The sequence below is a fragment of the Streptomyces sp. NPDC003016 genome, assembly GCF_053591455.1.
Map to the genome: position 1 here is coordinate 225,780 of NZ_JBSFTV010000003.1, position 55,151 is coordinate 280,930.

42 protein-coding genes, 2 tRNA genes and 2 pseudogenes (1 of these 46 only partly in view) are annotated in these 55,151 nt (G+C 70.6%); 20 read left to right on the forward strand and 26 right to left on the reverse strand.

The annotated features are described in order from the left end of the window. The 11 genes from ACWDZ4_RS03895 to ACWDZ4_RS03945 form a co-directional block, all read right to left on the reverse strand. Nucleotides 1–494, reverse strand: partial view of a TIGR03960 family B12-binding radical SAM protein gene (locus ACWDZ4_RS03895; RefSeq protein WP_450263457.1) — the 5' end (the start) only. It extends 1,432 nt beyond the left edge of the window; the window shows 494 of its 1,926 coding nt (coding positions 1–494); the start codon lies at nt 492–494; its stop codon lies off the left edge, out of view. 52 nt (nt 495–546) lie between these two features. Next, entirely contained in the window at nt 547–2,145 is a 1,599-nt protein-coding gene (locus ACWDZ4_RS03900; protein ID WP_451506849.1) for a CYTH and CHAD domain-containing protein, read from the reverse strand. 62 nt (nt 2,146–2,207) lie between these two features. Then, complete coding sequence (rodA, locus tag ACWDZ4_RS03905) at nt 2,208–3,407, reverse strand: rod shape-determining protein RodA (protein WP_451506850.1); 1,200 nt, start codon at nt 3,405–3,407, stop codon at nt 2,208–2,210. Beyond that, nucleotides 3,407–5,572, reverse strand: a complete 2,166-nt coding sequence (gene mrdA, locus ACWDZ4_RS03910; protein ID WP_451506851.1) for a penicillin-binding protein 2 — start codon at nt 5,570–5,572, stop codon at nt 3,407–3,409. Before mrdA ends, rodA begins: the two co-directional genes overlap by 1 nt. A gap of 58 nt (nt 5,573–5,630) precedes the next feature. Then, nucleotides 5,631–6,302, reverse strand: a complete 672-nt coding sequence (mreD, locus tag ACWDZ4_RS03915) for a rod shape-determining protein MreD (RefSeq protein WP_344497502.1) — start codon at nt 6,300–6,302, stop codon at nt 5,631–5,633. Nucleotides 6,303–6,314: 12 nt separating this feature from the next. Next, the gene (gene mreC, locus ACWDZ4_RS03920; protein WP_451506852.1) at nt 6,315–7,268 is read right to left on the reverse strand and encodes a rod shape-determining protein MreC; all 954 of its coding nucleotides are present in this window, start codon (nt 7,266–7,268) and stop codon (nt 6,315–6,317) included. A gap of 101 nt (nt 7,269–7,369) precedes the next feature. After that, a complete protein-coding gene (locus ACWDZ4_RS03925; RefSeq protein ID WP_451506853.1) occupies nt 7,370–8,389 on the reverse strand; it encodes a rod shape-determining protein in 1,020 nt (339 codons plus the stop codon). 288 nt (nt 8,390–8,677) lie between these two features. Continuing rightward, nucleotides 8,678–9,091, reverse strand: a complete 414-nt coding sequence (gene ndk, locus ACWDZ4_RS03930; protein ID WP_451506854.1) for a nucleoside-diphosphate kinase — start codon at nt 9,089–9,091, stop codon at nt 8,678–8,680. An 87-nt stretch (nt 9,092–9,178) separates the two neighbouring features. Further along, nucleotides 9,179–9,556 carry a DUF4233 domain-containing protein gene (locus tag ACWDZ4_RS03935; RefSeq protein ID WP_451506855.1) on the reverse strand — a complete coding sequence of 126 codons (378 nt, stop codon included), beginning with the start codon at nt 9,554–9,556 and terminating at the stop codon, nt 9,179–9,181. 5 nt (nt 9,557–9,561) lie between these two features. Continuing rightward, nucleotides 9,562–11,076, reverse strand: a complete 1,515-nt coding sequence (folC, locus tag ACWDZ4_RS03940) for a bifunctional tetrahydrofolate synthase/dihydrofolate synthase (protein ID WP_451506856.1) — start codon at nt 11,074–11,076, stop codon at nt 9,562–9,564. Nucleotides 11,077–11,213: 137 nt separating this feature from the next. Then, a complete protein-coding gene (locus tag ACWDZ4_RS03945) occupies nt 11,214–13,838 on the reverse strand; it encodes a valine--tRNA ligase (RefSeq protein ID WP_451506857.1) in 2,625 nt (874 codons plus the stop codon). Between the two features lie 136 nt (nt 13,839–13,974). Here ACWDZ4_RS03945 and ACWDZ4_RS03950 point away from each other — a divergent pair, with 136 nt between their 5' ends. Beyond that, a complete protein-coding gene (locus ACWDZ4_RS03950; RefSeq protein ID WP_451506858.1) occupies nt 13,975–14,955 on the forward strand; it encodes a hypothetical protein in 981 nt (326 codons plus the stop codon). Between the two features lie 74 nt (nt 14,956–15,029). On the opposite strand, the gene clpX is transcribed toward ACWDZ4_RS03950, so the two are convergent. From clpX to ACWDZ4_RS03975, 5 genes are all read right to left on the reverse strand, one after another. Next, nucleotides 15,030–16,322, reverse strand: coding sequence for an ATP-dependent Clp protease ATP-binding subunit ClpX (gene clpX, locus ACWDZ4_RS03955; RefSeq protein WP_344497508.1), 1,293 nt, complete (start codon nt 16,320–16,322; stop codon nt 15,030–15,032). A 148-nt stretch (nt 16,323–16,470) separates the two neighbouring features. Beyond that, nucleotides 16,471–17,142, reverse strand: coding sequence for an ATP-dependent Clp protease proteolytic subunit (locus ACWDZ4_RS03960; protein ID WP_079144453.1), 672 nt, complete (start codon nt 17,140–17,142; stop codon nt 16,471–16,473). Between the two features lie 42 nt (nt 17,143–17,184). Beyond that, entirely contained in the window at nt 17,185–17,790 is a 606-nt protein-coding gene (locus ACWDZ4_RS03965) for an ATP-dependent Clp protease proteolytic subunit (protein WP_451506894.1), read from the reverse strand. A gap of 258 nt (nt 17,791–18,048) precedes the next feature. After that, a complete protein-coding gene (gene tig / locus ACWDZ4_RS03970) occupies nt 18,049–19,458 on the reverse strand; it encodes a trigger factor (protein ID WP_451506859.1) in 1,410 nt (469 codons plus the stop codon). Nucleotides 19,459–19,634: 176 nt separating this feature from the next. Next, nucleotides 19,635–19,711, reverse strand: a tRNA-Pro gene (locus tag ACWDZ4_RS03975). A gap of 139 nt (nt 19,712–19,850) precedes the next feature. Here ACWDZ4_RS03975 and ACWDZ4_RS03980 point away from each other — a divergent pair. Beyond that, nucleotides 19,851–19,924, forward strand: a tRNA-Gly gene (locus tag ACWDZ4_RS03980). A gap of 135 nt (nt 19,925–20,059) precedes the next feature. On the opposite strand, the gene ACWDZ4_RS03985 is transcribed toward ACWDZ4_RS03980, so the two are convergent. After that, complete coding sequence (locus ACWDZ4_RS03985) at nt 20,060–20,254, reverse strand: hypothetical protein (protein WP_093800855.1); 195 nt, start codon at nt 20,252–20,254, stop codon at nt 20,060–20,062. 516 nt (nt 20,255–20,770) lie between these two features. On the opposite strand from ACWDZ4_RS03985, the gene ACWDZ4_RS03990 reads away from it, so the two are divergent. After that, nucleotides 20,771–21,982 carry an acyltransferase family protein gene (locus ACWDZ4_RS03990; protein ID WP_451506860.1) on the forward strand — a complete coding sequence of 404 codons (1,212 nt, stop codon included), beginning with the start codon at nt 20,771–20,773 and terminating at the stop codon, nt 21,980–21,982. Between the two features lie 170 nt (nt 21,983–22,152). On the opposite strand, the pseudogene ACWDZ4_RS03995 reads toward ACWDZ4_RS03990, so the two are convergent. Together ACWDZ4_RS03995 and ACWDZ4_RS04000 are read right to left on the reverse strand one after the other, a co-directional pair. After that, nucleotides 22,153–22,802 (reverse strand): annotated as a pseudogene (locus ACWDZ4_RS03995) (ATP-binding cassette domain-containing protein). A 222-nt stretch (nt 22,803–23,024) separates the two neighbouring features. Continuing rightward, entirely contained in the window at nt 23,025–24,170 is a 1,146-nt protein-coding gene (locus ACWDZ4_RS04000) for a PP2C family protein-serine/threonine phosphatase (RefSeq protein ID WP_451506861.1), read from the reverse strand. 106 nt (nt 24,171–24,276) lie between these two features. Between ACWDZ4_RS04000 and ACWDZ4_RS04005 the strand changes: the two genes are divergently transcribed. Next, a complete protein-coding gene (locus ACWDZ4_RS04005; RefSeq protein ID WP_451506862.1) occupies nt 24,277–25,518 on the forward strand; it encodes a GNAT family N-acetyltransferase in 1,242 nt (413 codons plus the stop codon). 229 nt (nt 25,519–25,747) lie between these two features. Here the strand turns inward: ACWDZ4_RS04005 and ACWDZ4_RS04010 are convergent. Together ACWDZ4_RS04010 and ACWDZ4_RS04015 are read right to left on the reverse strand one after the other, a co-directional pair. Continuing rightward, a pseudogene (locus ACWDZ4_RS04010) lies at nt 25,748–26,555 on the reverse strand (Fpg/Nei family DNA glycosylase). Between the two features lie 187 nt (nt 26,556–26,742). Continuing rightward, complete coding sequence (locus tag ACWDZ4_RS04015) at nt 26,743–27,231, reverse strand: ribose-5-phosphate isomerase (RefSeq protein ID WP_451506863.1); 489 nt, start codon at nt 27,229–27,231, stop codon at nt 26,743–26,745. A 160-nt stretch (nt 27,232–27,391) separates the two neighbouring features. On the opposite strand from ACWDZ4_RS04015, the gene ACWDZ4_RS04020 reads away from it, so the two are divergent. After that, on the forward strand, nt 27,392–28,822 hold the full coding sequence (locus ACWDZ4_RS04020; RefSeq protein ID WP_451506864.1) for an amino acid permease: 1,431 nt from the start codon (nt 27,392–27,394) through the stop codon (nt 28,820–28,822). Between the two features lie 66 nt (nt 28,823–28,888). On the opposite strand, the gene ACWDZ4_RS04025 is transcribed toward ACWDZ4_RS04020, so the two are convergent. Further along, nucleotides 28,889–29,491, reverse strand: coding sequence for a biotin transporter BioY (locus ACWDZ4_RS04025; RefSeq protein ID WP_451506865.1), 603 nt, complete (start codon nt 29,489–29,491; stop codon nt 28,889–28,891). A 283-nt stretch (nt 29,492–29,774) separates the two neighbouring features. Between ACWDZ4_RS04025 and ACWDZ4_RS04030 the strand changes: the two genes are divergently transcribed. The 12 genes from ACWDZ4_RS04030 to ACWDZ4_RS04085 all read left to right on the forward strand — a co-directional run bounded on the left by ACWDZ4_RS04030 (nt 29,775) and on the right by ACWDZ4_RS04085 (nt 43,878). Continuing rightward, nucleotides 29,775–31,148, forward strand: a complete 1,374-nt coding sequence (locus ACWDZ4_RS04030) for an amino acid permease (protein ID WP_451506866.1) — start codon at nt 29,775–29,777, stop codon at nt 31,146–31,148. Between the two features lie 118 nt (nt 31,149–31,266). After that, complete coding sequence (locus ACWDZ4_RS04035; RefSeq protein WP_451506867.1) at nt 31,267–32,721, forward strand: amino acid permease; 1,455 nt, start codon at nt 31,267–31,269, stop codon at nt 32,719–32,721. Nucleotides 32,722–33,017: 296 nt separating this feature from the next. Beyond that, nucleotides 33,018–34,442, forward strand: a complete 1,425-nt coding sequence (locus ACWDZ4_RS04040) for an ABC transporter substrate-binding protein (RefSeq protein ID WP_451506868.1) — start codon at nt 33,018–33,020, stop codon at nt 34,440–34,442. 7 nt (nt 34,443–34,449) lie between these two features. Beyond that, the gene (locus ACWDZ4_RS04045) at nt 34,450–35,409 is read left to right on the forward strand and encodes a carbohydrate ABC transporter permease (RefSeq protein WP_451506869.1); all 960 of its coding nucleotides are present in this window, start codon (nt 34,450–34,452) and stop codon (nt 35,407–35,409) included. Further along, nucleotides 35,406–36,236, forward strand: a complete 831-nt coding sequence (locus tag ACWDZ4_RS04050) for a carbohydrate ABC transporter permease (RefSeq protein WP_451506870.1) — start codon at nt 35,406–35,408, stop codon at nt 36,234–36,236. The genes ACWDZ4_RS04045 and ACWDZ4_RS04050 overlap by 4 nt, the downstream gene beginning before the upstream one ends. Further along, nucleotides 36,236–37,357 carry an ABC transporter ATP-binding protein gene (locus tag ACWDZ4_RS04055; RefSeq protein ID WP_451506871.1) on the forward strand — a complete coding sequence of 374 codons (1,122 nt, stop codon included), beginning with the start codon at nt 36,236–36,238 and terminating at the stop codon, nt 37,355–37,357. The genes ACWDZ4_RS04050 and ACWDZ4_RS04055 overlap by 1 nt, the downstream gene beginning before the upstream one ends. Further along, nucleotides 37,354–38,181: a DeoR/GlpR family DNA-binding transcription regulator gene (locus ACWDZ4_RS04060; protein WP_451506872.1), complete on the forward strand. Its 828-nt coding sequence runs from the start codon at nt 37,354–37,356 to the stop codon at nt 38,179–38,181. The genes ACWDZ4_RS04055 and ACWDZ4_RS04060 overlap by 4 nt, the downstream gene beginning before the upstream one ends. Further along, on the forward strand, nt 38,174–39,259 hold the full coding sequence (locus tag ACWDZ4_RS04065) for an ABC transporter ATP-binding protein (RefSeq protein ID WP_451506873.1): 1,086 nt from the start codon (nt 38,174–38,176) through the stop codon (nt 39,257–39,259). The genes ACWDZ4_RS04060 and ACWDZ4_RS04065 overlap by 8 nt, the downstream gene beginning before the upstream one ends. Further along, nucleotides 39,256–40,269, forward strand: coding sequence for a 2-hydroxyacid dehydrogenase (locus ACWDZ4_RS04070; RefSeq protein WP_451506874.1), 1,014 nt, complete (start codon nt 39,256–39,258; stop codon nt 40,267–40,269). Before ACWDZ4_RS04065 ends, ACWDZ4_RS04070 begins: the two co-directional genes overlap by 4 nt. A 13-nt stretch (nt 40,270–40,282) precedes the next feature. Continuing rightward, nucleotides 40,283–41,773, forward strand: a complete 1,491-nt coding sequence (locus ACWDZ4_RS04075; protein ID WP_451506875.1) for an FGGY family carbohydrate kinase — start codon at nt 40,283–40,285, stop codon at nt 41,771–41,773. Nucleotides 41,774–42,075: 302 nt separating this feature from the next. Next, a complete protein-coding gene (locus ACWDZ4_RS04080) occupies nt 42,076–43,140 on the forward strand; it encodes a glycerophosphodiester phosphodiesterase family protein (RefSeq protein WP_451506876.1) in 1,065 nt (354 codons plus the stop codon). A gap of 96 nt (nt 43,141–43,236) precedes the next feature. Beyond that, entirely contained in the window at nt 43,237–43,878 is a 642-nt protein-coding gene (locus ACWDZ4_RS04085) for a superoxide dismutase (RefSeq protein ID WP_451506877.1), read from the forward strand. A gap of 133 nt (nt 43,879–44,011) precedes the next feature. Here the strand turns inward: ACWDZ4_RS04085 and ACWDZ4_RS04090 are convergent, their stop codons facing one another. Together ACWDZ4_RS04090 and ACWDZ4_RS04095 are read right to left on the reverse strand one after the other, a co-directional pair. Next, on the reverse strand, nt 44,012–44,350 hold the full coding sequence (locus ACWDZ4_RS04090; RefSeq protein ID WP_451506878.1) for a hypothetical protein: 339 nt from the start codon (nt 44,348–44,350) through the stop codon (nt 44,012–44,014). Nucleotides 44,351–44,469: 119 nt separating this feature from the next. Then, entirely contained in the window at nt 44,470–45,108 is a 639-nt protein-coding gene (locus tag ACWDZ4_RS04095) for a mycothiol-dependent nitroreductase Rv2466c family protein (protein ID WP_451506879.1), read from the reverse strand. A gap of 134 nt (nt 45,109–45,242) precedes the next feature. On the opposite strand from ACWDZ4_RS04095, the gene pepN reads away from it, so the two are divergent. Then, nucleotides 45,243–47,828 (forward strand): aminopeptidase N, encoded by a 2,586-nt coding sequence (gene pepN, locus ACWDZ4_RS04100; RefSeq protein WP_451506880.1) that lies wholly within the window; start codon nt 45,243–45,245, stop codon nt 47,826–47,828. A gap of 166 nt (nt 47,829–47,994) precedes the next feature. Then, nucleotides 47,995–49,083, forward strand: a complete 1,089-nt coding sequence (locus ACWDZ4_RS04105; RefSeq protein ID WP_451506881.1) for a hypothetical protein — start codon at nt 47,995–47,997, stop codon at nt 49,081–49,083. Nucleotides 49,084–49,110: 27 nt separating this feature from the next. Here ACWDZ4_RS04105 and ACWDZ4_RS04110 read toward each other — a convergent pair whose 3' ends face one another. Beyond that, nucleotides 49,111–50,841: a TIGR03767 family metallophosphoesterase gene (locus ACWDZ4_RS04110; protein ID WP_451506882.1), complete on the reverse strand. Its 1,731-nt coding sequence runs from the start codon at nt 50,839–50,841 to the stop codon at nt 49,111–49,113. Between the two features lie 209 nt (nt 50,842–51,050). Beyond that, a complete protein-coding gene (locus ACWDZ4_RS04115; RefSeq protein WP_451506883.1) occupies nt 51,051–51,509 on the reverse strand; it encodes an NUDIX hydrolase in 459 nt (152 codons plus the stop codon). Between the two features lie 212 nt (nt 51,510–51,721). Between ACWDZ4_RS04115 and ACWDZ4_RS04120 the strand changes: the two genes are divergently transcribed. Beyond that, on the forward strand, nt 51,722–55,015 hold the full coding sequence (locus ACWDZ4_RS04120) for a S8 family serine peptidase (protein WP_451506884.1): 3,294 nt from the start codon (nt 51,722–51,724) through the stop codon (nt 55,013–55,015). The last annotated feature ends 136 nt before the right edge of the window (nt 55,016–55,151 follow it).

A 55,151-nucleotide genomic window follows, 5' to 3' on the forward strand; every position in this document is an offset into this window, starting at 1 on the left:
CAGTCGATGAAGTCCGCGATCGGCTCGGGGTTGAAGGCGGCGTGTCCGCCCGCGAGGACGATCGGGTCGTCGAGGGTGCGGTCCTTGGACTCCAGCGGAATGCCCGCCAGGTCCAGGGCGGTGAGCATGTTGGTGTAGCCGAGCTCGGTGGAGAAGCTCAGTCCGAAGACGTCGAACGCCTTGACGGGGCGGTGCGCGTCCACCGTGAACTGCGGCACACCGTGTTCGCGCATGAGCGCTTCGAGGTCCGGCCACACGCTGTAGGTGCGCTCGGCCAGGACCCCCTCGCGCTCGTTCAGTACCTCGTAGAGGATCATGACGCCCTGGTTGGGCAGGCCCACCTCGTACGCGTCCGGGTACATGAGCGCCCAGCGGACATCGCAGGAGTCCCACGGCTTGACGGTGGAGTTGAGTTCACCGCCGACGTACTGGATGGGCTTCTGCACATGCGGGAGCAGAGCTTCGAGCTGTGGGAAGACCGAATCGACAGACATCGAGAACTTTCCTGAGCTGGCTGGGGGACGACTGTCAAGCGTACCCCGGCCCTCAGTGGCCCAGAGCCGCCCGCAGTCTCGGCCTGGAAGCCTTCGCCCACGCCTGCGGCAGCTCCCGCTCCCGTGCCTGCGCGGCTGCCTCCTCCCGGCCGTACAGCAGGCCCCAGGTGAAGGCGGTCTCCCCCGCCGCGTGGGCCTGGACCGCCAGCTCGCGCAGGGTGCCGCGGGACACGACGCTGTCGTGGTGGTCGCCGAGGAGGGACTGGGCCGCCTTCACGCGCTTCGCGAAGCGCTTGGCGGGTTTGCCCAGGGCGGGCGCGGCGGCGTCGGCGGCGTAGCGGGTGCGCTTGGCCGCCTTGCGGGCGTTGTGCAGGGCCAGGTCGCGGTCCTCGCCGGGCGGGAGGGCCAGTGCGTGCTCCATGCGGGCGGCGAGGCGGGTGTAGTCCTTGCGGACCGCCTTGGAGAGGACCTTCGCGGCCGGCCGGGACGCGGCGGAGAGCAGGGGCGGATCGGCCAGCAGGACGTGCAGGGCGGTGAGGAGGCCCAGGTACCGCTCGCTGTCGAGTACGGCGATGACCTCGTGGCGGGAACCGTGGTGGCGGGGTACGGACCAGATGCGCAGGCGGGCGTCGACCGGGCCGAGGACGAGCGGCTGGGGAAGAGCGGCGATGCGGCTCTGGAGGCGGTGGCCGAGGACCTCCTGGTCGCGGTCCGCGCCGAGCTCCCGCGCCAGCCACTTGAGCTCTCCGGCGATCGGGTCGGTGACCGTCCGGTCCAGGACCTTGCGGTAGGTGCGGAAGGTACTGCGCAGGCGGCGGGTGGCGACGCGCATCTGGTGCACGGCGTCGGGCAGGTCGCGCCGGACCGCCGGGTCGTGGGCGACGAGCACGTCGTACTGCTGCCGGAGGTGCGTCAGGACGTGGTCGCCCGCGGTGGGGGCGGGGGAGGCGGACTGCTTGGCCTTCTCCGCCTTGTTCGGCTGCTTGGTCTTGTTCGGCTGCTTGGCCTTCTTCGGCTTCTTCGGCCTCTTCGGTTCTTTCCGCGGCTGTGACGGCTGCGTGTCCGCCAGCCCCCTGGCCAGTTTGGACGCCCACGCGGCGGGGCGCAGGCCGGCCGCGCGGAGCCTCTTCCCGACGGCGTCGAGGAAGGCCGGGTCGCCGTCGTCGGCGAGTTCGACCTCGATCTCCGTCCAGTGCGCCGTGGCGCCGTGCGCTCCGACCCGTTCGGCGGTGACCGAGTCGACGCTCACCTCGGCGAGCAGTTCGCCCCGCGCGCCGACGAGGTGGCGGACGTCGCGCGAGGAGCGGAGCCGTATGAGGGGGGTGAGCAGGTCGCCGCGGGTCCGGGAGCGGACCAGCGCCGCCAGTGAGTCCGGGACGGTCGCGGCCAGCGGGGCGCGGATCTCGTCGCGCACGCCCGGGGAGACCGGCAGTTTGAGGTGCCAGCCGGCGTCGTCGCCGCCGGTGCGGCGGCGCAGGGTGACGGAGTCGGCGGCGAGCCTCAGGTCGTCCGTGTCGTAGTAGACGGCGTCGAGTTCCATGACGCCTCTGTCCTCCACGGACGAGACCCCGGCCACCTCGGTCAGGTCGGGCAGCCGGGTCTCGCCGGTGGCTTCGTACTTCCGCTCGGTCTCGCGCTTGGTGTCCGCCATGAATCGAATGTAGACGCGAAAGGGCTTCCGGGCAGCCGCTGTGTCGCTATGCCGTTGTGTCGCTATGCCGTTATGGGCCGCTGCACTCTGATCGACTGGAGCAGTCCGATCGCCACCCAGACCGCGAACATCGACGATCCGCCGTACGAGACGAACGGCAGCGGCAGTCCCGCCACCGGCATGATGCCGAGCGTCATGCCGATGTTCTCGAAGGACTGGAAGGCGAACCAGGCGATGATGCCGCCGGCGACGATCGTGCCGTACAGCTCGGTCGTCTCGCGTGCGATGCGGCAGGCGCGCCAGAGCACCACGCCGAGGAGGAGGAGGATCAGGCCCGCGCCCAGGAAGCCGAGTTCTTCGCCCGCCACCGTGAAGACGAAGTCGGTCTGCTGCTCGGGTACGAACTGTCCCGTGGTCTGGCTGCCCTTGAAGAGGCCGGTGCCGGTGAGGCCGCCGGAGCCGATCGCGATGCGTGCCTGGTTGGTGTTGTAGCCGACGCCCGCCGGGTCGAGTTCGGGGTTGGCGAACGCGGCGAAGCGGTTGATCTGGTACTCGTCGAGCAGGCCGATCTGCCAGACGACGACGGCTCCGGCGGCGCCCGTCCCGATCAGGCCGAAGACCCAGCGGTTGGAGGCCCCTGAGGTGAGCAGCACGCCGAGGATGATCACCGCTATGACCATGACCGAGCCGAGGTCGGGCATCAGCATGATGACGACGATCGGTACGACGGCGAGGCACAGCGCCTTGACGACGGTGATGTGGTCGGGGTGCTCCTGGTCGCCCGCGTCGACGCGGGCGGCGAGCAGCATGGCCATGACCAGGATTATCGTGATCTTGGTGAACTCGGACGGCTGGAGGGAGAATCCGCCGCCGAGCACGATCCACGCGTGCGCGCCGTTGACGGTCGCGCCGAGCGGGGTGAGTACGGCGAGCACCAGCACGACGGACAGTCCGTAGAGGACGGGGACCGCGCCGCGCAGGGTGCGGTGCCCCAGCCAGATCGTGCCGATCATCAGGACGATGCCGATGCCGGTGTTGAGGACGTGGCGCCAGAGGAAGTACTCCGGGTCGCCCTGGTTGAGCTGGTCGCGGGTACGGGTCGCGGACCAGACGAGCAGCGCGCCGATGACGGACAGCGCGAGCGACGCCCAGAGCAGCGGCCAGTCGAGCCGGCGCAGCACGGAGTCGCGGGCGGTGAGCTTGGCGAGGGTGCCGCGCTCGGGGGCGTACCGCTGGACGGAGAAACCGTGCGGGGCGGCCATCAGTCCCTCCTGCCGATCGCGATCTGCTGGTCCGCCGCCGGGTCCTTGGGCTTCTCGGGCACGTACGGCCTGATGTCCGGGGCGTTGATGGTGCCGTCCGCACCGACCTTCGGAAGCTCCTTCTGCGGCTTGGGCAGCAGGGCCTTCTTCGGGTCGATGTCGCCGTCGTCGCTGACGCCGTAGAGGGCGTCGTAGATGTTGCGTACGGCGGGACCGGAGGCGCCGGAGCCCGTACCGCCCTGGGAGATCGTCATGACGATCGTGTAGTCGTCGGTGTAGGTCGCGAACCACGAGGTGGTCTGCTTGCCGTAGACCTGGGCGGTGCCCGTCTTGGCCCGCATCGGGATCTTGTCCTGCGGCCAGCCGCCGAATCGCCAGGCGGCGGTGCCGCCGGGCTCGACGACGGAGCGCAGGCCCTTGTCGAGGTCCCGAACGGTTTCGGCGTCGACCGGCAGCTTGCCGTGGGCCCTGGGCTTGATCTCCTCGATCTTCTTGCCGTCGGGGCTGATCACGGCCTTGCCGAGGGTGGGGTTGTAGAGGGTGCCGCCGTTGCTGATGGCGGCGTAGGCGGTGGCCAGCTGGATGGGGGTGATGAGGACGTCACCCTGGCCGATGGCGAAGTTGATGCTGTCGAAGGCCTTCAGCTGGTTGCCTTCGAGACAGCTCTCGTAGGCGATCTGCTCGACGTAGCTGCCGCCCTTCTTGCCCTGCTTGCACCAGGCGTCCTTGTTGGCTTTCCAGAAGGCCTGCTTCCACTGGCGGTCGGGGATGCGGCCCTTGACCTCGTTCGGCAGGTCGATGCCGGTCTCGGAGCCGAATCCGAAGTCATGGGCGGTCCGGTAGAACCAGTCGTGGGTGCCCTTCTTCGGCTTGATGCCGCCGTCGCGCTGCCACTCCTCGTGGCCGAGACGGTAGAAGACGGTGTTGCAGGAGTACTTGAGGGCGTCGCCGAGGGTGATGGGGCCGTGCCCCTTGGACTCGAAGTTCGCGAAGCTCCGGTTGCCCATGCTGTAGGAGCTGCTGCAGTTGTAGAGGTCGTTGAAGGGGTGGCCGGCCCGCACGGCCGCGCTCGCCGACACCACCTTGAAGACGGAGCCGGCGGGTGCCTGGCCCTGGATGGCCCGGTTGAGCAGCGGGTAGTTGGAGTTCTTGTCGGTGAGCCGGGCGTACTCCTTGCCGGAGATGCCGCCGATCCAGGCGTTGGGGTCGTAGTCGGGCTGGGAGGCCATCGCGACGACGCGGCCGGTCTTGGACTCCATGACGACGACGGCGCCCGCGTCGGCCTCGTACGGGCGGCCGGTGATCTTGTCGGTCTCCTTGCGGACGGTTTTCATCGCCTGGTGGAGCTCGTACTCGGCGACGGACTGGACCCGGGCGTCGATGGAGGTGACGACGTTGGAGCCGGGCACCGTCGGGTCGTTCTCCGCCTCGCCCATGACGCGGCCGAGGTTGTCGACCTCGTAGCGGGTGACGCCCGCCTTGCCGCGCAGTTCCTTGTCGTACGTACGCTCCAGTCCGGAGCGGCCGACCATGTCGGAGCGCAGGTACGGCGACGGGCCGTCCTTGGCCTTCTCGATCTCCTCGTCGGTGACGGGCGAGAGGTAGCCGAGCACCTGGGCGGTCCTGGCCTTGCCCGGGGCGGGGTAGCGGCGTACGGCGGCGGGCTCCGCCGTGATGCCGGGGAAGTCCTCGGCGCGCTCGCGGATCTGGAGGGCCTGCTTGGTGGTGGCCTCGTCGGTGACGGGGATCGGCTGGTAGGGCGAGCCGTTCCAGCAGGGCTGGGGGGTCTCGGAGTCGCAGAGCCTGACCTTGTCGGCGACTTCCTTGGGCGTCATGCCGAGTACGTCGGCGAGGCGGGCCAGTACGGCCTTGCCGTCGTCCTTCATCTTCATCAGGTCGGTGCGGTTGGCGGAGACGACGAGGCGGGTCTCGTTGTCGGCGAGCGGCACGCCGCGGGCGTCGAGGATCGAGCCGCGGACGGCGGGCTGGACGACCTGCTGGACGCCGTTGCCGGCGGCTTCGGCGGTGTACTCGTCGCCGTTGCGGATCTGGAGGTACCAGAGGCGGCCGCCGAGGGTGAGCAGGAGGGAGAAGACGAGGACCTGAATGACGACGAGCCGGATCCGGACCCTGGGGGTCCGCCCGGTCTCGGGAATGTTGCTCATGCGGCGGTCCCCTCCTCGAAGCCGAAGTCCTCGAAGCCGAAGTGCTCGGAGCGAGCGGTCACAGGCGCTTGACCCCCTTGATGCGTCCGGCCCTCGCCGCCCGCGAGCGAGCGGCCTTGACCCTCAGTCCCCCGCGCTGGTCGCCGATGCGCAGGCCGGTGCCGGAGGCGAGCCAGCCGGTGGACACGTCGGCGCCGTTGCTGCCGCTCTGGCTGTCGGCGAGCGGATCGTTCTCGGCGCGTCTGGCCAGCCACATGACGACCGGTACGACGAAGGGGGCGAGCAGCAGGTCGTAGAGCGCGGAGGTGAACAGCAGGTTCACGAGGCCCACGTGGCGGGCGGCGGTGTCGCCGACCAGGGCGCCCACTCCGGCGTACAGGAGGGTGGAGCCCACGGCGGCGACGACGACCGCGAGCATCGGGGCCGTCGCGGACCTGAGCTGGCCGTTCTCCGGCTTGGCGAGACCGGCGAGGTAGCCGATGACGCACAGGACGAGCGCGTAGCGGCCCGCGGCGTGGTCGGCGGGCGGGGCGAGGTCGGCGAGGAGGCCCGCGCCGAAACCGATGAGGGCGCCGCTGGTGCTGCCGTACACGAAGGCGAACCCCAGCACGGTGAGGAGCATCAGGTCCGGTACGGCGCCGGGGAGTTGGAGCCTGGCGAGAACGCTGACCTGGACGACCAGGGCGACGACCACCAGGGCGGTGGAGAGCAGCATCCGGTTGAAGCGCATGGGGTTCAGCTCCTACGGGGTGCCGTCGGCGGGAACGGTGCCGTCGGCGGGGGGCGCCGAGGGGGTGACCGTGACGGTCACCGTGGGGGTGGGCTTGGGTCCGGCGGGCTTGGGCGGCAGGACCATGTCGCGCGGGTCCTTGCGCGGGGCCTCGACGACGACGCCGACGATGTCGAGCTTGGTGAAGCCGACGTACGGGCGGACGTAGACGGTGCGGGTGAGGTCGCCGCCGGAGGGGTCGACACGGGTGACCCGTCCGACCGGGACGCCCGGTACGAACGGCTTGTCGGCCTGCGAGCCGAAGGTCACGAGACGGTCGCCCGCCTTCACCTTGGCCTTGCCGTTGAGCATCTGCACGCGCAGCGGGCGGTCGCCCTGGCCGTTGGCGAAGCCGAGTTCGTCGGTCTTCTCCAGGCGGGTGCCGACGGTGAAGTCGGGGTCGTTGGCGAGCAGGACGGTCGCGGCGTCCGGGCCGACGGTGGTGACGCGGCCGACGAGTCCGTCGCCGTTGAGCACGGTCATGTCGCGCTCGATGCCGTCATTGCTGCCGACGTCGATGGTGACGGTCCAGGAGAATCCCTGGGCCGCTCCTATCGCGATGACTTCGGCGCCCTTGATGCCGTACTGGCCGGCGCCGGCCGTCTTGAGCATCTTGTCGAGTGCGCGTGCGCGGTTGCGGTTGCGGTCGTCGCTGCCGAGTTTCTGCTTGAGCACGGCGTTCTCGCGCTCGAGGACGGCGAGGCGGTCGTGCCGCTCACCGGAATCCCGGACGGCCCCGATGGCGTTGCCGATCGGATCGACCGCTGTGGCGACCCCGTTCTCCACTGGCCCGAAGACGGTGGCGGCGGCCCGCCTGGCGCCGTCGACCGGCGACTCCTCGCCGCCGCGGATGTCCACCGTAATCAGGGCGAATGCGATGGCGATCAGCAGCACCAGGAGCAGCCGGCTCTCTCGTGTGTCCCTCACGTGCGGCGGCCGTGCCTTCCTCGTCGGAATTCTCGTGTCTGTATATCAACGATCCGCCGCACGAGACGGCAGGCCTCGTACGGCGGATTCGTTGAGACGGCTCATCGGCGGGGCTGGGCGTCCAGTACCTGCTGGAGCGCCTCGAACTCCTCGACGCACTTGCCCGCTCCGAGCGCGACGGAGTCGAGCGGGTCCTCGGCGATGTGGATCGGCATGCCGGTCTCGCGGCGCAGGCGCTCGTCGAGGCCGCGCAGCAGGGCGCCGCCGCCGGTGAGGACGATGCCGCGGTCCATGACGTCGCCGGAGAGCTCGGGCGGGCACTTGTCGAGCGTCGTCTTCACGGCGTCGACGATGGCGTTGACCGGCTCCTCGATGGCCTTGCGGACCTCGGCGGCGGAGATCACCACGGTCTTGGGCAGACCGGAGACGAGGTCGCGGCCGCGGATCTCGGTGTGCTCTTCCTTCTCGAGGTCGAACGCCGAGCCGATCGTGATCTTGATCTGTTCGGCGGTGCGCTCGCCGAGCAGGAGGGAGTACTCCTTCTTGATGTGCTGGATGATCGAGCTGTCCAGCTCGTCGCCCGCGACCCGGATCGACTGTGCCGTGACGATTCCTCCGAGCGAGATGACGGCGACCTCGGTGGTGCCGCCGCCGATGTCCACGACCATGTTGCCGGTGGCCTCGTGGACGGGCAGGCCCGAGCCGATGGCGGCGGCCATGGGCTCCTCGATGATGTGGACCTGGCGGGCACCGGCCTGGGTGGACGCCTCGATGACGGCGCGGCGCTCGACTCCGGTGATGCCGGAGGGCACGCAGACGACGACCCGGGGACGGGCCAGGTAGCGGCGCTTGTGGATCTTGAGGATGAAGTAGCGGAGCATCCGCTCGGTGATCTCGAAGTCGGCGATGACGCCGTCCTTCAGCGGCCGGACGGCAACGATGTTGCCCGGCGTCCGGCCGATCATCTTCTTGGCCTCGGAACCCACGGCGAGGATGCCGCCGGTGTTGGTGTTGATGGCGACGACGGAGGGCTCGTTGAGCACGATGCCTTTGCCCCTGACGTACACCAGCGTGTTGGCGGTCCCGAGGTCGACAGCCATGTCACGGCCGATGAACGACATTGAGTTCCCCTTGTTCCCCATGAGGATGCGTCGGGCCTTCCCAAGTGAAGCGGTTGGCTTTCAGGTCGGCGAAGTGGGTGCTGCAGGAGTGGAGGCTTCCATCGTAGTGCCGCCTGCGCGGACACCGCGCGAGGGTCCTTCGCCATTGTGAGCGGAACACGAACCCGCCCCAGTAATGGTGACGCCGTGTCGGGGGGATGCGTTCCCGCCTTCTCCACGCATATGCCGAAGGACGACCGAATTACTTCGGTCGCCCCAGGCCATGACCTCTATATGGCTGACGCCCTGTCAGGAAATGCCGGGGAAGAAAAGCTTCAGCTCCCGCTCTGCGGACTCCTCGGAGTCCGAGGCGTGGATGAGATTCTCCCGCACAATGGTCCCGAAATCTCCACGAATGGAGCCGGGCGCTGCGGCGATCGGGTCAGTGGGACCCGCCAACTGGCGTACACCCTCGATGACGCGCTCGCCCTCGACGACGAGCGCGACGACCGGACCGGAGGACATGAACTCCACCAGCGGCTCGTAGAACGGCCGGCCCTTGTGCTCGCCGTAGTGCTGCTCCAGCGTCCCGTGGTCGAGGCTGCGCATCTCCAGCGCCGTGATGGTCCAGTTCGCCTTGCGCTCGATGCGGCCGACGACCTCGCCGATCAGCCCGCGCCTGACCGCGTCGGGCTTGAGAAGGACGAGAGTGCGCTGCGTCATGTACGGCTCCTTGCGGGCATAGCGGATGCGATGTCCAGAGGCTACAAGGACACGCCGGAGGCACAGCACCCGGTACGGGCAGCGGGCCTACTGCGCCTGCGCCTGTGTCTCCGTCCGGGTCCCCGTCTCCGCTTCCGCCTGCGCCGCCCAGCGGGCCTTCGCTTCGTCGATCTTGCGGCCGTAGTGGATCGAGGCCCACCACAGGCCCGCGAAGACCGCGCCCAGGAAGAACATCACCGGGACCACGAAACCACTGACGATCAGCCCGGCCTGCAGCGCCCAGCCGAGCTGTAGCCCACCTGGCCTATTGATCATGCCGCAGAGCAGTACGGACAGCAGCATCGCGATGCCGCAGACCGTCCAGACCGCGGTCATCGACAGGTCGTCGGACTTCATCGCGACCAGACCGGCGAAGGCCACCACGAAGAATTCACTGATCAGAGTGGATGCACAGAGCGTACGCACAGGAGTCAGCCCCTCCCCAGGAGCAGCCGGGCCTCGCCGACCGTGATCACGGAACCGGTCACCAGGACGCCGCCGCCCGAGAACTCGCCCTCTTCCTCGGCGAGAGTGACGGCAGCCTCCAGCGCGTCGTCGAGGCGCGGTTCGACCTGGACGCGGTCGTCACCGAAGACCTCGACGGCGATCGCGGCGAGCTCGTCGACGTCCATCGCGCGGGGCGTGGAGTTACGGGTGACGACGACCTCCGCGAAGACCGGCTCGAAGGCTTCGAGCATGCCCTTCACGTCCTTGTCGCCGCTCGCGCCGACGACCCCGATCAGACGGCTGAAGCTGAACGCCTCACCGACGGCCGCCGCCGCCGCCCGCGCGCCCGCCGGGTTGTGCGCCGCGTCCAGGACGACGGTGGGGCTGCGGCGGACGACCTCCAGGCGGCCCGGCGAGGTGACCGAGGCGAAGGCCTTGCGGACGGTGTCCATGTCGAGCGTGCGCGCGTGCTCCGCGCCGATGCCGAAGAACGCCTCGACGGCCGCCAGGGCCACCGCCGCGTTGTGCGCCTGGTGCGCGCCGTGCAGCGGCAGGAAGATCTCTTCGTACGCGCCGCCGAGTCCGCGCAGGGTGACCAGCTGGCCGCCGACCGCGACCTCGCGGGAGACGACGCCGAACTCCATGCCCTCGCGGGCGACCGTCGCGTCGACCTCGACCGCCTTCTTCAGCATGACCTGGGCCGCGTCGACCGGCTGCTGCGCCAGGACGACCGTGGCGCCCTGCTTGATGATCCCGGCCTTCTCGACGGCGATCTCGCCGGGCGTGGCGCCGAGCCGGTCCGTGTGGTCCAGGTCGATCGGCGTGACGACGGCGACGGACGCGTCGATCACGTTCGTCGCGTCCCAGCTGCCGCCCATGCCGACCTCGACGACCGCCACGTCGACGGGCGCGTCGGCGAACGCGGCGTACGCCATGCCCGTCAGCGTCTCGAAGAACGACAGGCGGTGCTCCTGCACGGAGTCGGTCATCTCGACGTACGGCTGGATGTCCTTGTACGTCTCGATGAAGCGCTCGGGGGCGATCGGGGCGCCGTCCAGGCTGATGCGCTCGGTGATCGACTGCACGTGCGGGCTGGTGTAGCGCCCGGTGCGCAGCTCGAAGGCGCCGAACAGCGCCTCGATCATGCGGGCGGTGCTGGTCTTGCCGTTGGTGCCGGTGATGTGGACCGAGGGGTACGCGCGCTGGGGCTCGCCCAGGACGTCCATCAGCGCCGCCATGCGGACCAGCGACGGGTCGAGCTTGGTCTCCGGCCAGCGGCCCAGGAGCTCCTGCTCGATCACGCGCAGCGCCTTGTCCACCTCCGGGTCCTGCGGGCGGCGGACGGCTTCGTCACCCTGCTGCGGGACCCCTTGGGTGCGCAGGGTACGGCTGCCTGCCTCGATCACCGCCAGGTCGGGGTCGCGGCCTGTCTCGGCCTCGACGATCTCTTCGAAGGCGTCGGATGCGTCGCTGTCATCGTGCGGGGGGAGCTGGCTCACGGGTCCAGTCTACGGAGCACCACCGACAGCGCCCCGCCAGGACCGCCGGGACCTTCCGCGCACCGCGCACGACACGCCGAGGGGCCCCCGCGCGCGGCAGCGGGGGCCCCTCGGCGTCGTACCGTCGTACGCGCGTCCTACTTCTGCGGCAGCGCCGTGAGCTGGGCGGTGATCCGCTCGATGTCCGCCTCGGCCTTGGCGAGCCGCCCGCGGATCTTGTCGACCACGTTGTCCGGGGCCTTGGCCAGGAACGCCTCGTTGCCGAGCTTGCCCGTCGCCTGGGCCTTCTCCTTCTCGGCCGCCGCCAGGTCCTTCGCCAGGCGCTTGCGCTCCGCCTCGACGTCGATCGTGCCCGACAGGTCGAGCTCGACCCGGGCGCCCGCGACCGGCAGGGACGCGGTGGCGTGGAAGCCCTCGCCGGCCGGCGTCAGGCGCAGCACCTGGCGGATGGCCGCCTCGTGCGGCGCGAGCGCGGTCCCGTCCAGGGTCAGCTCGGCCGGGACCTTCTGGCCGGACTGGAGGCCCTGGTCGGAGCGGAAGCGGCGGACTTCGGTGACGACCTGCTGGACGAGCTCGATCTCCTTCTCCGCGTCGGCGTCGCGGAATCCGGAGTCCTTGGGCCAGTCCGCGATGACGAGCGACTCCTTGCCGGTGAGCGTGGTCCACAGCGTCTCGGTGACGAAGGGGACGACCGGGTGGAGCAGGCGCAGCATGACGTCGAGGACTTCGCCCAGGACGCGCGCGGAGACCTTGGCGGGCTCGCCGCCCGCGAAGAAGGTGGTCTTGGACAGCTCGACGTACCAGTCGAAGACCTCGTCCCACGCGAAGTGGAACAGCGCGTCCGAGAGCTTCGCGAACTGGTAGTCCTCGTAGTACGCGTCGACCTCGGCCACCGTGGCGTTCAGCCGGGACAGGATCCACCGGTCGGTCGCCGACATCTGCTCGGCGGACGGCAGTTCGCCCTCGACCGTCGCGCCGTTCATCAGCGCGAAGCGGGTGGCGTTCCAGATCTTGTTGGCGAAGTTGCGCGAGCCCTGGACCCAGTCCTCGCCGATCGGCACGTCGACGCCCGGGTTGGCGCCGCGCGCCAGGGTGAAGCGGACCGCGTCGGAGCCGTACTCGTCCATCCAGTCCAGCGGGTTGACCGCGTTGCCGAAGGACTTCGACATCTTCTTGCCGAACTGGTCGCGGACCATGCCGTGCAGGGCGATGGTGTGGAACGGCGGGACGCCGTCCATCGCGTACATGCCGAACATCATCATCCGGGCGACCCAGAAGAAGAGGATGTCGTAGCCGGTGACCAGGACCGAGTTCGGGTAGAACTTCTCGACGCTCGGGGTCTGTTCGGGCCAGCCGAGCGTGGAGAACGGCCACAGGCCGGAGGAGAACCAGGTGTCCAGGACATCCGTGTCCTGGTGCCAGCCCTCGCCGGTGGGCGCCTCGTCGTCCGGTCCGACGCAGACGACTTCACCGTTCGGCCCGTACCAGACGGGGATCCGGTGGCCCCACCACAGCTGACGCGAGATGCACCAGTCGTGGAGGTTGTCGACCCAGCCGAAGTAGCGGGGCTCCATCTCCTTCGGGTGGATCTTGACGCGCCCGTCGCGGACCGCGTCGCCGGCCTCCTTGGCCAGCGGGCCGACCTTGACCCACCACTGGAGGGACAGCCGGGGCTCGATGGTCGTCTTGCAGCGCGAGCAGTGCCCGACGGAGTGGACGTACGGACGCTTCTCGGCGACGATCCGGCCCTCGGCGCGCAGGGCGGCGACGATGGCGCTGCGCGCCTCCAGGCGGTCGAGGCCCTGGAAGGGACCGTGGGCGGTGATGACCGCGCGCTCGTCCATCACGGCCAGGTTGGGCAGGCCGTGGCGCTGGCCGATCTCGAAGTCGTTCGGGTCGTGGGCGGGCGTGACCTTGACGGCGCCCGTGCCGAACTCGGGGTCGACGTGCTCGTCGGCGACGACCGGGATGCGGCGGCCGGTGAGCGGCAGCTCGATCTCGGTGCCGACGAGGTGGGCGTACCGCTCGTCGTCGGGGTGGACGGCGACGGCGGTGTCACCGAGCATCGTCTCGGCGCGGGTCGTCGCGACGACGATCTCGGCGTCCCCGGAGCCGTACCGGATGGAGACGAGCTCGCCGTCGTCCTCCTGGTACTCGACCTCGATGTCGGAGATGGCCGTCAGACAGCGGGGGCACCAGTTGATGATGCGCTCGGCGCGGTAGATCAGCTCGTCGTCGTACAGCTTCTTGAAGATCGTCTGGACGGCCTTGGACAGGCCCTCGTCCATGGTGAACCGCTCGCGCGACCACGCGACACCGTCGCCGAGGCGCTTCATCTGCCCGGAGATCTGGCCGCCGGACTCGTCCTTCCACTGCCAGACGCGCTCGACGAACGCCTCGCGCCCCAGGTCGTGGCGGGACTTGCCCTCCTTGGCGAGCTCGCGCTCGACGACGTTCTGGGTGGCGATGCCGGCGTGGTCCATGCCGGGCTGCCACAGGGTCTCGTACCCCTGCATGCGCTTGCGGCGGGTGAGGGCGTCGATCAGCGTGTGCTCGAAGGCGTGGCCGAGGTGGAGCGATCCCGTCACGTTGGGCGGCGGGATGACGATGGTGTACGGCTCTTTGCCGCTCTTCTCGTCCGCTTCGAAGTAACCGCGTTCTACCCAGCGCTCGTACAGCTTCCCCTCTACCTCGGCCGGCGCGTACTGGGTCGGCAGTTCGGGGGCGGGAGCTGCTGGCTGCTGCTGAGAGTTCTCGGTCACGGGCCCAGTTTACGGGCGTCACAGCCCCGTACCGAAACCGGATTCTTGGTAACGGTGCGCCCCCCGCCGCCCCGGGGCGCCGGTGGTTCCGTCAGGATGTTCGCAACGCATAAGCATCTGGAGGGGAACCCAGTCCATGAGCTACAACCAGCCGGGCCCGTACGGCGGGCAGCAGCCCGGTCCTTACGGCCAGCAGCCGCCGCAAGGCCAGCCGAACCCGTACGGACAGCAGCCCCCGCAGGGCCAGCCCGGCTACGGCTACCCCCAGCAGGCCCCGCCGCCGCAGGGCTACGGCTACCCCCAGCAGGGCCAGCAGCAGCCGCCGTACGGACAGCAGCCCCCGTACGGACAGCCCCAGCACCCGGGCCCCTACGGCCAGCAGCCGCAGTACCCCGGCGGCATGGTCCCGCCTCCGCCGGGCGCACCGAAGAAGAAGACGGGCCTGATCGTGGGCGCGGTGGTCGTGGCGCTGGCGGTGATCGGCGGCGGAGCGTACTTCCTGACGTCGGGCGGCGGCTCCGCCATCGAGGACGACGGCCCGCACAAGCTGACGTCACCGGCGACGGTGCTCGGCGGCGAGTACAAGCGCATGGGCAAGGAGACCGCTGGGACCGAGGCGTCCGCGAAGGACGAGGAGGAACTCGCCGCCATGGGGATCAAGAACGGACACCCGGCCAGCGGTGTCTACTCGACCATGGACCTCACCAAAATCGACCCCACGAACCCGAATTACCTCGAGGACATGAAGACGGCCAAGTCCGTGAACCTCTTCGGTTCCTGGGGCGAGATCAGTGATCCCGAGAAGACGCTGGACCTCTACTTCGCCAAGCTGGAAGAAGAATCCGCGAAGAGCTCCGGCAAGGCGAACGCGACCAAGCTGGTCGGCGAGGCCGAGGAGGTCTCCCCGGACGGTCTCGACAACGCCGTCATGAAGTGCCAGAACATCGAGGGCGTGAACATCGCCACGGGACAGGCGCAGACGACCCCGATGTGCGTCTGGGCCGACTACAGCACGTTCGCCATGGTGACCCATGACAACAAGGAAAAGCCCCCGAGCATGGACGAGGTGGCCGGCATGGCCGCCAAGCTCCGCGCGGAAGTCCGCGTCAAGCAGTAGCGGCAGCGGAGCCCAAGAGGGAGGGGTGCCCGGCCAGTTGACCGGCCGGGCACCCCTTTCGCCGTCCGGAGCCGCTACGCGGACTTCTCGTGGCGGCCGTCGTGCTTGATGATGCGCGGCTCGCGCGGGACCAGCGTCGGGTTGACGTTGCTGTGGACCACGTCCGCCGTGATGACGACGCGTGCCACGTCCTTGCGGGACGGGACCTCGTACATCACCGACATCAGGACCTCCTCCATGATGGCGCGCAGGCCACGCGCGCCCGTCTGGCGGAGGATCGCCTGGTCCGCGATCGCCTCCAGCGCCTCGCGCTCGAACTCCAGCTCCACGCCGTCGAGTTCGAAGAGCCGCTCGTACTGCTTCACCAGTGCGTTGCGCGGCTCGATGAGGATCTGGAGCAGCGCCTCGCGGTCCAGGTTGTGGACCGAGGTCAGGACGGGGAGGCGGCCGATGAACTCGGGGATCATCCCGAACTTCACCAGGTCCTCCGGCATGACCTCCTGGAACTGGTCGCTCGCCTCGATCTCCCGCTTGGAGCGGATCGTCGCGCCGAAACCGATGCCCTTCGCGCCCGCCCGCGACTCGATGATCTTCTCCAGGCCGGCGAAGGCGCCGCCCACGATGAAGAGCACGTTCGTCGTGTCGATCTGGATGAACTCCTGGTGCGGGTGCTTGCGGCCGCCCTGCGGCGGGACCGAGGCCGTCGTGCCTTCGAGGATCTTCAGCAGGGCCTGCTGGACTCCCTCGCCCGACACGTCGCGCGTGATCGACGGGTTCTCGCTCTTGCGGGCGACCTTGTCGATCTCGTCGATGTAGATGATCCCGGTCTCGGCCTTCTTGACGTCGTAGTCGGCCGCCTGAATCAGCTTCAGGAGGATGTTCTCGACGTCCTCGCCGACGTACCCGGCCTCCGTCAGCGCCGTCGCGTCCGCGATGGCGAACGGGACGTTGAGCATGCGCGCCAGCGTCTGGGCCAGCAGCGTCTTGCCCGAGCCCGTGGGGCCCAGCAGGAGGATGTTGGACTTCGCCAGTTCGATCGCGTCGTCGCGGCCCGCGCCGCCGCCGTTCTCGCCGGCCTGGACGCGCTTGTAGTGGTTGTAGACCGCCACCGAGAGGGCCTTCTTGGCCGGCTCCTGGCCGACCACGTACCCCTCGAGGAACTCGTAGATCTCCCGCGGTTTGGGGAGTTCCTCCCACCGCACCTCGGAGGTCTCTGCGAGCTCCTCCTCGATGATCTCGTTGCAGAGGTCGATGCACTCGTCGCAGATGTACACACCGGGACCTGCGATGAGCTTCTTCACCTGCTTCTGGCTCTTGCCGCAGAACGAGCACTTGAGCAGGTCGCCGCCATCACCGATGCGTGCCACGAGGTGCTTCCCCTTCGCCTGGGAGACGCCACGTTCAGCGACTCCTGGTGCCTCATATTCGACGGTACCTTGCCTGGCCCCCCGTTCGGGCCCCCCTTGGCACGGTTCACATGGACGTGTACTGCGCCAAGGGACGGGCTACCGCGTGTCAGGCGCCCACGGGCGCGTTCTTGCGGGTGGACACGATCTGGTCGATCAGACCGTACGCAAGCGAGTCCTCGGCGGTCAGGATCTTGTCGCGCTCGATGTCGTCGCGGATCTTCTCGATCGGCGTGGTGGAGTGCTTCGCGAGCATCTCCTCGAGCTGCGAGCGCATCCGCAGGATCTCCTGGGCAGCGATCTCCAGGTCGGAGAGCTGCTCACGGCCGGTCTGCGAGGACGGCTGGTGGATCAGCACCCGCGCGTTGGGCAGTGCCATGCGCTTGCCCGGCGTACCGGCGGCGAGCAGCACGGCCGCGGCGGAGGCCGCCTGGCCCATGCAGACCGTCTGGATGTCCGGCTTCACGAACTGCATCGTGTCGTAGATGGCCGTGAGGGCCGTGAACGAGCCGCCGGGGCTGTTGATGTAGATGGAGATGTCGCGGTCCGGGTCCATCGACTCCAGGCACAGCAGCTGCGCCATGACGTCGTTGGCGGAGGCGTCGTCGATCTGCACGCCGAGGAAGATCACGCGCTCCTCGAAGAGCTTCGCGTACGGGTCGTACTCGCGCACGCCCTGCGAGGTGCGCTCGACGAAGCGCGGCACGATGTAGCGGTTGTCCACCTGCGGGCCGGTGTAGAGGCCGCTCGCGGAGAAGTCGTTCATGTGGGTTCTCACCATCCTGGTGGCGTTCGGTGGGCTGGGGAGGCTCGGCTGCGGGGGTCAGGCCCCGGTACCGCCGCCGCCCGGAACGCCCGAGGCGGAGCTGATGATCTCGTCGATGAGGCCGTACTCCTTGGCCTCCTCCGCGGTGTACCAGCGGTCGCGGTCACCGTCGCGGATGATCGTCTCGACGCTCTGGCCCGAGTGCCGGGCGGTGATCTCCGCCATGCGCTTCTTCGTGCGCAGCAGCTGCTCGGCCTGGATCTTGATGTCCGAGGCGGTGCCGCCGAGGCCGGCCGAGCCCTGGTGCATCAGGATGTCGGTATTGGGGAGCGCGAAGCGCTTGCCCGCGGCGCCGCCGGTCAGCAGGAACTGGCCCATCGAGGCCGCGAGGCCCATGCCGATGGTGACCACGTCGTTCGGGATGTACTGCATGGTGTCGTAGACCGCCATGCCGGCCGTCACCGAGCCGCCGGGGCTGTTGATGTAGAGGTAGATGTCCTTGTCCGGGTCGGCCGCAAGGAGGAGCAGCTGCGCTGTGATCTTGTTGGCGATGTCATCGTCGACCTGCTGGCCGAGGAAGATGATCCGCTCGCCGAGCAGCCGGTTGTAGACCTGGTCGCCGAGGCCTCCACCGATGGACGGCTCACCCGCGGCGTACGGCATCAGATTCGTCACGTATACACCTGCTCGTCTCTGACGGCTTCAACCGTCTCAGCGTCTTCGTACCGGAGGGCGGGGACTCCCCACTCTCCTCTTCATGGACCCTAACGCGCAGGTGGGACAACGCCATCCCGCTTCCCGAACTGTTCGCTGGGAGCGCAAGGTACGGGCCCGTACCCGCGTACGAGGACGGGCCCGGACGCATGACGCGTACGGGCCCGTCCCCGTGGATCAGGCAGCTCGGGCAGACCGGGCCGAAGCTCAGGCCCCGGCGGTCTTCTCGGCCTCGGCGGAAGCCTCGGCGGTCTCGGCGGCGTCGGCGGTCTCGGCGGCGTCGGCGGTCTCGGCCGCCTCGTCCTCGTCGTCCTCCAGGTCGACGGGCTCACCGTTGGTGTCGGTGACCTTGGCGGCCTCGACGACAACGGCGAGCGCCTTGCCGCGGGCGACCTCGCCGACGAGCATCGGCACCTGGCCACCCTCGACGACGGCCTGGGCGAACTGGTCGGGGCTCATGCCGGAGGACTGCGCGCGCCGCATGAGGTGCTCGGTGAGCTCCTCCTGGTTGACGTTCAGCTTCTCCTTGTTGACGAGCTCGTCGAGGACGAACTGCGTCTTGATGCCCTTGACCGCCTGCTCGGCGAGCTCGGCGTCGAACTCCTCGGCCGTCTTGCCCTGGATCTCGAGGTACTTCGCGAGGTCCAGGCCCATCTGGCCGAGCTGGTGGTTCTCCAGGTTGTGCTTGCGGGTCTTGACCTCGTCCTCGAGCAGCTTCTCGGGGATCGGGACCTCGACCAGCTCCAGCAGCTTCTCCAGGACGCGCTCCTGGGCCTGCGTGGCCTGCTCGTACTGCTTCATGTTCTCGAGGCGCTTGCGGCTGTCGGCCTTGAGCTCGTCGAGGGTGTCGAACTCGCTGGCCATCTGCGCGAAGTCGTCGTCCAGCTCGGGCAGCTCGCGGGCGGCGACCGCGGTGACCTTGACGGTGACCTCGGCCTCCTTGCCCTCGGCGCTGCCGCCCTTGAGCGAGGAGGTGAAGGTGGCCTCGCCACCGGCCTCCAGGCCGGTCACGGCCTCGTCGATGCCGTCGAGGAGCTCGCCGGAGCCGATGGTGTACGAGACACCCTCGGCGACGCCGTCCTCGAGGACCTCGCCGTCGACCTTGGCCTCCAGGTCGATCGTCACGACGTCGCCGTCGGCGGCGGGGCGCTCGACCGGGTTGGTGGAGGCGAAGCGCGCGCGCAGGTCCTCCACGGCCTTGTCGACGTCCTCGTCCTTGACCTCGACCGCGTCGACCTCGACCTCGATGCCGGAGTAGTCCGGGATCTCGATGGCCGGGCGGATGTCGACCTCGGCGGTGAAGGACAGCAGCTCGCCGTCCTTCAGCTCGGTGATGTCGACGTCGGGCTGGCCGAGAACGTTCAGCTCACCCTCGTTGACAGCCTCGGTGTAGAACTTCGGAAGGGCGTCGTTGACGGCCTCCTCCAGCACAGCACCACGGCCGAACCGCTGGTCGATGACTCGGTTCGGGATCTTGCCCTTGCGGAAGCCCTTCACCGTGACCTGCTGGTTGATCTTCTTGTACGCCGCGTCGAGGCTGTCCTTGAGCTCCTCGAAGGGCACCTCGATGCTGAGCCGAACCCGGGTCGGGTTCAGGGTCTCCACGGCGCTCTTCACGGTTCGGTCTCCTTGGGGGCTGACTTCTGAGGTTCTGCTGGGCCGCGCGGGAGGCGGCTTCGCCGATCGGGTCCGGTACATCAGACACACGGACCCGCACTCTGCATAGTAACGGCAAGCAGGAAGACTCCCACAACGCGATCTTGATCGGGATCGCACAGGATCATGCCTGGTGATGGTCGGGGTGGCCGGATTCGAACCGACGACCTTCCGCTCCCAAAGCGGACGCGCTACCAAGCTGCGCCACACCCCGTCGGTGCGACACGTAGGGTACATGCCCACGGGCAGCGCGGCCCCCGCTTTGCGTGAGGCCCACCGGGTGTGCACCGCGGGCCCGGAACCCGCTACGATGCTCTTCGTGCCGCGGTCGCATGACCTGCGGTGCGCACTGTGCGGGCGTAGCTCAATGGTAGAGCCCTAGTCTTCCAAACTAGCTACGCGGGTTCGATTCCCGTCGCCCGCTCCACGACCTGCGGCCCGGCTCGGTGATGACGTCACCGAGCCGGGCCGCAGGCGTTTCCGGAGCCTCTGCGCCCAGAGCCCCGCCGTCCGGCCGGGCCGTCCGGCCGGGCCGTCCGGCGGCGCCGGCTGCCCGCGCCACTCAGAAGCTGATCTGGTTGATGGTTTCCGCTATCGAGTTCATGAAGCGGTTGATCGACGGCGCCATGCCGGTGGACGCGAGGAAGAAGCCGAAGAGGACGGCCACCACCGCCGGTCCCGCCTTGATCGAGCCCCCGCGGATCAACACCACCAGGACGATCGCCAACAGAAGCACCACAGACAGTGAAATGGCCACAACTGATCACACCCTCGGTCGGTCCGCCTTGCCGGCCCGGGAGCGCACGGCCCGGCGCACTCCCGCAGAGACCATCGTGCCACCAACTCACCAGTGGTGGCTGCCGGGTGACGGAACGTCGGTGGCCGGTTGGCGCCGCGAGGAGGTCCGGCGTACACGCCGGGGCGCGGGCGCTGCATATGCGCGCCGCTCACTGTGATGCCCCCTCAGCGAGTTGATAACCCTGATCGTTTCGCTATCCACACATCACATTCGCTGGAAATTCGAATTGTGCGGAAGAACGCATGGCGCCAGTCGACAAAGAGGTAATCAAAGGGACATGTCACCCGAGTCACCCACTGGCGGTATGCACCATTTAGTCGGGATGAGTTACCCCATACGGGGGCGAAAATGTGAGCCACGCCATAAGAGCTCATCGCCATGTCGACTTCTCTGCTCACAGGCCACTCACATGAATAACAGGGGCCCGGGAACGAGGTTTTACGGAATCCTTCCGGCGACGCTAGGGTGCCTCAGATGTTTCACGCTCCTCACGGATATCAGAGGGCCCCGCTCCCCCCGGCCCGGGAGCAGGAGCCCGAAACACCACACGCACGGACCCTCGCGCCCGCCGCCCCCGTCCCGGTTCCCAGCGCCGCCTCCACCCCTGTTCCCGTCCCCGCCTCCGCCCCCGCCCCGAAGCAGCGCGACGCGTTCTTCGACAACGCCAAGTACCTGGCGATCGTGCTCGTGGCGGTGGCGCACATGTGGGAGCCGGTGATGGACGGCAGCCGCGCCACCCGCGCGCTCTACATGGTCGTCTACAGCTTCCACATGCCGGCCTTCATCGTCATCTCCGGCTACTTCTCGCGCGGCTTCGACCTGAGACCCAAGAAGGTCCAGCGCCTGATCACGGGCGTCGCCGTGCCGTACCTGATCTTCGAGACCCTTTACAGCCTCTTCAAGCAGTGGGCCGACGACGACCCCGGCCACCCCATCAGCCTGCTCGACCCCTGGTACCTGACCTGGTTCCTGGTCGCGCTGTTCGTCTGGCGGCTGACCACCCCGATCTGGCGCTCGCTCCGCCACCCCCTGCCGGTCGCGCTCGCCATCGCCGTCCTCGCCTCCGTGACCCCCGGCATCGGAGACGACCTCAACCTCCAGCGCGTCCTGCAGTTCCTGCCGTTCTTCGTGCTCGGTCTGCTGCTGAAGCCCGAACACTTCAAGAGGGTGCGGCGCCGCGAGGTCAGGCTGCTGGCCGTTCCCGTCGTCCTGTCCGTCCTGGCCTTCGCGTACTGGGCCGCCCCCCGCCTCGAACTCGGGTGGTTCTACCACAGCAGCGCCGCTCAGGACAGGGGTGCTCCGTGGTGGACCGGGGTCGTCATGACCTTCGCGCTCTTCGGCTGCTCGCTGCTGATGACGGCCTGCTTCCTGTCCTGGGTCCCGGGCCGCACGATGTGGTTCACCGTCCTGGGCGCCGGCACCCTGGGCGGCTACCTGCTGCACGGCTTCCTGGTGAAGGGCGCCAGCTACGCGGGGCTGTTCGACTCGTACCCCTGGCTCTCCGGCCCGCTCGGCGAGGTCTTCCTGACCGTCGCGATCGCCGTCGCGGTCACCCTGATGTGCACTCCGCCCGTGCGGCGGCTGTTCCGCTGGGCCATGGAGCCCGAGATGAACTGGGCTTTCCGCCGCGACCCGGCCGAGGACGCCCGGCAGCGGGAGCGCCGCCCCGCGGCCAAGCTCTCCTAGAAGGACTTCCGGGCGGGCCCCGGTCCGGGGCCCGGTTTCAGGGGGCCGGCGTGCTTTCCCCTGTGCGAGCGTGAAACGGACCCCGGTCCTCCCGCGGCATGCGACGGGAGGACCGGGGTCCGCTCTGTGTGCGGGGTCCGCCTCCTCGGCCGGGCCCCGGTCCTTCCGGGTCAGGCGGCGGTTTCGACGAAGGCCGGGGCGGCCAGGGCCGTCATGCGGGTGGCGATCCGTGCGGCGGAGGTGTGTGTCGGGATGTCCGCGATCTCGCCGTCGGCGAGGAAGAGGACGCGGTCCGTGTACGCCGCGGCCACCGGGCCGTGGGTGACCATCACGACCGTCGCACCGGGGCCGTCCACCGCGCCGCGCAGAAGTCCGAGGACTTCGGCCGCGCGCCGGCGGCCGGGGCGTTCGCCGGCCGCATCGGCAGCGGGGTGTTCTGCTCGACGGTGAGCGCGGGCAGCAGGTTGAACGACTGGAAGACGAAGCCGAGCCGGGAGCGGCGCAGGGTGGTGAGTTCGTTCTCGTTCATGCCGGTGGTCCCGGTGCCGCCGAGGCGTACCGATCCGGTGCTCGGGCGGCCGGGGCCCGTGGCGCACTGGAGGAAGGCCGACCTGCCGGAGCCGGAAGGTCCCGTGACGGCGGTGGAGCTGCCGCGCGGGAGGGCGAGGCCGAGGGTGCGCAGGGCGTGCACGGCGAAGGCGCCGCGGCCGTGCCGACGGCCCACGCCGCGCAGTTCGACGGCCGCGTCCGCACGGGGCCCGGCCGGACCGTCCCTGCCGGCCCCGCCGCCGTCGGTGCTCTTGTTCCTGCGCAGTCCCATGGTGGCCGCCTTCTCCGCTCGCGCCTACCCGTGTCCGTCCGTCTCCAGGTCGAAGTTGCGGAGGGCGGCCGGGGTGGGCCAGGGCGGCTGCACGTGGAGGAAAGGCGGGGAAAACCCGCCTCCGGTACTGCGGCGTCACATGCTCGGCAAACCGGCCACTGCCGCAGCCTCGACCGTTCCTCGACCACCGGCAGGTACCGATCGCGGTCGCGGTGACGCGGGTTACGTGCCGTGGCAGATCAGGAGGAGGGCGCGGTCGTCGTTGACGTCCTTGGCCACCGCTTCGATCAGGTGCCACGCGGCGCCCTGGAAGCCCGGCGCCACGTAGCGGTCGGCCTCGCCGGTCAGGCGGTCGATGCCTTCGGCGATGTCCCGGCCGGACGCTTCCACCAGGCCGTCCGTGAACAGCATCAGTACGTCGCCGGGTGCCAGTGAGCCCTTGCACGCGTCGAACTGGGCCCCGTCGTACACACCGAGCAGCGGGCCCTCGCCGGACTTCTCCTCCCAGCGGCCGCTGCCCGCGTGGAGCTGGAGTGCGGGGAGGTGGCCCGCCGACAGGAGTTCGTAGTCGCCGGAGTCCAGGTCCAGGACCAGGTGGATGGAGGTCGCGAAACCCTCGTCCCAGTCCTGGCGCAGGAGGTAGCCGTTGGCGGCGGGGAGGAAGCCGTGCGGCGGGAGCGAGCCGAGGAGGCCGCCGAAGGCGCCGGACAGGAGCAGGGCGCGCGAGGCCGCGTCCATGCCTTTGCCGGATACGTCGGTGAGGACGACCTCCAGGGTGCGGCCGCCGTTCGTGCGGGCCGCGACCACGAAGTCGCCCGAGAAGGACTGGCCGCCGGCGGGGCGCAGCGCCATCTCGCTGTGCCAGTTCTTCGGGAGGCGGGGCAGCGCGCTCTGGACGCGGATGCGTTCGCGGAGGTCGAAGAGCATCGTGCCGCCACGCCGCCAGGGGACGCCGACCCTGGCCCTGAACTGGGCGATGATCAGGCCGAAGAAGCCGCAGGCCGCGACGGTGAGGACGGTGCCGGGGGTGACGCGGGCCGCGCCTTGTGTGTAGGGGCCCAGGACGATCGACTCGACGATCAGCGCGGTGGCGGCGGCGGCGTACAGACCGAGCAGGCTGGCCGGGCGCAGCAGCAGGCCGCCGGCCACGATCGGGAGCACCAGGAGGGACGGGGCGCACCAGACCGGCGACGCGATCGTGCCGGCGGCGATCGCCGGGATCGCCAGGAGGAGACCGGCCAGGGCGATCCAGTCCGAGCCGTCGCCCCGGAAGTAGTCGACGCCGGATTTGCGCAGCGCGATACGGGCCCGGTGCGCAGACTTGCGCGTCCGGGCCGAGAACGATTCGGTTCCCACTCCACCTGCCATTGCGCTGGACCCTATCCACCCCGGGCGGTGCTCCGCAGGGGGACCCCTACGACATTGTGTTCGAAATCGGGTCGCTCTCGTGCCAGGAGCCTGGTAGGGATGGCATATGACCACCGAATTACGTGTGTTGCAGACATCCGAGTGGGACGACTGGTTCGCGGCCTTCGAACTCGCTTTCGGGGGTGTGGCACAGAGCGCGGAGGCCCGGGAGCTCGACCGCGCGGTGACCGAACCCGCCCGCTGCCTAGGTGTCTGGGACGGGGGCGAGTGCGTCGGTACGGCGGGCGCGTACTCCTTCCGTCTGTCCGTGCCGGGCGGCGCCCTGGTGCCGGCCGCCGGCGTGAGCGTGGTGAGCGTGGCGACGACGCACCGGCGGCGCGGGATCCTGACCACGATGATGCGGCGCCAGCTCGACGACGTACGGGCATGGGGCGAACCGGTCGCGCTGCTGACCGCTTCGGAGCCCGCGATCTACGGCCGCTTCGGGTACGGCGCCGCGACGCAGCAGCTGTCGGCGGAGATCGACACGTCACGGGTGCGGCTGGCCGTGCCGGCGGGGACGGACGACGTACGGCTGCGGTCCGTGAAGCCGGCGGATGCGCGGGAGGTGTGCGAGGCCGTGTACGCGCGGAACGTGGCCGGCCGGCCCGGGATGCTCGCGCGCCGGCCGCACTGGGAGCGGCTGCCGCTGCTCGACGCGGAGAGCGAGCGCGGGGGCACGTCGCCGCTGCGGTGCGTGCTGGCCGAGCGGGGCGGGGAGGCGGGGAACGCCGTCGGGTACGCCCGGTTCCAGGTCAAGCCGGAGTGGGACGCGACGGGCGCCAACGGCGTGGTCCTGCTGCGGGACCTGGAGGCGCTCGACCCGGCGGCGTACGCGGCGCTGTGGCGCTTCCTGTTCGACATCGACCTGACGTCGAGGATCCGGACGCGGAACCGGCCCGTGGACGATGCCTGGCAGCACCTCGTCTCGGACATCCGGCGGTGCGACGTACGGCTGCGGGATTCGCTGTACGTACGGCTGGTGGAGGTGGGGGCGGCGCTGGAGGCACGTGCGTACCAGACGCCGGTGGATGTGGTGCTGGAGGTGGCGGACCCTTTCTGCCCCTGGAACGAGGGGCGTTGGCGGCTGACCGGCGATGCCAAGGGGGGCGCGTCGTGCAAGCGGACGGACGAGGCGGCGGATCTGGCGCTGTCCGTACGGGAGTTGGGCGAGGCGTACCTCGGTGGCGTCGGCCTGGCCGCGCTGGCGGCGGCGGGGCGGGTGCGGGAGCTGCGGCCGGGGGCGCTGGCGGAGGCGTCGGTGGCGTTCGGGGCGGGAATCGCCCCCTGGCTTCCGCACGGGTTCTGACCGCCGCGGGGCCGGGGCACGACCGGCGCCGCCCGGCGGGACACGGTGGCGGGAGGGGACGCGTCGGGGCGCTCCCGCAGGGCGTCGAACGCAACCGCCCCGAAGCCCACGCCGTACCCGGACGTTCGGCGCCCGAGAGACGCCCCGGCGCGGCACCGACCCCGAAACCCCCGCACCGCACCGTCCGGAAGCAACGCCGGAACGCCGGAACGCACCGGCGTGAGTGCGCTCAGCCTTGGCAGGCCGGGCACCAGAAGAGGTTGCGGGCGGCGAGACCGGCGGTGCGGATCCCGCCGCCGCAGATGTGGCAGGGCAGGTTCGCCCTGCGGTAGACGTAGACCTCGCCGCCGTGGTCGTCGACGCGGGGCGGGCGGCCCATCGCTTCGGGCATGTGCTCGGGGCGGACGGTGTCGATGCGGTTGTTGCGCACGCCCTCGCGCATGAGGACGACCAGGTCCGCCCAGATCGCGTCCCATGCGCGGCGGGTCAGGTCCTTGCCCGCGCGGTACGGGTCGATGCCCTGCCGGAAGAGGACTTCGGCGCGGTAGACGTTGCCCACGCCGGCGACGACCTTCTGGTCCATCAGGAGCGCGGCGATGGTGGTGCGGCTGCGGGAGATGCGCTGCCATGCCTGGTCGGGGGCGGCGTCGGAGCGCAGGGGGTCCGGGCCCAGGCGGTCGTGTATCGCCTGCTTCTCGCCGTCGGTGATCAGGGCGCAGGTGGTGGGACCGCGCAGGTCGGCGTAGTGGCCGGCGTTGACCAGGCGCAGGCGGACCGTGTCGGTGGGCGGCGGCGCGGGCGCCGCGCCGAAGCCGAGCCTGCCGAAGAGGCCGAGGTGGATGTGGATCCAGCCGGTGTCCTCGAAGCCGAGGAAGAGGTGCTTGCCGTGCGCGTCCGCGGCGTCGAGGCGGGCGCCGTCGAGGAGCGCCGCGCTGTCCGCGAACTTGCCCTGGGGGCTGGTTGACGCGGACCGGGCCGCCCACGAAGCGGGCGCGGTGGTCGTCCGCGAGGCGGTGGATGGTGTGCCCCTCGGGCATGGGTCTGCGTCTCCTGCGGGTGCGTTCCGCGTACCGGTGTCGTTGCTTCGGGGCGGTGCGGCGCGGGGGCTTCGGGGTCGGTGCCGCGCCGGGGCGTCTCCTCCCGCCACCTCGGCCTGCTGGGCCGGCGGCGCGGGAGGAGCCGTCGGTACGGTCCCTCCCGGCGCCGTGGGCTCTGCGGCGGGGGTTACGGCTGCTGCGGGTGGTGGGGCGGGACCGGGGGGAGGTCGCCGGTCTGCTCGTACGCCGCCAGCATGTCGATGCGGCGCTGGTGGCGCTCTTCGCCCGAGTAGGGGGTCGAGAGGAAGATCTCCACGAACTTCGTGGCCTCCGCCTGCGTGTGCATGCGGCCGCCGATCGAGATCACGTTGGCGTCGTTGTGCTCACGGCCGAGCGCCGCCGTCTGCTCGCTCCAGGCCAGCGCGGCCCGTACGCCCTTGACCTTGTTCGCGGCGATCTGCTCGCCGTTGCCGGAGCCACCGATCACGATGCCCAGGCTCTCCGGGTCCGCGGCGGTCTTCTCCGCGGCACGCAGGCAGAACGGCGGGTAGTCGTCCAGGGCGTCGTAGATGTGGGGGCCGCAGTCCACGGGCTCGTGCCCGTGGGCCTTCAGCCACTCGACGAGATGGTTCTTGAGTTCGTATCCGGCATGGTCGGAACCGAGGTACACGCGCATGGGACGAGTGTGGCACGGGAGCGGGCGGGCAGCTGTCGCCGGGGTGCGGGAGGGAACCGTGCTGCGGATTTCGTACAACGATACGGAATCGGGTCTTCCGTCCCGGGTGACTTCCGGTTTGAATGCGGGGGCTCGTAACCCGAGAAGCTAAGGATTGTGCATGAGCGCGCAGCCGACCCTTGCGAAGGCAGACGGAAACCCTGAAGAACCAGGGAATCCGCAGGTCTCCGACGGTCTCCAGGCCGGTCTCAAAAACCGCCATTTGTCCATGATCGCCATCGGCGGTGTCATCGGCGCCGGCCTCTTCGTGGGGTCGAGCGGCGGCATCGCTGCCGCCGGTCCGGCGATTCTGCTGTCGTACACGCTCGTCGGCGCGATGGTCGTCTTCGTCATGCGGATGCTCGGCGAGATGGCCGCCGCGAACCCGACGTCCGGTTCGTTCTCCGCGTACGCGGACCGCGCGCTCGGGCGCTGGGCGGGCTTCTCCATCGGGTGGCTGTACTGGTTCTTCTGGGTCGTGGTGCTGGCGGTCGAGGCGACCGCGGGCGCGAAGATCCTCGAAGGGTGGATACCGGCCGTACCGCAGTGGGGCTGGGCACTGATCGTGATGGTCGTGCTGACCGCCACGAACCTGGTGTCGGTTTCGTCGTACGGCGAGTTCGAGTTCTGGTTCGCCGGGATCAAGGTCGTCGCGATCGGCGGCTTCGTGGTGATCGGTCTGCTGGCCGTGTTCGGTGTGCTGCCGGGGTCCGACAACCCGGGCACCGGATTCGCGCATCTGACCGACAGTGGCGGGTTCTTCCCGCACGGGCCCGGCGCGATCCTGACCGGTGTGCTGATGGTCGTCTTCTCGTTCATGGGCAGCGAGATCGTCACGCTGGCGGCCGGTGAGTCGTCGGATCCGCAGCGGGCCGTCACCAAGGCCACGAACAGTGTGATCTGGCGCATCGGCGTCTTCTACCTCGGCTCCATCTTCGTGGTGCTCACGCTGCTGCCGTGGAACGACAAGTCGATCCTGAAGGACGGGTCGTACGTCGCCGCTCTGAACTCGATCGGGATTCCGCACGCGGGTCAGATCATGAACGTCATCGTGCTGACGGCCGTGCTGTCGTGCCTGAACTCCGGGCTCTACACCGCCTCGCGCATGGCGTTCTCGCTCGGGCAGCGCGGTGACGCTCCGAAGTCCTTCGCCCGTACGAGCGGGAAGGGCGTGCCGCGGACTGCCATTTTGTCGTCGGTCGCTTTCGGTTTCGTCGCGGTCTTCTTCAATTACAAGTGGCCCGACACGGTGTTCGCGTTCCTGCTGAACTCCTCGGGCGCGGTGGCGCTGTTCGTGTGGCTGGTCATCTGCTTCACGCAGCTGCGGATGCGCGGCATCATCCTGCGCGAGGCGCCGGAGAAGCTGATCGTGAAGATGTGGCTCTTCCCGTACCTGACGTGGGCGACCGCCGCGATGATCACGTTCGTGATCGTCTACATGGCGTTCGACGACGCGGCGCGGGAGCAGGTGCTGCTGTCGCTGCTGGTGGCGGTCGTCGTCGTCGGCATCGCGTTCGCCCGCGAGAAGGTGAAACGCGGGCAGAAGGCGTAGGCACAGTGACGAAGGGCCCGCGCCTCCGGGGAGGTGCGGGCCCTTCGTCGTGCGTACGGGGCGGACTCAGCCGCGGTCGCCCATCAGCTTCCACGCCGTCGGCAGCGCGCCCATCGCCAGCGCCGCCTTCAGCGCGTCGCCGAGGAGGAAGGGGACCAGGCCCGCCGCTACGGCCGCGCTCAGCGACATGCCGGCCGAGAAGGCGAGGTACGGGACGCCGACGGCGTAGATGACCGCCGAGCCCAGCACCATCGTGCCCGCGGTGCGCAGCACGGAGCGGTCGCCGCCCCGGCGGGCCAGCGCGCCGACCACGGTGGCGGCCAGCAGCATGCCGAGTACGTAGCCGAAGGACACGCCGCCCGCGCCCGAGGTGCCGCCCGCGAACCACGGCACCCCCGCCATGCCGACCAGGGCGTACAGCGCGAGGGAGAGGAAGCCGCGGCGGGCGCCGACGGCGGTGCCGACGAGCAGCGCCGCGAAGGTCTGGCCGGTGACGGGGACCGGGGAGCCGGGGACCGGGACGGCGATCTGGGCCGCGATACCGGTGAGCGCGGCGCCGCCGAGCACCAGGGCCGCGTCGCGGGCGAGGGCCCGGCCGGCGGTGGTGGCGGACGGCAGCAGGTCGGCGAGGACCGCTCCGGGACGGGCGGGGGCGGCAGCAGTGCTCATCGGGACTCCGCAGGTGAGAGAGGGTGCGGGCAGGAAAGGACACCGCGACCGTAGCCCAGGGGTCAACGAGCGATCACCATCAGTGGCCGACAAAGCGGGGGTTGATCGCTTGGTGGGGTTCGGACAAAGGGGGGTGGGGATGCCGTGTGGGCGTGATGCTCGTCACTGGGGTCCGGGGGGCGGGGGCTCTTTTGCGGAGGAGGGGCGGGCTCGGGGAGACTGTGGGTTCTTGCCAAACGGGCCGTCGAACGGTCCGCCGGACATTCCTAGAGCTGCGAGCACCATGCACGACGATCAGGCCGAGCCCCTCGCCCACGGGCTCAAGCAGCGCCACCTGACCATGCTCGGCCTCGGCGGGGTGATCGGCGCCGGGCTGTTCGTGGGCTCGGGCGCCGGGATCGCGGTCGCCGGCCCCGGCATCGTCGTCTCGTATCTGATCGCGGGCGCGCTCGCGATGCTGGTGATGCGGATGCTCGGCGAGATGTCCGCCGCGATGCCCGCTTCCGGGTCGTTCTCGGTGCACGCGGAGCGGGCGCTGGGGCGCTGGGCCGGGTTCAGCGTGGGGTGGCTGTACTGGTTCCTGCTGGTCGTGGTGTTGGCGGTGGAGGCGACGGCCGCGGCGCAGATCGCGAACGGCTGGGTGCCGGGCATCGCGCAGTGGGCGTGGGTGCTGATCTTCATGGTGGTGTTCACCTGCGCCAACCTCGCCGCCGTGAAGAACTTCGGGGAGTTCGAGTTCTGGTTCGCCGCGCTCAAGGTCGGCGCGATCGTTCTGTTTCTCGGGCTCGGGGTGCTGGCCGTTTTCGGGGTGCTGCCGGAGACCGGGCCCGTGGGGTTCGGCAATCTCACGGGGCAGGGCGGCTTCCTGCCGAACGGGTGGGAGGGCGTCGTGTCGGGTGTGCTGACGGTCGTCTTCGCCTTCGGGGGGCTCGAGGTCGTGACGATCGCCGCCGCCGAGACCGAGGACCCGGCCCGCAATGTCGCCCGTGCGGTGCGTGCCGCGGTGTGGCGGATTCTCTTCTTCTACGTGGGGTCGATGCTGGTCATCGTGACCGTGCTGCCCTGGAGCGCGCAGCAGGCGGGGCTCAGCCCGTACGTCACCGTGCTCGACGCGATCGGCGTTCCGGCCGCCGGGCAGGTGATGAACGTCGTGGTGTTCGTGGCGCTGCTGTCCGCGCTCAACGCCAATCTGTACGGGTCCTCGCGGATGGTGTTCTCGCTCGCGGAGCGCGGTGAGGCGCCCAAGGGGCTGCTCAAGGTGTCGGGAGGCGAGGGCGGCGGGGTGCCGCGCCGGGCCGTGCTGGCTTCGGTCGCCTTCGGGTTCGTCTCCGTACTCCTCAATCTCCTGTGGCCCGAAACGGTCTTCCTGTACATGCTGAACGCCGTCGGCGCGGTGCTGCTGTTCGTGTGGGGGCTCGTCGCCGCCTCGCAGCTGCGCCTGCGCCGCCGTATCGAGCGGGAGTCCCCCGAGCTGCTGACGCTGAGGATGTGGGGCTTCCCCTGGCTCACCTGGGTCACGCTGGCCGGGCTCGGCGGCGTACTGGTGCTGATGCTCACCGACGACGCGGCGCGGCCGCAGCTGCTGTGGTCGGCCGGTGCGACCGGTGCGGTGCTGCTGGTGGCGATGGTGAGGGAAATGCGCGCAAAACGTGCGTGACCGTTCACGTTGTGTGAGCGTCGTGTCCGTATAGCGGTCAAGTGTTCCCTGTGAGCGGTGCGCGTACTCAGACTGTGGCGTCTGTTTCCCCGTCTCAGCTACTGAACAGGGCCCGCCCATGTCCCGGACTCCCGCGCCGACGCCCGTCGAGGATGTCGGCGCCGTCGACAACAAGGTCGACTCGCCGCTCACGCACGGACTCAAGCAACGCCATCTGTCGATGATCGCCCTCGGTGGCGTCATCGGCGCGGGGCTCTTCGTCGGGTCGGGCGCGGGCATCGCCGCCGCCGGTCCTTCGATCATCGTCGCGTACGCGATATCCGGGCTGCTGGTGATGCTCGTGATGCGCATGCTCGGCGAGATGTCGGCCGCCAACCCGGCCTCGGGTTCCTTCTCCGTGCACGCGGAGCGGGCGATCGGCCCGTGGGCCGGCTTCACGGCCGGCTGGGCCTTCTGGTTCCTGCTCTGTGTGGCCGTCGGCCTCGAGGGCATCGGCGCCGCGAAGATCATGGTGGGCTGGTTCCCGGACACGCCCGAGTGGGCCTGGGTCGCCCTCTTCATGCTGGTGTTCTGCTGCACGAACCTGGCGGCCGTGAAGAACTTCGGCGAGTTCGAGTTCTGGTTCGCCGCGCTCAAGGTCGGCGCGATCGTCGTGTTCCTGGGCATCGGCGTCCTCGCGATCCTCGGCCTCCTGCCGGGCTCCGACACCTCCTCCCCCGGCGCCGGGAACCTCACGGGCATCGGCGGGTTCATGCCGAACGGCTCCGAGGGCCTGATCGTCGGTCTGCTGGCCTCGGTGTTCGCGTACGGCGGTCTGGAGACGGTCACCATCGCCGCGGCCGAGTCCGAGCACCCCGTCCAGGGCGTCGCGAAGGCCGTGCGTACGGCGATGTGGCGCATCGCGGTCTTCTACATCGGCTCGATGGCGGTCATCGTCACGCTGGTGCCGTGGAACGACGAGGCGGTGGTGGCGAAGGGTCCGTACGTCGCGACCCTGGACCACCTGGGCATCCCCGCCGCCGGTCAGATCATGAACGTCGTCGTGCTGATCGCCCTGCTCTCGGCGATGAACGCCAACATCTACGGCGCCTCCCGCATGGCCTGCTCACTGGTCTCCCGCCGCCAGGGCCCGAAGCTCCTCGGCGCGGTCTTCGGCGGTGTGCCGCGCATCGCCGTGCTGGTGTCCTCCGTGTTCGGCTTCGTGTGCGTGCTGCTCAGCTACTGGCGGCCCCACGACATCTTCCAGTGGCTGCTCAACATGATCGGCGCGCTGATCCTGGTCGTCTGGATCTTCATCGCCGTCTCGCAGCTGCTGCTGCGCCGCAGGACGGAGCGCGAGGCGCCGGAGAAGCTGGTCGTGAAGATGTGGCTCTACCCGGCGCTGACCTGGGTCGCGCTCGCGGGCATGGCCGCCGTCTTCGTGCTCATGGCGCGTGAGGAGGACACCCGGCTCCAGCTGTACTGGAGCGGCAGCCTGACGCTCTTCCTCGCCGTCGTCGGTTACGCGCTCCAGCGGGTCCGCAAGCAGGCGGCCGGTGCGGACGCGGGAGTCGTCACGAGCAAGGAAGACTGAGCGGAGCGATACGTACGTCTGTGCGCCTCGGCGCACCGGACCCCCTGGCCGCCACGGCCGGGGGGTCCTTCACGTCCTCACCGCGGACGAGGCGGTGGGCAAGGCCGTGCCCGAGGCCGGTGCCCAGCCGTGCCGTGCCGCCGTCGGACCGCACACGACCCTCCCGCGGGCATCGGCGCCGCCTGTGAAGTTCGCACGGTGCACCGTGTTTTTCCGTTGCGCGGGGGATTGACGCCCAACTACCGCTGTTCCAAGCTCTGTTAACCAATCGACTGTACGGGTGGGCGGAGGTCGTGATGGACATGCGCGTACCCGGCCGACGGCGGTTCCTCGCCCTCACGGCGGCCGCATCCGCCACCCCCCTGCTGAGCGCCTGCGGAGCGGGCTTCGGCGGCAACGAGGAGCACGGGGGCGGCGGGTCGGCGGCCGACGACGTCACCGGCTCCTTCGACTGGAAGAAGGCGAAGGGCAGGACGGTCAAGGCGCTGCTGAACAAGCACCCGTACGCCGACGCGCTGGTCGCCGATCTGAAGTCCTTCACCGAGAAGACCGGCATCGAGGTCGAGTACGACGTCTTCCCGGAGGACAACTACTTCGACAAGCTGACGGTGGATCTGTCCAGCGGGCGCGCGTCGTACGACATCTTCATGCTGGGCGCGTACATGGTCTGGCAGTACGGGCCGCCGGGCTGGCTGGAGGACCTCGGGCCCTGGATGAGCAACTCCTCGGCGACCGGTGGGGAGTGGGACCAGGGGGACTTCTTCCCCAATCTCCTCCAGGCCGGCCAGTGGTCGCTGAAGGCGGGTGCGCCGCTCGGACAGGGCGGGCAGTACGCGCTGCCGTGGGGCTGGGAGACGAACGTCGTCGCGTACAACACCGAGGTCTTCAAGAAGCTGGGGCTCAGACCCGCCGAGACCTTCGACGAGCTGCGCGAGACGTCCGGCGCCATCAAGCGCAGGGCGCCGGGGGCCGGATTCGACGGGATGTACGGCGTCGCGGTGCGCGGGTCGCGGAGCTGGGCGACGATCCACCCCGGCTTCATGACGATGTACTCGCGGTACGGGCTGAAGGACTTCACGGTGGACGGCGGGAAGATCACGCCCGCCATGAACAGCACCGAGGCCGTCGCCTTCACCCGGGACTGGGCCGAGATGGTCAAGAAGGGCGGGCCGCCGTCCTGGACTTCGTACACCTGGTACCAGTGCTCCAGCGACCTCGGCGCGAAGAAGGCCGGGATGCTCTTCGACGCCGATACGGCGGCTTATTTCCAGGCGGTGAAGGGGGCTTCCCCGGCCTCCGGGAAGATCGCCTTCCATCCGGGGCCGAAGGGGCCGGACGGGTCGCTCGCCACGAACATGTGGATCTGGTCGCTCGGCATGAACGCCCGGAGCCGGAACAAGCACGCGGCGTGGCTGTTCCTGCAGTGGGCGACCGGAAAGGAGCATCTGCGCAAGGCGGCGGTCGAACACCATCACATCGATCCGGTACGCAAGTCCGTCAGCCGGGACGGCGCGTACAAGGACAAGATGAAGGGGCTGGAAGGCTTCATCGAGACCTTCGAGACGGTCGTCGGCCAGACGAAGATCCAGTTCACGCCGCAGGAGCAGTTCTTCGACGCGACGACGAGCTGGGCGGCCTCGCTCCAGGAGATCTACGGCGGCAAGAACGCCCGGTCCGTACTCGACGGCCTGGCGAGTGACCTGGCTTCCAGGGCCGGGTGACGGGTCGATGTCCTCGTCCCTCACCGAGACCGGCCACGGGGCGGCCTCGCGCGGGGGGAGCGGGCCGCCGGTGCGGGTGGTTCCGCGCCGGCGGCGCGGGTTGCGGCCGTACCTGCTGATCGCGCCCGCCCTGCTGCTCACCGGCGGGATCCTCTATCCCTTCGGGCTCGGGCTGTACTACACGGTCTTCGACTTCGCGGCGAGCAAGCCGCGGCCGGACATGGTCGGGCTGGAGAACTACCGGCGGATCTTCACCGAGTCGTCGTTCTGGGACTCGGCGTGGGTGACGGTGCTGTACGCGGTGGGGGCGGCGGCCGCCGAGACGGTGCTCGGGGTGGGGGTGGCGCTGCTGCTGCACCGGTCGACGCGGATCGGGCGGGTACTGGAGAAGATCCTCATCCTGCCGCTGATGATCGCGCCCGTCGTCGCCGCGATCATGTGGAAGCTGATGCTCCAGCCGAGCGTCGGGGTCGTCAACCACCTGCTGAAACCTTTCGGGATGGGGGGTGTCCAGTGGACCGACACCCCTACGGGCGCCCTGCTGTCGTCGATCGCGGTGGACGTGTGGGTCTACACGCCGTTCGTGGCGATCCTGGCGCTGGCGGGGCTGCGGTCGCTGCCCGTGTCGCCGTTCGAGGCGGCGGCGGTGGACGGGGCCGGGTGGTGGTTCACGTTCCGGAGGCTGACGCTGCCGATGCTGTGGCCGTACGTCCTGGTCGCGGTGATCTTCCGGTTCATGGACTCGCTGAAGGTCTTCGACATCATCTACGCCCTGACGGAGGGCGGGCCCGGCGACTCGACCGTGGTGCTCCAGATCCGGGCGTACCTGGAGGCGATCCGCTTCCAGCGCTACTCGTTCGGGATCAGCTACATGATCGTGCTGTGGGCGGTGGTGTACCTGGTGACCATGGTGCTGGTGCGTTATCTGGGGAAGATCCAGAACCGGGCCGCGGGGGTGCCGGAGTGAAGCGCAGGCTGATCGCGGTCGCCGCCGACGGGGCGCTGATTCTCTACTTCGTCTTCGCGCTCTTCCCGATCGCCTGGATGATCATTCTGTCGCTGAAGCCGGCGAACGAGCTGTTCAGTACGTACTTCTCGTTCACGCCCACCCTCGACTCGTACCGGACGGTGCTCGGGGCGGGGAGCGGCGAGGGCGTGCCGTTCCTGCGGTTCTTCGTCAACAGCCTGGTGGTGTCGCTGGGGGCGGTGGGGCTGTCGCTGGTGATCGGGCTGCCCGCCGCCTACGCGGCGGCCCGGTGGCGGTTCCGGGGCTCGGAGAACCTGATGTTCACGCTGCTGTCCTTCCGGTTCGCGCCCGAACTGACCGTGATCATCCCGCTGTTCGTGCTCTACCAGCAGCTCGGGCTCTTCGACACGTACGTCGGCATGATCTGGGTGCTCCAGCTCGTCACGCTGCCGCTGATCGTCTGGATCATGCGCTCGTACTTCTCCGACCTCTCCCCCGAGCTGGAGCAGGCCGCGCTGCTCGACGGCTACACGCGGAAGCAGGCGTTCCTCAGGGTCGCGCTGCCGCTGGTCAGGCCGGGCATCGCCGCCGTCTCGCTGCTCGCCTTCATCTTCGCCTGGAACAACTTCGTCTTCCCGCTGATCCTGACGTCGTCCGAGGCCCAGACGGTGACGGTCGGCGCGCTCTCCTTCCTCGGCGGCGACCGGCCCAAGTACAACCTGACGGCCGCGGCGGCGCTGGTGTCGGTGGTCCCGCCGCTGCTCCTCGCGCTCACCATCCAGCGGTATCTGGTGCGCGGGCTGTCGTTCGGGGCGGTGAAGTCCTGATGAGCTCTGCGATCTCGCTGCGCGGGATTCACCTGGCGTACGGCAGGAACGTCGCTCTCGACGGTCTGGATCTCGACGTGCGGGAGGGGGAGTTCTTCTGTCTGCTCGGACCTTCCGGCGCCGGCAAGACCACGACGCTCAAGACCGTCGCCGGGCTGGCGGAGCCCCGGTCGGGGACGGTCTCGCTCGACGGCGCCGACATGACGGGCGTCGAGCCGTACGACCGGGGCGTCGCGATGTGCTTCGAGTCGTACGCCCTCTACCCGCACCGCAGCGCGTACGACAACCTCGCCTCCCCGCTCCGCTCCCCCCGCTACCGGCTCCCGGCCGCCGAGGCGCACGAGCGGATCGGCGCGATCGCCGGCCTGCTCGGCATCGGCGCGCTGCTGGACCGCCCGGTCGGCCGGCTGTCCAACGGGCAGCGCCAGCGCGTCGCGCTCGGCCGGGTCCTGGTGCGCCCGGCCCGCGCGTTCCTCCTCGACGAGCCGCTGTCCCACCTCGACGCCAAGCTCCGCCAGGCGATGCGCGCCGAGCTGAAGGCGATCGGCGCGGTCCGGCGCACCACCACCCTGTACGTCACGCACGACTCGGTGGAGGCGCTGGCGCTCGGTGACCGCATCGGGGTGATCAGGGAGGGCCGGATCGTCCAGACGGGCACCCGCGAGGAGATCTGGCACCAGCCGTACGACACCTTCGTCGCCCGTTCCTTCGGCAGGCCCCGCATCAATCTGCTGCCGGGGACCGTCACCGGCCACGGCACCTTCCTGTCGGCGGACCGCTGCTTCGAGATCCCGCCGGCCCCGCCCGCGGTACGGTCCGCCGCACCCGGCGCCCCCGTGCAGATCGGGGTCAGGCCGCGCGACCTGGCGCTGGGGTCCTCCGCCCCCGGGTCCGGTGCCGTCGAGCTCACCGGCACCGTCTACATCACCGAGGTCCTGGGCCGCGCCACCGAGGTCACCGTACGGCTCGGCGGGCAGCACCTGTCGCTGGTCGCGCCGCGCGCGGACGCCGCCGGGCTGCGGCCCGACGCTCCGGTGCGGCTGACCGTACGGCCGGAGAGCCTGCTGCTGTTCGAGGCGGACGGTGCGGGCGGCGAGCCGGGACGGAGGATCACCGGATGAGCGGCGGTCCGCAGCCCCGCGGCCCCGCGCCCCGCCGGGCCGCCATCGCCGAGCAGGTGCTCGCGGCGGGCTCGGCGACCGCCGCCGAGCTGGCCGGGCGCTTCGGCGTCAGCCTGATGACCATCCACCGCGACCTCGACGAGCTCGAACGGCAGGGCCTGGTGAGGAAGTTCCGGGGCGGGGTCACCGCCCAGCCGTCCGGCGTCTTCGAGTCGAACGTCGCGTACCGGCTCAAGTCGATGCGCGCGCAGAAGGCCGCCGTCGCCGAGCACGCGCTGAAGCTCATCGAGCCCGGCATGGCGGTGATGCTCGACGATTCGACCTCCACCCTGGAGATAGCGCGCCGGCTCGGATCCGGGTCCGGCTCCGGGCCCATCACTCCGCTGACCGTGGTCACCAACTTCCTCGAAGCGCTGACGCTGCTGTCGGGCGAGCGCGGCATCCACCTGATGGCACTCGGCGGGGACTACGAACCGCTGCACTCGTCGTTCCTGGGCGTCTCCTGCGTGGAAGCCGTCCAGCTCCTGCGGGTCGACATCTGCTTCACGTCGACGTCCGCCGTCTCCGGCGGCTTCGCCTACCACCAGGAGCAGCACATCGTCTCCGTCAAGCGGGCCATGCTCGGCTCCGCCGTGAAGAACGTGCTGCTGCTCGACCACTCCAAGCTCGGCCGCGTCGCGCTCCACCGGCTCGCGCCGCTCTCCCGCTTCGACCTGGTGCTGGTCGACGACGGGGCGTCGGCCCGGCTGCTGCGCGATCTGGACGAGCACAAGGTCCCGTACGAGGTGTGCCCGACGGCGGCGGGAGGGCCGGGCGATGACTGAACTGGCGCTGCGCGCGCTGCGCAAGACCTACACGTCCCGGGGCCGGCCCCCGGTGGAGGCCGTGCGCGGCATCGACCTGGAGCTGCGCTCGGGCGAACTGCTGGGCCTGCTCGGGCCCTCCGGCTGCGGCAAGTCCACCACGCTGCGGATGATCGCGGGTCTGGAGGCGGTGACCGGCGGGGACATCCTCGTCGGCGGCGGCTCGGTGGTGAAGGTCCCCGCCCGGCGGCGCAACATCGGGGTCGCCTTCGAGAACTACGCGCTCTATCCGCCGCTCACCGTCGCCGAGAACCTCGGGTTCGGGCTCGCGGCGCGCCGCAGACCCCGCGAGGAAGTGGCCGCGCGGGTACGGGGCATGGCCGGGCGGACCGGCCTGACGGAGCTGCTCGACGCGCGGCCGGGCGGGCTCTCCAGCGGCCAGAAGCAGCGGGTGGCGCTGGCGCGGGCGCTGATCCGCGAGCCGGACGTGCTCCTGCTCGACGAGCCCCTCTCGCACCTGGACGCGGCGCAGCGCGACACGACCCGCCGCGAACTCAAGCGCATTCAGAGGGACTTGGGACACACCACCATCCTGGTCACGCACGACCAGGAGGAGGCGCTGTCACTCGCCGACCGGATCGCCGTGATGAGGGACGGCGTCATCCAGCAGCTCGGCACGCCGTACGAGATCTACGACAGCCCGGCGAACCTCTTCGTGGCCGGCTTCGTCGGGGAGCCCGCGATCAACCTGCTGCCGGGGGTGGCCGACGGCGACGGGCGCGTGCGCCTCTCGGAGGGGGTGCGGCCGGCCGTTCCGGTACGTCTGGCGGCGGGCCGGGAAGTGGTGCTGGGCGTCCGGCCGGAGGACCTGCGGCTCACGGGCGAGGACACGGCGGAGGCCGTACGGGCGAGGGTCCGCGCCCACGAACCGCTTCTGGAGGCGGGCATCGCCACGCTCGCGCTCGACGGGGTGGCCGAGCCCCTCGTCGTGCAGACCGGTCCCGAGGTGCGCCTCGACCGGGACGAGACCGTACGGGTGAGCGCGGACCCGCGGCTCACCCATGTCTTCGACGCCGAGACGGGAGAGGCCCTGCGATGAAGATCCTGGCAGCCGGTGACCACTTCGTCCTCAACTCGCTGATCGGTGACGCCCTGGAGGCCGCCGTCACCGCGTCCCCCTTCGAACTGAGCGGACTCACCCTCCCGTGGCCGCTCGAACCCTTCGCCGGGGTCGCCGAGGTCGACGAGGCCGGCGACTGCGAGGACGCGCTGATCGAGGCGTTGCGGGACGTCGAGGTGTGCGTGACCCAGATGGCGCCGTTCACGGAGCGGGTGCTGGAGGCGTCCCCCGCCCTGCGGCTGGTCGTCGTCTGCCGCGGCGGCCCGGTCAACGTCAACGTGGAGGCGGCGCGGGCGCGCGGGGTGCGGGTGTGCTTCGCGCCGGGCCGCGACGCGGCCGCCACCGCCGAGTTCACGGTCGCGATGATGCTGGCCGCGATGCGCCGGATCCCCGAGGCGCACGACTCGCTGGCGCGGCGCGGGGTCTGGGACGGCTCGTACTCCATGTACGAGCGGTGCGGGTCCGAGCTGGAGGACGCGCGGGTCGGGCTGGTCGGCTACGGCGCGGTCGGCAGCCGGGTCGCGCGGGTGCTGAGCGCGTTCGGTGCGGAGGTGGAGGTGTACGACCCGTACGTGCGCGGTGACGTGCACGGCGTGCGGGTGGCCTCGCTCGACACGCTGCTGTCCCGTTCGCGCGTCGTCACCCTGCACGCGCGCCTGACCGACGAGACGCGCGGCCTGATCGGCGCCCGCGAACTGGGCCTGCTGCCGGGCTCGTCCGTGCTGGTCAACGTGGCGCGGGGGCCGCTCGTCGACACGGAGGCGCTGTGCGACGCGCTGGAGGGCGGGCGGCTGGCGGCGGCCGCCCTCGACACGTACGAGCAGGAGCCGCTGCCTGCCGGTGCGCGGCTGCGGGGTGTGCCCGGGGTCGTGATGACGCCGCATCTGGGCGGGGTGAGCCGCCAGGTGGCCGAGAAGGCGGCGCGGATCGCGGCGGCCGAGGTGGCCAGGTACGCCGCAGGGGCACCGCTCGCGCACTGTCTGACCTGAGGAGGCCGTCGGGATGCCGGAGGTTCCAAAGGCGCCGGGGACGCTGTACGTCGGTGTCGACGTGGGCACGTCCATGGTGAAGGCGGCGGCCTTCGACGCGTCCGGGCGGGAGGTCGCGGTCGAGTCCCGCCCGGTCGCGCTCGACATCCGCGGCGGGCGCGTCGAGCAGGACATGGACGAGGTGTACGCGGCGGTCGTGGACGTACTGGCGACGCTGACGGCGTCGGCGTCGGGGCCGGACGGGTCGGCCGCGGTGGAACTGGCCGGGCTCACGGGGCAGGGCGACGGGGTGTGGCTGGTCGACGCGCGGGGCCGGCCGGTGCGGCCGGCGATCTCCTGGATGGACGGCCGGGCGCACGCGCTCCTCGACGGGTGGGTGGCGTCGGGCGTCTTCACCGCCGTCTACCGGCGTACGGGCGGCGCGATGTTCCCCGGGTGCCCGGGGCCGGTGCTGGCGTGGCTGGACCGGCACGAGCCGAAGGCGCTGGACGACGCCGTGACCGCCCTGTACTGCAAGGACATGGTCTTCCAGCGCCTGACGGGGGTGCGGGCCACGGACGTCTCCGACGCGTCCATGCCGTTCCTGGACCCGCGGACGCGGGCGTACGACGACGAGACGCAGGACCTGCTGGGGCTGGGCCACCGGCGCGGCCTGCTGGCCCCGGTCGCCGACCCGGTCGCGGTCGGCGAGACGCGCGGCCCCGGCCTGCCGCCGGGCACGCGGATCGCGGACGGGCCGTACGACCTGCCCGCGTGCGCGCTCGGCGCGGGGGTGACGCGGCCGGGGGACGGGCTGCTCATCATCGGCACGTGCCTGGCGTCGCTGGTCGCCACGGACGTGCTGGACCTGGAGGGCGGTGAGCCGGCCGGGCTCCACATCTCGACCGACCGGCGGGGGCAGTGGCTGCGGGCGATGCCGGCGATGGTGGGCACGGCGGCGCTGGACTGGGTGCTGAAGACCACCGGCGTACGGCACGCGGAGGTCGACGCGCTGCTGGACGCGACGCCGGCGGGGGCGAACGGGGTGCGGGTCCTGCCCTACTTCGCGCCGTCGGGGGAACGCGCGCCGTTCGTGGAGCCGCGGCTGCGGGCCGAGGTGACGGGCGTGTCGCTGGAGACGACGAAGGGCGACCTGGTGCGTGCGACGTGTGAGGGGATCGCCTTCGCCGCGCGGCACTGCCTGGAGGCGGCGGGGCTCACGGGTGACCTGGCGGTGTGCGGGGGAGGGACGCGTTCGCCGGCGTGGATGCGGCTGTTCGCCGACGTACTGGGCCGCCCGCTGCGCGTGGTCGGGGGCGAGGTGGGGGCGCGGGGCGCGGTGCTGGCGGCGGCGGAGCGGTTCGGGGTGGAGCTGGACGTGGCGTCGTGGACGCGGCCGACGGCGGTGGTGGAGCCGGACGCGGGGCGGGCGGAGTGCTGCTCGGTGGGGTACGCGGCGCATCTGGCACGCCTGGCGGAGGCGCGGGCGCGGGTGCGGGCGGGTGGTGCCGGTGGCCCGGGCTGAGCTTCTTCGCCGGGGTGCCGGCGGCGCAGCGCTCCGGGGCCGGTGCCGCGCCGGGGCGTCTCCTCGGTCGTCGGACACCGAGGCACCGCGATGTCGATCCGGCCGGTCGCGTGCGACGCCCTGCGGGGAGCGCCCCGGCACGGCCCCTCCCGGCACCGTGAATCGTGGGGCGGGGGCCGGGCACCGGGTGAACCCCGCGCGGCCACTGCGTGAAAGGGGGCCGTACGCGGCTCCGGACCGGGCTGCCGCGGCCTATCGTGCAGTCGCCGCTTCTCCGAACTTGCCCTGTCAGGGAGACTTCCATGGCCGCACTGCCGAGACGCCGCTCCGTACTCCTCGCCGCCGGCGCCTCCTCTGCCGTCGCGGTGATGCCCGGAGCGCATGCCGCCGGTGAGCAGCGCCCGCGCAAGGGGCCCGTCGTCATCGGACACCGCGGCGCCGCCGGCTGGCGCCCCGAGCACACCGCCGCGTCGTACACGCACGCCGTCCAGACCGGCGCCGACTGGATCGAGCCCGACCTCGTACCGACCAAGGACCACGTCCTCGTCGTACGGCACGAGAACGAGATCTCCGGGACGACGGACGTGGCCGGGCATCCGGAGTTCGCGTCGCGGCGTACGACGAAGACCGTGGACGGGCGGGCCGTCACCGGGTGGTTCACGGAGGACTTCACGCTCGCCGAGCTGAAGACCCTGCGCGCCGTCGAGCGTCTGCCGCTGGTCAGGAACCGGAACACCGTCTTCGACGGCCGTCTGGAGGTCATGACCTTCCAGGAAGTCGTCGATCTGGCGCGGACGTTGTCCCAGCGGTACGGGCGGACGGTCACCGTGTTCCCGGAGACGAAGCACCCTGCTTACTTCCGTTCGATCGGCCTGCCCCTCGAACCGGAGCTCGTCCGCGTGATCCGGCGCAACCGGCTCGGCGCCCACGAGTGCGTCGTCCAGTCCTTCGAGCCGTCGAGCCTGGTCCGGATCGCCGAGGCCCGGCTGCGCCTGCCGCTGTGGCAGGCGCTGGGGACGGGGAGCGGCGGCCCGTACGGCCACCCGGTGACGTACAGGGAAATGATGACGCCGGCCGGTCTGCGGCAGATCGCGGAGTACGCCGACTGGATCGGCCCGGACAAGTCGTCGGTGGTGGCGCCGTCGTCGCTGGTCGCGGACGCGCACGCGGCGGGGCTGAAGGTCGGGGCGTACACCTTCCGCAGCGAGAACCAGTTCCTGCCCGCCGGATTCCGCCGCGGCACCGCGCCCGAGGACTTCGGGGACGCCTTCGCGGAGTACGCGCTGCACTACGGGCTCGGCGTCGACGCGGTCGTGACCGACTTCCCGGACCTGGCGGTCCAGGCGAGGGAGGTCGCCGGGTCCTAGGACCAACGGACGACCGGGGGCTGATCATCTTCGGGCACTCCTGCTGCTAATCTGCACTTGCATATTGGTCGCAATAAGCAGTCGGAGGGCTCGGACATGGCCACTTACACACTTCCTGAACTTCCGTACGACTACGCGGCGCTCGAACCTGTCATCAACCCGCAGATCATCGAGCTGCACCACGACAAGCACCACGCGGCCTACGTGAAGGGCGCGAACGACACGCTCGAACAGCTCGAAGAGGCACGCGACAAGGGGTCGTGGGGAGCGATCAACGGCCTGGAGAAGAACCTCGCGTTCCACCTCTCCGGCCACATCCTGCACTCCATCTACTGGCACAACATGACCGGCGACGGCGGCGGCGAGCCGCTGGAGAAGGACGGTGTCGGTGAGCTCGCGGACGCGATCTCCGAGTCCTTCGGCTCCTTCGACAAGTTCAAGGCCCAGCTGACCAAGGCCTCCGCGACGACCCAGGGGTCGGGCTGGGGCGTCCTCGCCCACGAGCCGGTCAGCGGGCGCCTGATCGTCGAGCAGATCTACGACCACCAGGGCAACGTGGGGCAGGGATCGGTCCCGATCCTGGTCTTCGACGCCTGGGAGCACGCCTTCTACCTCCAGTACAAGAACCAGAAGGTGGACTTCATCGAGGCGATGTGGAAGGTCGTCAACTGGCAGGACGTGGCCAAGCGCTACGCCGCCGCCAAGGAGCGCGCGTTCAACCTGCTGCTCGCGCCGTAGGCGCGCCATGACGTCCTGCTCGTGATCGTCTTCTCAACCTTCACCTGCGGGCGGATGAAACGGCCGGCCCCCGCGAGGACGTGACTCGCGGGGGCCGGCTGTTCGCGCGCACCCGTACGGAAAGGGCCGCCGGTCAGCCGGCGCGGCAGACGGAGGCCGCCTTGCGGACCACTGTCACGACGGCGCGGACCAGCAGGACGTTCACGAGCGCGCCGCCGGTGAGGTAGACCATCGGGCCGAACGGGTTCGCGGCGCCCCCGGCCGCCGGGTCCCCCGCCCCGAAGAGCGCTCCGAGCGGGAGCAGGGCGAAGACGGTCACCAGCACCGACCCCGGGAAGGTCGCGAAGTACAGCCCGGCGAGGTGGTCCCGCGGGGCGCCGGCGATGCCGTGGGCCAGTCCGGCGGCCGTCACCAGGCCGACGTACAGGAGGGCCGGAGCCCAGGCCGCCGTGGCGGGGCGCGTGCGATTCATGTCCGGAACCCGTCTTTCCACGGTGGCCGTGCCAGGGGCGGGCCCGCGGATCCGCCGGCCCGCCCTCATTATTGAACATGTTCAATACCGTGGCCACCCCATCCGGGGGGCCGCCCCCGTCAGTCGAAGACCGGGCCCTGCGTGCGCGTGCGCTTGATCTCGTAGAAGCCGGGGACCGAGGCCACCATCAGCGTGCCGTCCCACAGGCGCGCCGCCTCTTCGCCCTTCGGCGCCGGGGTGACCACCGGGCCGAAGAAGGCGATCTCCTCGCCGTTCGGGCCGGGGACCGAGATGACCGGGGTGCCGACCTCCTGGCCGACCTTGTCGATGCCCGCCTTGTGGGAGGCGCGCACCTCGGCGTCGTACGTGTCCTTGTCGGCGTACTCGATCAGGTCCGCCGGGAGGTCCACGTCGGCCAGCGCGCCCGCTATCGCCTCCGGGGTCGGGCCCTCGCCCTTGTTGTGGAAGCGGGTGCCGAGCGCGGTGTACAGGTCGCCGACCACCGTGTCGCCGTGCAGCCGCCGGGCCGCCGTCACCACCCGTACCGGGCGCCAGCCCTTGGGGCCGAGCAGCTCGCGGTACTGCTCGGGCAGCTGGTCGATCTTGTCCTCGTTCAGCACGGCCAGGCTCATGACGTGCCAGCGGACCTCGACATCACGGACTTTCTGCACTTCCAGCATCCAACGGGATGTCATCCAGGCCCAGGGGCACAGCGGGTCGAACCAGAAGTCGGCGGTGGTCCTGCCGTTCTCGGACATGTCTCTCCTCATCGATGGAGCGGTCGCACCTCGACGGGGGCAACACCGCTGGTCGCCAGAGGCATTCCCGCGCGTGCGGTGTCCGTGCCGCGTGGGAGTATCGGCATGTTCGAACGAGACACGAAGGAGTGCCCGTGCCCGGTGAGAATCTGTCCCGCGACGAGGCCCGCGAGCGGGCCGAACTGCTGTCCGTCGACGGATACGAAGTGGCCCTCGACCTGCGATCCGCGGTGGGAGAGGGCGACGGGGAGCGGACGCGTACGTTCCGCTCGGTGACCACCATCCGCTTCCGGTGCGCGCGCCCCGGCGCGGACACCTTCGCCGATCTGCTCGCGCCGTCAGTGACGGCGGTCACGCTGAACGGCGAGGCGCTGGACCCGGCGGTCGTCTTCGACGGGACGCGGGTCGCGCTGGCGGGGCTGCGGGAGGAGAACGTCCTGGTCGTGGACGCCCAGTGCGCGTACAGCCGCACGGGCGAGGGCATGCACCGCTTCGTCGACCCGGAGGACGGCGAGGTCTACCTCTACACGCAGTACGAGCCGGCCGACGCGCGGCGCGTCTTCGCCAACTTCGAACAGCCGGACCTGAAGGCGCCGTTCCGGTTCGAGGTGACCGCTCCCGGCGGATGGACCGTGTGGAGCAACGGCGTGGGCGAGGTGACGGAGGACGGGGTGTGGCGGTTCGCCGGCACCGAGCCGATCTCGACGTACATCACCGCCTTCGTCGCCGGTCCGTACCACTACGAGAGCGACCTGTACCGGCGCACGCTCGCCGACGGCACGGAGATCGAGATCCCGCTCGGCGCCCTGTGCCGCAAGGGGCTCGCCCGGCACTTCGACGCGGACGACATCTTCACGGTCACCAAGCAGGGGCTCGACTTCTTCCACGACCACTTCGACTACCCGTACCCCTTCGGGAAGTACGACCAGGCCTTCGTGCCCGAGTACAACATCGGCGCCATGGAGAACCCGGGCTGCGTGACCTTCCGCGAGGAGTACGTCTTCCGCGGGAAGGTGACGCGGGCGTCGTACGAGCGGCGGGCCAACGTCATCCTGCACGAGATGGCGCACATGTGGTTCGGCGACCTCGTCACCATGCGGTGGTGGGACGACCTGTGGCTGAAGGAGTCCTTCGCCGACTTCATGGGGACGTACTCGATGGTCGAGGCGACGCGCTTCACCAACGGGTGGATCACCTTCGCCAACAACCGCAAGGCGTGGGCGTACCGCGCCGACCAGCTGCCCTCGACGCACCCCGTCACGGCCGACATCCGTGACCTGGAGGACGCGAAGCTCAACTTCGACGGGATCACGTACGCCAAGGGCGCGTCCGTCCTGAAGCAGCTCGTCGCGTACGTCGGCAAGGACGCCTTCATGGAGGGCGCCCGGCGGTACTTCAAGCGCCACGCGTACGGGAACACCCGGCTGGAGGACCTGCTGGCGGTATTGGAGGAGACGTCCGGGCGGGACCTCGCGAGCTGGTCGCGGGCGTGGCTCCAGACCGCCGGAGTCAACTCGCTCACCCCGCAGGTCACGTACGGCTCGTCCGGGCGGATCACCGAGCTGGCGGTGTTCCAGGAGGCGGCCGGACCCGATGCGGAGCTGCGTCCGCACCGGGTGGCCGTGGGCCTGTACCGGCGCGAGGAGGCCGACGGGGCGCTCGTGCGGTACGCCCGCGCCGAGGTGGACGTCGCCGGCCCGCGCACGGTCGTGGCGGAGCTCTTCGGCAGCGAGAAGCCGGACCTGGTGCTCGTCAACGACGAGGACCTGACGTACTGCAAGATCCGCTTCGACCCGGAGTCGCTCGCCACGCTGCGCGCGCACCTCGACGACGTGAGCGACCCGCTGGCGCGGGCGCTGTGCTGGTCCGCGCTGTGGAACCTGACGCGGGACGCGCTGCTCCCGGCGCGGGACTTCGTGGACCTGGTGCTGAGGTTCGCGGGGCGCGAGAGCGACATCGGGGTGCTCCAGATGCTGCACACGTGGACGCGGTCCGCCCTGACGCACTACGCCGCGCCCGAGTGGCGGGAGGAGGGCGGCCGGCTCCTCGCGGAGGGCGCGCTGCGGGAGCTGCGGATCGCGCAGCCGGGCAGTGAGCACCAGCTGACGTGGGCACGGTTCTTCGCGGCGACGGCCTGCCGGGAGGCGGACTTCCAGCTGCTCCAGGGGCTGCTGGAGGGCACGGCCAGGATCGACGGCCTGGAGGTGGACCAGGAGCTGCGCTGGGCGTTCCTCGGACCGCTCGCCTCGTACGGCGTGGCGGACGAGAAGGCGGTCGACGCGGAGCTGGCCCGGGACGACACGGCGTCGGGCAAGCGCCACCAGGTGCGGTGCCTCGCGTCGCGCCCCTCGGCCGCGGTCAAGGCGCAGGCGTGGGCGGCGGTGGTGGAGTCCGACGCGCTGTCGAACGCGCTGGTCGTGGCCACGATCGACGGCTTCATGCAGCCCGGACAGCGGGAGCTGACCGCCCCGTACGCCGAGAAGTACTTCGCCGCGATCGAGCGGGTGTGGGCCGAGCGGTCGATCCAGATCGGGATGGACGTGGTGTCGGGGCTGTTCCCGGCGCTCCAGGGCGACCGGCGCACGCTGGACGCGACGGACGCGTGGCTGGCCGCCCACGCGGACGCGGCGCCGGCGCTGCGGCGGCTGGTACTGGAGGCGCGGGACGACCTGGCGCGGGCGCTGCGGGGGCAGGTGTGCGACCGGGCCGCCGCGGTGTGAGGACCCGGTCACCGGACGGGCGGGGTGCGGGCCAAGGTCCGCACCCCGCGCGGCGGCTAGGGTTTCGGCAATCGAACGGTCGTACTTTAGTGCGGAGTTGTCCCGGATTGTCGACGGGTGTGTAACAGCGGTTAGCGGGTGGGGTGCGGGCGGGAAACCCCGGGACATGAACCACAACACCCCGGTCTCCCCCCGTCCCCTCGCCCACCTCGCCGACGCCCGGCAGCGCGTGCTGTCCGCCGCGCAGCTGCGTACGCGCGGCGTGTCCGCCGCCAAGGCCGCCGGGCAGTGCCGGCCCGGCGGGCCCTGGCAGCAGATCCTGCCCGACGTCTTCGTCCTGCACCCCGGCCCGCCCTCCGGCGAGGAGCGGCTGCACGCCGCGCTGCTGTACGCGGGGCGGCCGCCCGCGGACGCGGTGGTGCCGGCGCAGGCCAGGGCGGAGGGCGCGGCGGAGGGCGGGGCGGGCCCGTACGGTGACGTCATGGTCACCGGGCCGGCCGCGCTCGCCCTGCACCGCTTCCGCGGCGCTCCCCCGTTGCCCTCCCTCGACCGGGTCGACGTACTCGTACCGCGCACGAGGCGGCTGCGGTCCACCGGGTGCGCGCGCCTGGTCCGGGTCCACACGATGCCCCAGGCCCGGCAGATCGACGGCGTGCCCGTCGCTCCCGTCGCCCGCGCCCTCGCGGACACCGTCGCGCACCTCCGTGACGCCGATGCCGTACGGCAGCTGCTCACCGAGGCCGTGCGCGGATTCCACTGCGAACCCTCGGCGGTGGTCAGGGAGCTGACGCTCGCGCGGCTGCTGTCCAGGCCGTACGTCGTCGACGCCGTCGACGCGCTGCTCGCCGAGGGGCGGGCCGTCGCCGAGGACCGGCTGTACGCGATGGTCCGCGACCACGGACTGCCCGACCCGCTCTGGAACGTCGACCTGCGGCTGCCCGGCGGCCCCCACCTCGGCGGCGTCGACATCTACTGGCCCGAGCAGGCGGTGGCCGTGGAGCTGGACACCCGGACGCCCCGGCAGGGCGGGGGCGCAGCGGGGTCCCCCCTGCTCGAAGGAGACCGAGAGCTCGGGGAATGGTCGGAGTACGCCCGCAAGCGCGAGCACCTGGAGCGGCTCGGCATCACCGTCGTCCACCTCACGCCGAAGAAGCTGCGGGAGTCGCCGGAGCAGCAGGCGACCGTGGTGCGGACCGCCCTGATGGCGTCGGTCGAACGGGATCCGGCCGCTTATGTCGTCGCGCTGCCGCGCTGAGCGGCGGCGGTGCTTCTGCGGGGCGTGTCAGCGCTTCTTCAGCAGGAGTTCCGTGTTCCGGGCGTCCGCAGGACCCGCGAGGTTCCGCCGGGCGCCCGGCGCGTTGAGGGAGAGTTCGCGGTAGAGGGCCGCCAGGCCCGTCTGGGAGAGGTCGGTGTAGTCCGTGCGGTGCGGGGCGGCGGACTCGATCAGCGTGGTGAAGAGGGAGAGCGTGCCGTCGTGGTTGTCGGTCAGTTCGACGACCCGGGCGAGCTGGGGGAACTCGACGTGCGAGGCGGTGGAGATCTCCCAGAACGTGTCGTGCGCGAGGATCGCGTTGCGGTGGCTGTGCCCGTTGATCCAGGCGACGACGTTGCGGCTGCGCTTGAGGAGCGCGAGGAGCCTGTCGCCGCCGCCGTCGTCGAACGTCCAGCTGTTGTGGTGGCTGAAGACGATGACGTGGTCGTCCTGGTGGGCGGCGAGCGTCCGCTCCAGCCAGCCCAGCTGGGCCGCGCCGATCGAGCCGGCGAAGTGGCCGCCCCGGTCGGTCGTGTCGAGGCTGATGCCGAGCACGCGGTCGGAGATGCGGAAGGAGTAGTACAGGTTCCCGGTGTCGGCGTTCTGGCGGGTGTAGCCGTGTCCGGCCGGCCCCGCGCCCGCGTACGCCGGGTCGAGGTGCGCCTCGACGTACTCGCGGGGCGTGAAGGGGGCGCGGGCCGGGTCGGGGGTGATGCGGCGCATCCGCCGGGACTCGCGGCGCAGGAGGTCGGTGAAGTGGCGGCCGCGCGGGTCGTCGCCCTTCTTCAGTACGGCTTCGAGCGCGCTCGCGTCGGACGCCGGGAGGGAGAGCAGCTTGCGGTCGCCGACGGCGAAGCCGGCGAGGAACCCGGAGGCGTCGCCGGGGGCGAAGCAGCCGCTGGGCAGGTCGTCGTGGTTGCCGACGGTGGAGTACCAGGGAACGCGCAGGCCCGGACTGTTGACGGGGCGCAGCGCGGCGGCGAGGTAGCCCTCGACGCGCGGGAAGCCGCGCTGCTTGTCGGCGTCGCGCAGGGCGGTGTCCGGGTGCCAGTAGAGGGGCAGGCCGGAGTCCTGGACGCCCTCGTAGCGGCCCGGTTCGCCGGTGTCGGGGGTGATGCGGCCGCCGCTCATGGTGCGCAGGAACCAGTCGAGTTCGGCCTTGTTGTTGTTGTCGGTGTTGTCGCCGGTCGTCATCACGAAGCCGAGGTCCGCCCCGGTCACGGGTCCGCCGCGCAGGGCGTTGACCCGCTCCACGAGCGCGATCGCGCCGTGCACGGTGAGGGCTTCCTGCGGACGCCAGGCGCCGGCCGCCCGGACGCGCAGGTACTCGGTGCGGACCGGGTGCTGTACGTCGGTGAGGTGGAGGTCGGTGAGCTGCACGAAGGAGGCGAGGGCGGTGCGCCGGTCCTCGCGCCCCGGGCGGGCGGCGGCGAGCGGGGTCCGCAGGACGCGCTTCCAGCCGGGGCCCGCGCCGAGCCGCCGGTAGCCGGAGCCGGCGGCGGGGCCGCGCGGTGTGGCGACCGTACCCAGGGTGGTGCCGGCCCAGGCCGGGGCGGCGACGGGGGCGGCGGGGGCCGCGGGCGGGGCGGCAGGGGCGGCGGGAGCGCCGGCCGGGCCCGGCGTACCGGCGGCCGCGGCCCGGACCCCGTCCCCCGGGCGGAACGCGAGGCCGAGGCCCGCACCGGCACCGGCCGCTCCGGTCACGGCGAGGAACCAGCGGCGGTCGAGGGCGGCTTCGGCTGCGGAGCGTAGGCGTGACATGGCGCGGTCTCCCCGGGGTGCGATCGCATCGGCCGGGCCCGGGGTGGAACCCCCTTGCCCCACTCGATCGTTGGCATCCGGAATGACCTGCGCGTTAACGGCCCCGCAACGGTCGGCGCCGATCACCGGTCAGGGATCACTGCCCCCGCGGATCACCGTAGAACGCCATCACGCCCTCCCCGGGCGGAGCGGCCGCGCTCACTCCCCGTTCACCTGCCGGGGAAGGCGGCGCGTCCCACGGACGGTTTCGTACGCCACAGCTCCATGCCGGTGTCGACGAGTTCGACGTGGTCGAGGCGGGCCACCTCGTCCAGCGGGTGCCAGGCCGCGAGATCGGTGGATCCGGCCGTCTCGTGGCGGAGTTCACCGCCGGTGATCCGGCCCTCGTACACGATCCGCAAGCCCTGGAAGTCCGCGAACGTGCCGAGTCTGCGCGGGTAGCGGCGGGTGACGGAGTCCACGCCGAGCAGCCGGACCGGTTCGCACGCGTAGCCGGTCTCCTCCTCCACCTCGCGGATCACCGTGTCGTACGGGTCTTCGCCGTGGTCCATGCCGCCGCCGGGCAGCGTCCACCGCTTCGCGCCGTCGGGCGCCACCCAGCGGGCGAGGAGCACCTGTCCGTCCCGTACACACACGGCGTAGGCCGCCACCCTGAGCTCTCGGTTCATTGGCCGAGGTTACGGGGTTGTTATGCGGCGTGGAACGGGGCGCCCGATATCTCACGGTTCAACCCCGGTGGCGCATACCGCGCGGTGGCGGATGTGTGCCACGACGGAACTCCGTACCTGACAACTCTCCCCAAACGACCACCTCTTAGGCAAGGCTGAGCGGTCATCCGGCACCGTATTCCGGACTCCTTCTTTCACATACAGGGAAGCCCATGACCCTCGAATCATCCGGCTCCATACCCGGGGCCAGACCCGCGGCCCGCATAGCGCTCGCCGCGGGCCTGGTCGCGGCGCTGTGTGCGGCCGCGCCGGTACCCGCCCTGGCGGCCGGTTCCGACGACCCCAGGGCCACGGCGTCCGCGCCCAAGTCCGCCGCCGCGAAGCTCGGTTCCGCCGACGCCCAGCTGCTCGCGGAGGCGGAGGCCGACGGCACGAAGAGCGTCACGCTGATGGTCGCCACCGCGCCCGGCTCCACCGAGCAGGTCGCGCGCCAGCTCGACGCCGTGGAGGGCGGCGTGGTCGGCCGTACGGACGACAGGCTCGGTTACGTACGGGCCACCCTGCCCACCGGCAAGGCGGACGCGGCCATCACGGCCGCCGCCAAGCTCTCCTCCGTCCACGGCATCGACCTCAAGCAGGAGATCCTGCTGGACGACCCGACGCCGGCCGGCGACCGCGGCAAGGGCGCGGACACCGCCGCCGAGGGCACGTACTCCGGCCCCGGCAAGCGGACGCCCGCGAAGAACCCGTACAACCCGTCCTTCGAGACGGGCGCCGTGGAGTTCGTGGAGGACCACCCGAAGGCCGACGGCCGCGGGGTCACCATCGGCATCCTCGACTCGGGCGTCGACCTCGGCCACCCGGCGCTCCAGAAGACCACCACCGGCGAGCGCAAGATCGTCGACTGGGTGACGGCCACCGACCCGGTCGCGGACGGCGACGGCACCTGGCTGCGGATGAACGGCGCCGTGACCGGCCCGGTGTTCACCGCCGGCAGCCGCACGTACTCGGCCCCGGCCGGCTCGTACATGTTCCGCACCTTCGCCGAGGCCGCCACCAAGGGCGGCGACATGGCGGGCGACCTGAACCGCGACGGTGACACCACCGACGTGTGGGGCGTGCTGTACGACGCCGCCGCCGGCACGGTCCGCGTCGACCTCGACGACGACGCCGACTTCGGCGACGAAGAGGCGATGAAGCCGTACAAGGACAAGCACCAGGTCCGGTACTTCGGCAAGGACGACCCGGCGACCGAGGTCGTCGAGCAGATCCCGTTCGTCGCCGAGATCCGCAAGGACGTCGTCGTCAACGCGGCGGGCGCGAAGTCCGACTACGTCAACATCGGCATCATCGAGGGCTCGCACGGCACGCACGTCGCCGGCATCACCGCCGCCAACAGCCTCTTCGGCGGCCGGATGAACGGCGCCGCCCCCGGCGCCAAGCTGGTCTCCTCGCGCGCCTGCACCTGGAGCGGCGGCTGCACCAACGTCGCGCTCACCGAGGGCATGATCGACCTCGTCACCCAGCGCGGTGTCGACATCGTCAACATGTCGATCGGCGGCCTGCCCACGCTGAACGACGGCAACAACGCGCGCGCCCAGCTCTACACGCGCCTCATCGACACGTACGGCGTGCAGCTGGTCGTCTCGGCCGGCAACAGCGGCCCCGGCACCAACACCATCGGCGACCCGTCGCTGGCCGACAAGGTCGTCTCGGTCGGCGCGTCCATCTCCAAGGAGACCTGGGCCGCCAACTACGGCTCGGTCGTGGAGAAGAAGTACGCCATGATGCCGTTCTCCTCGCGCGGTCCGCGCGAGGACGGCGGCTTCACGCCGACCATCTCCGCGCCCGGCGCGTCCATCAACACCACCCAGACCTGGTCGCCCGGCGGCCCGGTCGCCGAGGCCGGCTACAAGCTCCCGGCCGGCTACTCGATGCTCCAGGGCACCTCGATGGCCTCGCCGCAGGCGGCGGGCGCGAGCGCGCTGCTGCTCTCGGCCGCGAAGCAGAAGAAGATCGACCTGACCCCGGTGGAGCTGCGCACCGCGCTGACCAGCACCGCCGACCGGATCAAGGGCACCCAGGCGCACGAGCAGGGCTCCGGCCTGATCGACGTCGTGGACGCCTGGGAGGCGATCGAGGACGGCGCGACCGCGCACGACTACGCGGTCAAGGCGCCGGTCGACACCGCGATCGACTACGCGCTCAAGACGCCGGGCTTCGGCACCGGCCTCTACGACCGCGAGGGCGGCCTGAAGGCCGGGCAGAAGAAGACGTACGACGTGACCATCACGCGTACCAGCGGCCCGGACCGCGCGATCGAGCACGAGCTGGACTGGAAGTACAACGACGGCACGTTCCGCCTGCTGGGCGACGACGGGATCGACCTGCCGCTGAACCGGCCCGTCACCGTCAAGGTGCAGGCCCGGCCCGGCTCCGCCGGTGTGCACAGCGCCGTCCTGGAGGCGGACGACGAGCGCACCGAGGGCGTCGACAAGCAGATCCTGGCGACCGTGGTCGTGGCCGAGGACCTGGTGAAGCCCGCCTACGCGTTCTCCGGCTCCGGTTCGGTGCAGCGCAACAGCAGCACGTCGTACTTCATCAACGTCCCCGAGGGCGCGAAGTCCCTGGAGGTCGCGCTCGGCGGTCTCGCGAAGGGCAGCCAGACCCGCTTCATCGGCATCCACCCGTACGGCGTGCCGGTCGACTCCACATCGTCGATCGTCTGCTACCCGAACTACACCAACCCGGCCAACACCTGCCGCCCGGACCTGCGTTCGTACGCGGACCCGCAGGCCGGTGTCTGGGAGGTCGAGGTCGAGTCGCGCCGCACGTCGCCGCTGCTCGACAACCCGTACACGCTGGACGTGACGGTGCTCGGCGCCGCCTTCGACCCGGCGGTGCAGACCATCCCCGAGGCCGAGGCCGGCACGCCGGCCCCGGTCGAGTGGAAGGTCACCAACGGCTTCGCCGCGCTGGACGGCAAGCTCAAGGCCGGCTCGCTCGGCTCGTCGAAGAACGCCCGCCCGAGCATCAAGAAGGGCGAGAAGCAGACCACCGCGGTCACCATCGGTGAGGGTGTCGAGCGCTTCGACGTCGCCATCGGCGGAGTCTCCGACGCCACCGCCGACCTCGACCTCACGGTCAAGAGGGACGGCGTCCAGGTCGGTCAGGCCGCGGACGGCGACTCGGAGGAGGCCGTCAGCCTCGTCAAGCCCGCGGCCGGTACTTACACGATCGAGGTGGACGGTTACGCGGTCGGCGCCGCCGGCACCGAGTACGACTACCGCGACGTGTACTTCGCGCCGTCGCTCGGCCGGGTCGAGGTCGACGACGCGCAGACCGTGAAGCTGGCCAGCGGCGCTTCGGCGCAGGTGAAGGCCCAGGTCGTGGTGGCCGGCGAGGCCCCCGAGGGCCGGCGCTTCTTCGGCGAGGTGCAGCTGGTGAACGCGCGCGGCACGGTCGCGGGCTCCGGCAGCGCCCAGATCGAGAAGGTCACGCCGTAACACCGTCAGCACCGTTCGCCCGAGGGCGGGTCACGGAGGAGGGGCGAGTCGTTGTTGCCACCGCTCGGGAACCGGTGGCTGCACACTCAGGCTGTTGCCGCGCGGGCCGTTGAAGCGTCGAAGGCTCTGCCAGAGA

Excerpts from the sequence above, each read along its gene's own strand:
- mrdA (WP_451506851.1), bottom strand. The coding sequence starts at position 5,572 with ATGAGCAACATTCCCGAGACCGGGCGGACCCCCAGGGTCCGGATCCGG.
- ACWDZ4_RS04015 (WP_451506863.1), bottom strand. The coding sequence starts at position 27,231 with ATGCGCGTGTACCTCGGTTCCGACCATGCCGGATACGAACTCAAGAAC.
- ACWDZ4_RS04005 (WP_451506862.1), top strand. The coding sequence starts at position 24,277 with ATGACCACCGAATTACGTGTGTTGCAGACATCCGAGTGGGACGACTGG.
- ACWDZ4_RS03965 (WP_451506894.1), bottom strand. The coding sequence starts at position 17,790 with ATGCCGTACGCCGCGGGTGAGCCGTCCATCGGTGGAGGCCTCGGCGAC.
- rodA (WP_451506850.1), bottom strand. The coding sequence starts at position 3,407 with ATGGCCGCCCCGCACGGTTTCTCCGTCCAGCGGTACGCCCCCGAGCGC.
- ACWDZ4_RS03900 (WP_451506849.1), bottom strand. The coding sequence starts at position 2,145 with ATGGCGGACACCAAGCGCGAGACCGAGCGGAAGTACGAAGCCACCGGC.
- ACWDZ4_RS03950 (WP_451506858.1), top strand. The coding sequence starts at position 13,975 with ATGAGCTACAACCAGCCGGGCCCGTACGGCGGGCAGCAGCCCGGTCCT.
- ACWDZ4_RS03960 (WP_079144453.1), bottom strand. The coding sequence starts at position 17,142 with ATGGTGAGAACCCACATGAACGACTTCTCCGCGAGCGGCCTCTACACC.
- ACWDZ4_RS03925 (WP_451506853.1), bottom strand. The coding sequence starts at position 8,389 with ATGTCGTTCATCGGCCGTGACATGGCTGTCGACCTCGGGACCGCCAAC.
- ACWDZ4_RS04085 (WP_451506877.1), top strand. The coding sequence starts at position 43,237 with ATGGCCACTTACACACTTCCTGAACTTCCGTACGACTACGCGGCGCTC.
- ACWDZ4_RS04000 (WP_451506861.1), bottom strand. The coding sequence starts at position 24,170 with ATGGCAGGTGGAGTGGGAACCGAATCGTTCTCGGCCCGGACGCGCAAG.
- ACWDZ4_RS04020 (WP_451506864.1), top strand. The coding sequence starts at position 27,392 with ATGAGCGCGCAGCCGACCCTTGCGAAGGCAGACGGAAACCCTGAAGAA.
- mreD (WP_344497502.1), bottom strand. The coding sequence starts at position 6,302 with ATGCGCTTCAACCGGATGCTGCTCTCCACCGCCCTGGTGGTCGTCGCC.
- ACWDZ4_RS04105 (WP_451506881.1), top strand. The coding sequence starts at position 47,995 with ATGAACCACAACACCCCGGTCTCCCCCCGTCCCCTCGCCCACCTCGCC.
- ACWDZ4_RS04065 (WP_451506873.1), top strand. The coding sequence starts at position 38,174 with ATGACTGAACTGGCGCTGCGCGCGCTGCGCAAGACCTACACGTCCCGG.
- ACWDZ4_RS04075 (WP_451506875.1), top strand. The coding sequence starts at position 40,283 with ATGCCGGAGGTTCCAAAGGCGCCGGGGACGCTGTACGTCGGTGTCGAC.
- ACWDZ4_RS04080 (WP_451506876.1), top strand. The coding sequence starts at position 42,076 with ATGGCCGCACTGCCGAGACGCCGCTCCGTACTCCTCGCCGCCGGCGCC.
- ACWDZ4_RS04095 (WP_451506879.1), bottom strand. The coding sequence starts at position 45,108 with ATGTCCGAGAACGGCAGGACCACCGCCGACTTCTGGTTCGACCCGCTG.
- ACWDZ4_RS04040 (WP_451506868.1), top strand. The coding sequence starts at position 33,018 with ATGGACATGCGCGTACCCGGCCGACGGCGGTTCCTCGCCCTCACGGCG.
- ACWDZ4_RS03990 (WP_451506860.1), top strand. The coding sequence starts at position 20,771 with ATGTTTCACGCTCCTCACGGATATCAGAGGGCCCCGCTCCCCCCGGCC.
- ACWDZ4_RS04035 (WP_451506867.1), top strand. The coding sequence starts at position 31,267 with ATGTCCCGGACTCCCGCGCCGACGCCCGTCGAGGATGTCGGCGCCGTC.
- ACWDZ4_RS04030 (WP_451506866.1), top strand. The coding sequence starts at position 29,775 with ATGCACGACGATCAGGCCGAGCCCCTCGCCCACGGGCTCAAGCAGCGC.
- ndk (WP_451506854.1), bottom strand. The coding sequence starts at position 9,091 with ATGACGCAGCGCACTCTCGTCCTTCTCAAGCCCGACGCGGTCAGGCGC.
- ACWDZ4_RS04120 (WP_451506884.1), top strand. The coding sequence starts at position 51,722 with ATGACCCTCGAATCATCCGGCTCCATACCCGGGGCCAGACCCGCGGCC.
- ACWDZ4_RS04055 (WP_451506871.1), top strand. The coding sequence starts at position 36,236 with ATGAGCTCTGCGATCTCGCTGCGCGGGATTCACCTGGCGTACGGCAGG.
- ACWDZ4_RS04060 (WP_451506872.1), top strand. The coding sequence starts at position 37,354 with ATGAGCGGCGGTCCGCAGCCCCGCGGCCCCGCGCCCCGCCGGGCCGCC.
- ACWDZ4_RS04090 (WP_451506878.1), bottom strand. The coding sequence starts at position 44,350 with ATGAATCGCACGCGCCCCGCCACGGCGGCCTGGGCTCCGGCCCTCCTG.
- ACWDZ4_RS04115 (WP_451506883.1), bottom strand. The coding sequence starts at position 51,509 with ATGAACCGAGAGCTCAGGGTGGCGGCCTACGCCGTGTGTGTACGGGAC.
- ACWDZ4_RS04025 (WP_451506865.1), bottom strand. The coding sequence starts at position 29,491 with ATGAGCACTGCTGCCGCCCCCGCCCGTCCCGGAGCGGTCCTCGCCGAC.
- ACWDZ4_RS04045 (WP_451506869.1), top strand. The coding sequence starts at position 34,450 with ATGTCCTCGTCCCTCACCGAGACCGGCCACGGGGCGGCCTCGCGCGGG.
- ACWDZ4_RS04110 (WP_451506882.1), bottom strand. The coding sequence starts at position 50,841 with ATGTCACGCCTACGCTCCGCAGCCGAAGCCGCCCTCGACCGCCGCTGG.
- ACWDZ4_RS04070 (WP_451506874.1), top strand. The coding sequence starts at position 39,256 with ATGAAGATCCTGGCAGCCGGTGACCACTTCGTCCTCAACTCGCTGATC.